Annotated in this window: 57 protein-coding genes and 2 pseudogenes (1 of these 59 running past the window's edge); 28 read left to right on the forward strand and 31 right to left on the reverse strand. The window is 44.8% G+C overall.

Translation table 11 applies throughout. From position 1 onward, the window contains the following. Positions 1-326: 326 nt before the first annotated feature. Together JGK16_RS10205 and JGK16_RS10210 are read left to right on the forward strand one after the other, a co-directional pair. Complete coding sequence (locus JGK16_RS10205) at positions 327-491, forward strand: hypothetical protein (protein WP_293177333.1); 165 nt, start codon at positions 327-329, stop codon at positions 489-491. Between the two features lie 125 nt (positions 492-616). Further along, positions 617-739, forward strand: a complete 123-nt coding sequence (locus tag JGK16_RS10210; RefSeq protein WP_293203031.1) for a hypothetical protein — start codon at positions 617-619, stop codon at positions 737-739. 97 nt (positions 740-836) lie between these two features. On the opposite strand, the gene clpB is transcribed toward JGK16_RS10210, so the two are convergent. Then, positions 837-3,452, reverse strand: coding sequence for an ATP-dependent chaperone ClpB (clpB, locus tag JGK16_RS10215; RefSeq protein WP_293190437.1), 2,616 nt, complete (start codon positions 3,450-3,452; stop codon positions 837-839). Positions 3,453-3,754: 302 nt separating this feature from the next. On the opposite strand from clpB, the gene JGK16_RS10220 reads away from it, so the two are divergent. Continuing rightward, positions 3,755-3,961, forward strand: coding sequence for a type II toxin-antitoxin system Phd/YefM family antitoxin (locus tag JGK16_RS10220; protein WP_293190438.1), 207 nt, complete (start codon positions 3,755-3,757; stop codon positions 3,959-3,961). A gap of 528 nt (positions 3,962-4,489) precedes the next feature. On the opposite strand, the gene JGK16_RS10225 is transcribed toward JGK16_RS10220, so the two are convergent. The 4 genes from JGK16_RS10225 to polA all read right to left on the reverse strand — a co-directional run bounded on the left by JGK16_RS10225 (position 4,490) and on the right by polA (position 12,158). Next, complete coding sequence (locus JGK16_RS10225; RefSeq protein ID WP_293177324.1) at positions 4,490-6,211, reverse strand: ATP-binding protein; 1,722 nt, start codon at positions 6,209-6,211, stop codon at positions 4,490-4,492. 684 nt (positions 6,212-6,895) lie between these two features. After that, positions 6,896-7,420, reverse strand: a complete 525-nt coding sequence (locus JGK16_RS10230) for a hypothetical protein (protein ID WP_293190439.1) — start codon at positions 7,418-7,420, stop codon at positions 6,896-6,898. A gap of 1,014 nt (positions 7,421-8,434) precedes the next feature. Then, positions 8,435-9,007, reverse strand: coding sequence for a thermonuclease family protein (locus JGK16_RS10235; protein ID WP_293190440.1), 573 nt, complete (start codon positions 9,005-9,007; stop codon positions 8,435-8,437). Positions 9,008-9,020: 13 nt separating this feature from the next. Further along, positions 9,021-12,158, reverse strand: a complete 3,138-nt coding sequence (gene polA, locus JGK16_RS10240) for a DNA polymerase I (protein WP_293203034.1) — start codon at positions 12,156-12,158, stop codon at positions 9,021-9,023. A gap of 656 nt (positions 12,159-12,814) precedes the next feature. Here polA and JGK16_RS10245 point away from each other — a divergent pair. Next, entirely contained in the window at positions 12,815-14,131 is a 1,317-nt protein-coding gene (locus JGK16_RS10245) for a J domain-containing protein (RefSeq protein WP_293190441.1), read from the forward strand. Positions 14,132-14,493: 362 nt separating this feature from the next. On the opposite strand, the gene JGK16_RS10250 is transcribed toward JGK16_RS10245, so the two are convergent. The 4 genes from JGK16_RS10250 to JGK16_RS10265 all read right to left on the reverse strand — a co-directional run bounded on the left by JGK16_RS10250 (position 14,494) and on the right by JGK16_RS10265 (position 20,455). Further along, positions 14,494-16,155 carry an EAL domain-containing protein gene (locus tag JGK16_RS10250; RefSeq protein ID WP_293177312.1) on the reverse strand — a complete coding sequence of 554 codons (1,662 nt, stop codon included), beginning with the start codon at positions 16,153-16,155 and terminating at the stop codon, positions 14,494-14,496. Beyond that, a complete protein-coding gene (locus JGK16_RS10255) occupies positions 16,145-18,523 on the reverse strand; it encodes a PAS domain S-box protein (protein ID WP_293177309.1) in 2,379 nt (792 codons plus the stop codon). The genes JGK16_RS10250 and JGK16_RS10255 overlap by 11 nt, the downstream gene beginning before the upstream one ends. Before the next feature lie 739 nt (positions 18,524-19,262). Next, positions 19,263-19,565, reverse strand: a complete 303-nt coding sequence (locus JGK16_RS10260) for a hypothetical protein (protein WP_293177306.1) — start codon at positions 19,563-19,565, stop codon at positions 19,263-19,265. Between the two features lie 23 nt (positions 19,566-19,588). Then, positions 19,589-20,455 carry a hypothetical protein gene (locus JGK16_RS10265; protein WP_293190442.1) on the reverse strand — a complete coding sequence of 289 codons (867 nt, stop codon included), beginning with the start codon at positions 20,453-20,455 and terminating at the stop codon, positions 19,589-19,591. Between the two features lie 295 nt (positions 20,456-20,750). On the opposite strand from JGK16_RS10265, the gene JGK16_RS10270 reads away from it, so the two are divergent. The 5 genes from JGK16_RS10270 (at position 20,751) to JGK16_RS10290 (ending at position 23,105) form a co-directional block, all read left to right on the forward strand. Further along, complete coding sequence (locus tag JGK16_RS10270) at positions 20,751-21,125, forward strand: DUF1257 domain-containing protein (protein ID WP_293177300.1); 375 nt, start codon at positions 20,751-20,753, stop codon at positions 21,123-21,125. Positions 21,126-21,228: 103 nt separating this feature from the next. After that, on the forward strand, positions 21,229-21,915 hold the full coding sequence (locus tag JGK16_RS10275) for a class I SAM-dependent methyltransferase (protein ID WP_293190443.1): 687 nt from the start codon (positions 21,229-21,231) through the stop codon (positions 21,913-21,915). 293 nt (positions 21,916-22,208) lie between these two features. Then, positions 22,209-22,406: a hypothetical protein gene (locus JGK16_RS10280; protein ID WP_293177295.1), complete on the forward strand. Its 198-nt coding sequence runs from the start codon at positions 22,209-22,211 to the stop codon at positions 22,404-22,406. A 10-nt stretch (positions 22,407-22,416) separates the two neighbouring features. Next, the gene (locus JGK16_RS10285; protein ID WP_293196852.1) at positions 22,417-22,782 is read left to right on the forward strand and encodes a hypothetical protein; all 366 of its coding nucleotides are present in this window, start codon (positions 22,417-22,419) and stop codon (positions 22,780-22,782) included. A gap of 5 nt (positions 22,783-22,787) precedes the next feature. Next, the gene (locus tag JGK16_RS10290; protein ID WP_293177289.1) at positions 22,788-23,105 is read left to right on the forward strand and encodes an RNA-binding protein; all 318 of its coding nucleotides are present in this window, start codon (positions 22,788-22,790) and stop codon (positions 23,103-23,105) included. A gap of 68 nt (positions 23,106-23,173) precedes the next feature. Here the strand turns inward: JGK16_RS10290 and JGK16_RS32720 are convergent. From JGK16_RS32720 to JGK16_RS10305, 4 genes and pseudogenes are all read right to left on the reverse strand, one after another. Further along, positions 23,174-23,449 (reverse strand): annotated as a pseudogene (locus JGK16_RS32720) (type II toxin-antitoxin system PemK/MazF family toxin); the annotation flags it as partial. A gap of 71 nt (positions 23,450-23,520) precedes the next feature. Further along, positions 23,521-23,727, reverse strand: a complete 207-nt coding sequence (locus JGK16_RS10295) for a hypothetical protein (protein ID WP_293177287.1) — start codon at positions 23,725-23,727, stop codon at positions 23,521-23,523. 59 nt (positions 23,728-23,786) lie between these two features. Continuing rightward, positions 23,787-23,906 carry a type II toxin-antitoxin system HicB family antitoxin gene (locus JGK16_RS10300; protein ID WP_293190444.1) on the reverse strand — a complete coding sequence of 40 codons (120 nt, stop codon included), beginning with the start codon at positions 23,904-23,906 and terminating at the stop codon, positions 23,787-23,789. 180 nt (positions 23,907-24,086) lie between these two features. Continuing rightward, positions 24,087-24,605, reverse strand: a complete 519-nt coding sequence (locus JGK16_RS10305; protein WP_363319762.1) for a hypothetical protein — start codon at positions 24,603-24,605, stop codon at positions 24,087-24,089. Positions 24,606-24,855: 250 nt separating this feature from the next. Here JGK16_RS10305 and JGK16_RS10310 point away from each other — a divergent pair, with 250 nt between their 5' ends. Both JGK16_RS10310 and JGK16_RS10315 read left to right on the forward strand, forming a co-directional pair. Then, positions 24,856-25,359, forward strand: coding sequence for a DUF6232 family protein (locus JGK16_RS10310; protein ID WP_293190445.1), 504 nt, complete (start codon positions 24,856-24,858; stop codon positions 25,357-25,359). Positions 25,360-25,409: 50 nt separating this feature from the next. Then, positions 25,410-25,856, forward strand: a complete 447-nt coding sequence (locus tag JGK16_RS10315; RefSeq protein WP_293196855.1) for a hypothetical protein — start codon at positions 25,410-25,412, stop codon at positions 25,854-25,856. Positions 25,857-25,943: 87 nt separating this feature from the next. Here JGK16_RS10315 and JGK16_RS10320 read toward each other — a convergent pair whose 3' ends face one another. Together JGK16_RS10320 and JGK16_RS10325 are read right to left on the reverse strand one after the other, a co-directional pair. Beyond that, positions 25,944-26,390, reverse strand: a complete 447-nt coding sequence (locus tag JGK16_RS10320) for a PIN domain-containing protein (protein WP_293190447.1) — start codon at positions 26,388-26,390, stop codon at positions 25,944-25,946. Then, a complete protein-coding gene (locus tag JGK16_RS10325) occupies positions 26,390-26,689 on the reverse strand; it encodes a hypothetical protein (RefSeq protein WP_293190448.1) in 300 nt (99 codons plus the stop codon). The genes JGK16_RS10320 and JGK16_RS10325 overlap by 1 nt, the downstream gene beginning before the upstream one ends. A gap of 146 nt (positions 26,690-26,835) precedes the next feature. Between JGK16_RS10325 and JGK16_RS10330 the strand changes: the two genes are divergently transcribed. Beyond that, positions 26,836-27,048: a hypothetical protein gene (locus JGK16_RS10330; RefSeq protein WP_293190449.1), complete on the forward strand. Its 213-nt coding sequence runs from the start codon at positions 26,836-26,838 to the stop codon at positions 27,046-27,048. Here JGK16_RS10330 and JGK16_RS10335 read toward each other — a convergent pair. Together JGK16_RS10335 and JGK16_RS10340 are read right to left on the reverse strand one after the other, a co-directional pair. Beyond that, positions 27,045-27,380 (reverse strand): XisI protein, encoded by a 336-nt coding sequence (locus tag JGK16_RS10335; RefSeq protein ID WP_293177271.1) that lies wholly within the window; start codon positions 27,378-27,380, stop codon positions 27,045-27,047. The two genes, JGK16_RS10330 and JGK16_RS10335, sit on opposite strands and share 4 nt — an antisense overlap. After that, positions 27,368-27,784, reverse strand: a pseudogene (locus JGK16_RS10340) (XisH family protein). The gene JGK16_RS10335 and the pseudogene JGK16_RS10340 overlap by 13 nt, the downstream one beginning before the upstream one ends. A 211-nt stretch (positions 27,785-27,995) precedes the next feature. On the opposite strand from JGK16_RS10340, the gene JGK16_RS10345 reads away from it, so the two are divergent. After that, positions 27,996-28,844, forward strand: coding sequence for an Rpn family recombination-promoting nuclease/putative transposase (locus tag JGK16_RS10345; protein WP_293190450.1), 849 nt, complete (start codon positions 27,996-27,998; stop codon positions 28,842-28,844). 100 nt (positions 28,845-28,944) lie between these two features. Here JGK16_RS10345 and ilvA read toward each other — a convergent pair whose 3' ends face one another. From ilvA to JGK16_RS10375, 6 genes are all read right to left on the reverse strand, one after another. After that, positions 28,945-30,492, reverse strand: a complete 1,548-nt coding sequence (gene ilvA, locus JGK16_RS10350) for a threonine ammonia-lyase, biosynthetic (RefSeq protein WP_293190473.1) — start codon at positions 30,490-30,492, stop codon at positions 28,945-28,947. A 226-nt stretch (positions 30,493-30,718) separates the two neighbouring features. Then, positions 30,719-31,288 carry a hypothetical protein gene (locus tag JGK16_RS10355; RefSeq protein ID WP_293190451.1) on the reverse strand — a complete coding sequence of 190 codons (570 nt, stop codon included), beginning with the start codon at positions 31,286-31,288 and terminating at the stop codon, positions 30,719-30,721. A gap of 173 nt (positions 31,289-31,461) precedes the next feature. After that, the gene (locus tag JGK16_RS10360; RefSeq protein WP_293190452.1) at positions 31,462-32,325 is read right to left on the reverse strand and encodes a bifunctional class I SAM-dependent methyltransferase/HIT family protein; all 864 of its coding nucleotides are present in this window, start codon (positions 32,323-32,325) and stop codon (positions 31,462-31,464) included. A 109-nt stretch (positions 32,326-32,434) separates the two neighbouring features. Then, positions 32,435-34,054 carry an Hsp70 family protein gene (locus JGK16_RS10365; RefSeq protein ID WP_293190453.1) on the reverse strand — a complete coding sequence of 540 codons (1,620 nt, stop codon included), beginning with the start codon at positions 34,052-34,054 and terminating at the stop codon, positions 32,435-32,437. A 20-nt stretch (positions 34,055-34,074) separates the two neighbouring features. Next, positions 34,075-34,857, reverse strand: a complete 783-nt coding sequence (locus tag JGK16_RS10370; protein ID WP_293190454.1) for an XRE family transcriptional regulator — start codon at positions 34,855-34,857, stop codon at positions 34,075-34,077. An 11-nt stretch (positions 34,858-34,868) separates the two neighbouring features. Further along, the gene (locus JGK16_RS10375; RefSeq protein ID WP_293177253.1) at positions 34,869-35,081 is read right to left on the reverse strand and encodes a DUF2997 domain-containing protein; all 213 of its coding nucleotides are present in this window, start codon (positions 35,079-35,081) and stop codon (positions 34,869-34,871) included. Positions 35,082-35,160: 79 nt separating this feature from the next. Between JGK16_RS10375 and JGK16_RS10380 the strand changes: the two genes are divergently transcribed. Further along, a complete protein-coding gene (locus JGK16_RS10380) occupies positions 35,161-36,186 on the forward strand; it encodes a low specificity L-threonine aldolase (RefSeq protein ID WP_293190455.1) in 1,026 nt (341 codons plus the stop codon). 378 nt (positions 36,187-36,564) lie between these two features. Here JGK16_RS10380 and JGK16_RS10385 read toward each other — a convergent pair whose 3' ends face one another. Next, on the reverse strand, positions 36,565-36,963 hold the full coding sequence (locus JGK16_RS10385; RefSeq protein ID WP_293190456.1) for a DUF4112 domain-containing protein: 399 nt from the start codon (positions 36,961-36,963) through the stop codon (positions 36,565-36,567). A 271-nt stretch (positions 36,964-37,234) separates the two neighbouring features. Further along, positions 37,235-37,567, reverse strand: a complete 333-nt coding sequence (locus tag JGK16_RS10390; RefSeq protein ID WP_293177247.1) for a helix-turn-helix domain-containing protein — start codon at positions 37,565-37,567, stop codon at positions 37,235-37,237. A gap of 138 nt (positions 37,568-37,705) precedes the next feature. Between JGK16_RS10390 and JGK16_RS10395 the strand changes: the two genes are divergently transcribed. Then, positions 37,706-38,404 (forward strand): pirin family protein, encoded by a 699-nt coding sequence (locus JGK16_RS10395; protein WP_293190457.1) that lies wholly within the window; start codon positions 37,706-37,708, stop codon positions 38,402-38,404. A 107-nt stretch (positions 38,405-38,511) separates the two neighbouring features. Here JGK16_RS10395 and JGK16_RS10400 read toward each other — a convergent pair whose 3' ends face one another. After that, the gene (locus JGK16_RS10400; RefSeq protein ID WP_293190458.1) at positions 38,512-38,859 is read right to left on the reverse strand and encodes a DUF2442 domain-containing protein; all 348 of its coding nucleotides are present in this window, start codon (positions 38,857-38,859) and stop codon (positions 38,512-38,514) included. Between the two features lie 446 nt (positions 38,860-39,305). Here JGK16_RS10400 and JGK16_RS10405 point away from each other — a divergent pair, with 446 nt between their 5' ends. The 6 genes from JGK16_RS10405 to JGK16_RS10430 all read left to right on the forward strand — a co-directional run bounded on the left by JGK16_RS10405 (position 39,306) and on the right by JGK16_RS10430 (position 46,418). Continuing rightward, a complete protein-coding gene (locus tag JGK16_RS10405) occupies positions 39,306-40,949 on the forward strand; it encodes a trypsin-like peptidase domain-containing protein (RefSeq protein ID WP_293190459.1) in 1,644 nt (547 codons plus the stop codon). A 941-nt stretch (positions 40,950-41,890) separates the two neighbouring features. Next, entirely contained in the window at positions 41,891-42,064 is a 174-nt protein-coding gene (locus JGK16_RS10410; RefSeq protein WP_293177239.1) for a hypothetical protein, read from the forward strand. A gap of 73 nt (positions 42,065-42,137) precedes the next feature. After that, positions 42,138-43,925 (forward strand): aspartate--tRNA ligase, encoded by a 1,788-nt coding sequence (gene aspS, locus JGK16_RS10415; protein WP_293190460.1) that lies wholly within the window; start codon positions 42,138-42,140, stop codon positions 43,923-43,925. A gap of 282 nt (positions 43,926-44,207) precedes the next feature. Continuing rightward, positions 44,208-44,456 carry a type II toxin-antitoxin system VapB family antitoxin gene (locus JGK16_RS10420; RefSeq protein WP_293177235.1) on the forward strand — a complete coding sequence of 83 codons (249 nt, stop codon included), beginning with the start codon at positions 44,208-44,210 and terminating at the stop codon, positions 44,454-44,456. Then, a complete protein-coding gene (locus JGK16_RS10425; protein WP_293190461.1) occupies positions 44,443-45,582 on the forward strand; it encodes an AAA family ATPase in 1,140 nt (379 codons plus the stop codon). Before JGK16_RS10420 ends, JGK16_RS10425 begins: the two co-directional genes overlap by 14 nt. Continuing rightward, a complete protein-coding gene (locus tag JGK16_RS10430) occupies positions 45,579-46,418 on the forward strand; it encodes a DUF3226 domain-containing protein (protein ID WP_293190462.1) in 840 nt (279 codons plus the stop codon). The genes JGK16_RS10425 and JGK16_RS10430 overlap by 4 nt, the downstream gene beginning before the upstream one ends. Positions 46,419-46,527: 109 nt before the next feature. Here JGK16_RS10430 and JGK16_RS10435 read toward each other — a convergent pair whose 3' ends face one another. Beyond that, on the reverse strand, positions 46,528-46,755 hold the full coding sequence (locus JGK16_RS10435; protein WP_293177229.1) for a hypothetical protein: 228 nt from the start codon (positions 46,753-46,755) through the stop codon (positions 46,528-46,530). Positions 46,756-46,978: 223 nt separating this feature from the next. Between JGK16_RS10435 and JGK16_RS10440 the strand changes: the two genes are divergently transcribed. From JGK16_RS10440 to JGK16_RS10450, 3 genes are all read left to right on the forward strand, one after another. Next, the gene (locus JGK16_RS10440) at positions 46,979-47,197 is read left to right on the forward strand and encodes a helix-turn-helix transcriptional regulator (protein WP_293203037.1); all 219 of its coding nucleotides are present in this window, start codon (positions 46,979-46,981) and stop codon (positions 47,195-47,197) included. A gap of 127 nt (positions 47,198-47,324) precedes the next feature. Beyond that, positions 47,325-48,503: a M20 family metallopeptidase gene (locus JGK16_RS10445; RefSeq protein ID WP_293190464.1), complete on the forward strand. Its 1,179-nt coding sequence runs from the start codon at positions 47,325-47,327 to the stop codon at positions 48,501-48,503. A 639-nt stretch (positions 48,504-49,142) separates the two neighbouring features. Further along, positions 49,143-49,412 carry a hypothetical protein gene (locus tag JGK16_RS10450; protein ID WP_293177221.1) on the forward strand — a complete coding sequence of 90 codons (270 nt, stop codon included), beginning with the start codon at positions 49,143-49,145 and terminating at the stop codon, positions 49,410-49,412. An 88-nt stretch (positions 49,413-49,500) separates the two neighbouring features. On the opposite strand, the gene JGK16_RS10455 is transcribed toward JGK16_RS10450, so the two are convergent. Further along, positions 49,501-49,881, reverse strand: a complete 381-nt coding sequence (locus JGK16_RS10455) for a hypothetical protein (RefSeq protein ID WP_293177219.1) — start codon at positions 49,879-49,881, stop codon at positions 49,501-49,503. Positions 49,882-49,904: 23 nt separating this feature from the next. Then, complete coding sequence (locus JGK16_RS10460) at positions 49,905-50,447, reverse strand: DUF6232 family protein (RefSeq protein ID WP_293177217.1); 543 nt, start codon at positions 50,445-50,447, stop codon at positions 49,905-49,907. Positions 50,448-50,764: 317 nt separating this feature from the next. Between JGK16_RS10460 and JGK16_RS10465 the strand changes: the two genes are divergently transcribed. Further along, on the forward strand, positions 50,765-52,180 hold the full coding sequence (locus tag JGK16_RS10465) for an ATP-binding protein (RefSeq protein ID WP_293177215.1): 1,416 nt from the start codon (positions 50,765-50,767) through the stop codon (positions 52,178-52,180). 346 nt (positions 52,181-52,526) lie between these two features. Then, positions 52,527-54,182 (forward strand): SpoIID/LytB domain-containing protein, encoded by a 1,656-nt coding sequence (locus JGK16_RS10470; protein ID WP_293190466.1) that lies wholly within the window; start codon positions 52,527-52,529, stop codon positions 54,180-54,182. Between the two features lie 374 nt (positions 54,183-54,556). Here the strand turns inward: JGK16_RS10470 and JGK16_RS10475 are convergent, their stop codons facing one another. Together JGK16_RS10475 and JGK16_RS10480 are read right to left on the reverse strand one after the other, a co-directional pair. Next, a complete protein-coding gene (locus tag JGK16_RS10475; RefSeq protein WP_293129326.1) occupies positions 54,557-54,856 on the reverse strand; it encodes a ferredoxin in 300 nt (99 codons plus the stop codon). Positions 54,857-55,179: 323 nt separating this feature from the next. After that, positions 55,180-55,329, reverse strand: a complete 150-nt coding sequence (locus tag JGK16_RS10480) for a hypothetical protein (protein ID WP_293203040.1) — start codon at positions 55,327-55,329, stop codon at positions 55,180-55,182. A gap of 259 nt (positions 55,330-55,588) precedes the next feature. Between JGK16_RS10480 and JGK16_RS10485 the strand changes: the two genes are divergently transcribed. After that, positions 55,589-56,623 (forward strand): Gfo/Idh/MocA family oxidoreductase, encoded by a 1,035-nt coding sequence (locus JGK16_RS10485; protein ID WP_293190467.1) that lies wholly within the window; start codon positions 55,589-55,591, stop codon positions 56,621-56,623. A 451-nt stretch (positions 56,624-57,074) separates the two neighbouring features. Further along, on the forward strand, positions 57,075-57,671 hold the 5' portion of the coding sequence (gene panB, locus JGK16_RS10490) for a 3-methyl-2-oxobutanoate hydroxymethyltransferase (RefSeq protein WP_293190468.1). The gene runs 183 nt beyond the window's last position; only the first 597 of its 780 coding nucleotides appear in the window; it begins with the start codon at positions 57,075-57,077; its stop codon lies off the right edge, out of view.

Raw genomic sequence — 57,671 nt, forward strand, 5'->3', positions numbered from 1 at the left:
CTTTATTAAGCTTTGTTAAATACAGAAGGCGGTTGAAACCGCTACCGACTTATCCCCATGTCTAAAGCCAGGGGCTTGCGTCTCGCTCTTTGGTCAACATAGAACTCGTCTCCATTGATATTTTTGGAGCCAGAGCCAGCCCGGAACCTTCCACAGTAAGGGGCTGGCTTCTGACGTTTTAGGGTCTTAACCCTATATACACTTATAGCATAATTCGATGTTTTTAACATCAAGTGACACAAAACTATATATAATGACGTGAGAGTGTAAAATTGAAGACAGTTGCAGTAAATCTATGTCAGCCAATGCCTTCAATACCTTCACGTATGCGAGTTACAGTTACATTGCCAGAAGACGTTCATCAAGCCCTGTCCGAATGGGCTGAAGAAGAAGATAGAACCCTCGCAAACCTGCTTTCCCATGTGGCAGCTAAAGCTGTCAGAGATCGCCAAGAGCAGAAAAAGGAAGAATCTAGAAGCGATCGCACTTAAGCGATCGCCACAGCGTAAGGTGGACTGTTTTGAGATGTTTAGGAGTGCAACGAATGGCTTTAGTGGCGGTTAAACTCACATCGCAACAGGCTTTCCGGCCTGTTCCACAATAAAAATTATTTCTTGTGGGGTGGGCTTCTAGCCCGCCCATAAAAAGCGTTAGCAGTTTGGCAACGTACCTGCTGACTAAATCTGTTCGAGAGCGTCAAGAGTTGAAAAAGGATGAATCTAGAAGCGATCGCACTTAAGCGCGATCGCGCCCAATCCTATCCGCGTCCATCCGCGTCTATCAGCCTACATCTGCGGCAAAAAAAATAAGGTGAGCCGCAGCCCACCCTACTAAGATTATTTCGCAGTCACCAACTGCGCCGGTAGCCGCTTAAACGCCAACCTTTCATTCTCGATATCGACAAAAATGGTATCGCCGTCAACAAAATCTCCCCGCAAAATACCCTTCGCCATTTGCGTTTCCAATTCGCGCTGGATTCCACGCTTCAATGGGCGCGCACCGTACACCGGATCGTAACCGATTTCGGCTAAGAAGTCGATCGCAGATTCCGACAATTTCAGAGACATTTTGCGATCGGCTAAACGTTTTTCCAACCGCTTAACTTGCAACAGCACAATCTGCCGCAATTGGGCCTTACTCAAACCGTGGAAGATAATCATCTCATCAATCCGGTTCAAGAATTCCGGGCGGAAAGTAGCCCGCATCGCCTCCATCACCCGACTCCGCATTTGTTCCTCATCTCCCGCCACATCTAAAATGTATTGAGAGCCGACATTCGATGTCATAATAATCACAGAATTCTTAAAGTCAACCGTGTGACCTTGAGCATCCGTAACGCGGCCGTCATCCAGAATTTGCAGCATGATATTGAAGACATCCGGGTGCGCTTTCTCGATTTCATCGAATAGAATTACCGAATACGGACGGCGGCGCACAGCCTCAGTTAATTGTCCACCTTCGTCGTAGCCGACGTATCCCGGAGGCGCACCAATTAAGCGCGAAACTGCGTGTTTCTCCATGTATTCCGACATATCAATGCGGACGATCGCCTCTTCGGTGTCAAACAGGTATGATGCTAATGCTTTCGCCAACTCGGTTTTACCAACGCCCGTGGGGCCGAGGAAGATGAAACTCGCCACCGGGCGGTTGGGATCGGACAATCCCGCGCGCGATCGTTGAATTGCATCTGCAACCGCCGTCACCGCTTCATCCTGCCCAATTACCCGCTTGTGCAGTTCATCTTCCAAGTGCAAAAGTTTCTGCATTTCCGATTCAACTAACTTGCTAATCGGAATTCCCGTCCACTTAGAAATAATCTCGGCAATATCAGATTCGGTGACTTCTTCCCGCAGCAGAGTTTTACCTGTAATTTGACTTGCTGTCAGTTTAGCTTCCGCTTCTTCCAGTTTTTTTTGCAACTCGGTTAATTTGCTATATTTCAACTCAGCAGCGCGGTTAAGGTCGTATTTTAACTCAGCTTGTTGAATTTCAATATTAACCTTATCAATCTGTTCTTTAATCTTTTGAATGCTGTCGATGACACTTTTTTCCGATTGCCATTGTGCGTTCAAACCGCTTTGCTGTTCCTTGAGATTTGCTAAGTCTTTTTCCAGTCTTTCTAAACGGTCGATCGATGCAGCATTGCTTTCTTTTTGCAGCGACAGTCTTTCCATTTCTAGCTGCAAAACCTTGCGATCGATTTCGTCTAGTTCTTCCGGCTTGGAAGTAATCTCCATTTTGAGTTTAGCCGCCGCTTCGTCCATTAAATCAATGGCTTTGTCGGGAAGGAAGCGATCGCTAATATATCGAGTTGACAAAGTAGCCGCCGCCACTAACGCATTGTCGGAAATTTTAACGCCGTGATGAACTTCGTACCGTTCCTTCAAACCCCGCAAAATCGAAATAGTATCTTCAACTGTCGGCTGATCGACATAAACTTGTTGAAAACGGCGTTCTAAGGCCGCATCTTTTTCGAGATACTTGCGGTATTCGTCGAGAGTTGTAGCGCCGATACAGCGCAATTCGCCCCTCGCCAACATCGGTTTGAGCAAATTGCCAGCATCCATCGATCCTTGGCTGGCGCCAGCGCCGACAACGGTGTGAATTTCATCTATAAATAGGATGACTTTGCCGTTGCTATCCATAACTTCTTTGAGCACGGCTTTCAACCGTTCTTCAAATTCTCCCCGGAATTTTGCACCGGCAATTAACGCGCCCATATCTAAGCTAATTAATTGTCTGTCTTTGAGAGATTGCGGCACATCTCCGGTAATAATTCGTTGGGCGAGTCCTTCGGCGATCGCAGTTTTGCCAACTCCCGGTTCCCCAATCAGTACGGGGTTGTTCTTGGTGCGGCGGCTCAAAATTTGAATCGTGCGGCGGATTTCGTCATCTCGTCCGATTACCGGATCGAGTTTGCCTTGACGCGCGGCTTCTGTCAAATCTCGGCCGTATTTTTCCAGCGCTTCATATTTGCCTTCTGGATTTTGGTCTGTCACTTTGTTGTTCCCCCGGACTTGGGCGATGATGTCTTTAAGCTTGGCTTCATCTAGTTTAAATTCTTGCAGTAGATTTTTGCCAAAGCGATCGTCCTTAACGTAACCCAGGATCAAATGCTCGATCGAGATAAATTCATCACCGTACTCTTTGCGATAAGCTTCAGCCCTGTCTAGCAGGCTGTCCAGGGAACGGCCGAGATAAACATTGCCGCCGCTTCCAGAGATTTTGGGCTGGCGGCTGATAAACTCATCAGTGCGATCGCGCAATTTTGCTACAGACACTTTCGCCTTGTTAAACAAGCTGCTAGCGAGTCCCGATTCTTGTTCCAGCAACGCCTTCATCAAGTGTTCGCTTTCTAGCTGCTGCTGCTGGGCTGTTTTGACCACTTCTGGAGTGCGGGCTAGGGCTTCCCAGGCTTTTTCTGTAAATTGGTTCGGATTATTTGGTTGCATAAATTTTAATTCCCTGAATTCAAAAACATGACTGCTGTCAAGGCAATGGCTCGATTGCCCGTATAGTTGTCATTGTAGAGAGTTAAGGGCGATCGGGCGATCGGTGTTCCCGTATATTGAGATAGGTATTTCCGCCCTGTGTTTCAGCATAGATTTGTAGTGAGGACTTTAGTCCGCAGGTTTGTAGTGAGGACTTTAATCCGCAGGTTTGTAGTGAGGACTTTAGTCCGCCTAAAATCAGAGGACTCAAGTCCTCAAATATATAAAAACTATTTACATTTCAACGCCGAGACGAAATATAGATGATTCCATTACATCCTGAATTTATCACCAAAAACGGCAAAAAAGAATTTGCCGTGATTCTTTATGAAAAATTTGAAGCACTGCAAGAATTAATTGCTGATATAGAAGATTTGATTGATTTGAGGGTGGCAAAAGAAGAAAATGCAAATCAGCCTTATATGCCTTTAGCCGAAGTGAAGAAAATGTTAGGATTACTCAATAATTAATCCGTGTATCCGTGTCAAAATCAGCTTCGCGCCTGATTCATTACACTTAGGATCGCGAATTAAATAATTTACACAAGCTTGTGGGATGGGCGGGACGCCCGTCTATAAAGAACGGGCGTCCCGCCCATCCCACAATAATTAAAATTGTAAGTTATTTAATTCTTATTCCATTTATGCTATAGGGTTCGGGGATCGATTCATCAAGCTATTGATGTCCGCGCCCGATATGGCGGTTTCTGTACTTGCCCATTTTTCCAGTGTATAACAACAACTAATGACTGCTGATTAATTTTGTCAGGTGCGTCGCTCGGAGATTGTTGATCTTTGTAGGGATTGTTGATGGCGACGCACCCTACGGCCGGGTGCATCTGGTTTTTGAAGCCTGAAGAAGCATGACCGCATATAAGTTATTAGTTATAATCCCATATTTTCTGCGGTCATGCTTCGCCCCTACGGATATATTCGCCTTGCGTGAGATGCTCCCCAACTGCCAACTGCCAACTGCCAACTGCCAACTGTCAACTGTTTTCATGCCTGCATCACCACCCGTTCCGGGAGACTGACAATAAAAACTGAACCTTTCCCGTTCTCACTTTCAACGCTAATTTCGCCACCCAAAATTTGACACAAACGCTGGCTAATTGTCAATCCCAAACCCGTCCCGCCGTACTTCTTAGTAGTCGAAGGATCAGCTTGAGTAAAAGGTTTAAATATCTGCTCTAATTGTTCGTCTGTCATCCCAATCCCAGTATCGCTGACTCGAAAAATTAAAAATTGAGAACTGTAGTTTGAACCCGAATTAACAGCATTATTTTTATTTTTATTCCTTTTCTTAGGTTTTGGATTTTCATTTTTAACTTTTTCTATCTCGATAGTAATGACGCCTTTTTCGGTAAATTTGGCAGCATTGCTGAGCAAATTGAGGAGAATTTGCCGGACTTTCGGTTGGTCGGCGTACATCATGCCGAGTTCGCCTTTTGCTTGCAGCCTTAAAGCATTGCCTTTTTTCTCTACTAGCGGTTGAGCCGTAGTCATCACTTCTTCAATCATCGTCGCCACATCGAAGTGTTCCAAATAAAGCGTCACATGACCTGCTTCTATTTTAGAAATATCGAGGATATCGCTGATCATGTCGAGCAAATGTTTGCCTGCGGTTTGAATTTTTTCTAAGTCGGGGAGAAAGTCTTCGGAGCCGGAATCTTGAGCATCTTCTTGCAGCATTTCGCTGTAGTTGATGATGGCGTTTAGGGGGGTGCGGAGTTCGTGGCTCATGTTGGCGAGAAATGCACTTTTCGAGCGGTTGGCAGCTTCGGCTGCTATTTTTGCTTCTTGCAAGTCTTCCGTGTATTCCGCGACTCTTTGGATCAGTTCGTTGATCGAAATTGCCAGCATTCCTACTTCGTCGGAGGTGGTAACGGGTACTTGCAGGTCAAAGTTCGATTCTTCTGACACTCGCTGAGCGATGAAGGTGGCGGCTTGTAGTGGTCGGGCGATCGCCCTGCTGGTGTATATTGCCAGTAAGGTGGCGATAATCGCTGATGCCAACAGAGAACCAAGCAGAATCAGAGTTCCGAGTTGTTCAGCTTTCTCGTAGGTTCTAAATGCCTCGTCTGCTTTGTCTCGAAAAGTGCCAGCCAGTTTGGCTGAATCTTGCGAAAACTGTTCGAGTTTAAAAGCGTTGTTCCCCGTGGCAAAATTATTCAAATTCCGCTGGAATACCTGCCGCTGCTGCGGATTCAAACCAGATAACTTGGCATTCCCCAGCAGTTTCTGGACTTGTTGGAAGTAAGCTTCTACGGTTTTGCTGTGGGCTTTGGCGAACTCTTGAATCTCTTGGTAATCTTTTGTAACATCGGCAGAAGCCGACGGCGATTGGCTTTGCAGTTGTTCTAGCTGTCCGCTCATCTGAGCAACGCGAGTCAAAAAGTCCGATCGTTCGCGATCGAAAATTTGCGGTTGTCCCGTCAGATTCAGCAGTGATTGCTGGTGAATTCTGACTTCCTGGGCGCTATTATTCAGATTGGTGAGGATTTCGGCTTTATCTCGGTCGATCGCGAGTTTTTCTCTCACTTGCTGTTTGTGATATGACTCTACTCCCCGTCCCCCGGCGGCGCCCAAAATGGCAATACCAATGACCAAGGCGTATCCGCACCCGATTTTTTGCCTGATACCCAAGCGGCCCAACAGACTTTTAAAACCTATTTGAGAATTGTTCTGGGATTGATTGTTCGAGGCTAAGGTTGAAGACATGGGCAATATACTCGTCACCCTGAGGGGCATTATCTATTATTCTAATTGATGCCTGCCTGAGGGTAAATAAAGTTCTGGCAAAGGGCCAATTTTCGGCAGTTATGGGGTCTTTGCAGGGTTCCACACCTCGACCTGCTTTACAGTTTGGGGGAGTTATGGTTAAAAAATTATGGCACAAGCAAGAAGGCAGAAGCAAGAAGCAATAAAAGCCAGGGTTTAAGACATTAGGAACGTCCTCACCGTCGGGCGGTTGCTATATATAGCCTTTCTCAGATAGATCTGGCACGCTTATGGTAAAGGGTAATTGAGAAAAAGGTAATTGGTAATGGGGAAAAAGGTAAGCGATAGTTCCTTTCCTATAGGCTGCCTGAGGCTTCTGTCCGGTAAAGACGCTCTCCGTGTGTGCTCTCAGGGCGATCGTATCAGAATTTGGCATAACTCATATTTAGGAGAACCGCTATAAGTAGCGAGTGATAAGTTGCGAGTTATAAATTTGATTGGCGATTCAAGCCTCTACTCTACTCGCAACTCACAACTTATCAACTTATGGGAGCATCTCAGTTTGGAGTTTGTAGTGCTGTCCCCGCTCGCTTGCTGTTAAAACCAAGCGAGCTCTTAAGCTCGCACTACAACAAAAAAAGCTTTTTGCCAAAATGAGATGATCCCCAACTTATCGCTATTCTTCTACTGGCAAAGTCGAAATTGTGCTAAGTCAGCAGGAAGTTTTGAAGCATTAGGTACGGTAGCAGAGGCAGGAACGAAGATTCCCATACCAAAACTGCAACCCTCTTCCTTCGTACATTCGCCAGGCTTGGCAGTGATTTGATATTCCCCTTGGGATGGCGGAGTAAAAGAGATTGATACCAGTTCGCCCGTCTTTTGACTCGTACCGATTTCTTGGCCAGTGTTGACATCCTTGAGGGTTAGGTTTAAATCCTGGCAATTTCCGTCGCAAGTGGCTACAAAAACATACTCAATATCTGGATGCAGCGTTGCTCTAAAAGGAGATGAAACTTGTTTGCGAACAGTGCCTATCAATGGCCAAAACACCAATTTTTGACCGTTGCTTGAACGCTGGTCAACTTCTGTTTTCAAGCGACAAGTAACAGTTTTTTGCTCGTTGGTTAGTTCTTGAGCAATAGCATTTCCTACGATTGCAGTACCCAACAGCAGTGCAATCCCGGAGATAGTCAGATGTTTGATATTCATTGATGTCCCCTCAAACTAATTTCTGGGTGATTGCAATAGACCGCTTTTCGTGGCAGTCTATTGATTTATCTGGAGCCTATCACATTTGTTGACTTTTCCCAAAAAAAAGTCGCCTAAAAATGCGATCGAACTGGGTACATCTGGGTTTTGCATTTGTAGTGCTGTCGGGAGCACAGCAAAGCTTTGTAAAGCACGCTCTTCGAGGACAGCACTGTAAAAAAAATGCTTTTTGCGAAAGTGAGATGCTCCCCTCGAACTCATGTCTGACCTTGGATGAATCTGCCGTCATATCGTTTCCGGTTGCATCGGAATGATTTAACCGCAGAGAACACAGAGAACACAGAGGGAGATAAGAGAGATGAATACAGGACGATGAAGGGCGGATTTGATATCAGCTATTGCCCAAATTCCACAGATTGCGGACACTACGAGCAGAACCTCATCCTCGTTGTATTGTACTAAATTAGGATGCTCCGCATCGGTGTCTAGAAACCTGGTTTCTCAAATGTCTGATAAAGCTTCGCAGATACCACACCAACAACATAATTTTGCTGATGTCAATATACACATAGGTTGATTTTTTTGCGATCGCCTTTTTCAAAAAATTTGGGTACACCGAAACCTGTATTGCTAAGCTTTTGAAGTTTGATTGAGTACATCATTTACCCTATAATACCAAATCCGGGTTATTTATCCCCGTTATAAGTGGTAGGGTGCGTCGCTATCAGAGATCTCTCAATAGCAACGAGAGTTGTTCGTGGCGACGCACCCTATATTTACTTCCTTAGGATAGCGAATTAAATAATTTACAATTTTAATTATTATTATTGTGGGATGGGCGTCCCGCCCGTCCAAAAAGGGCGGGCGGGACGCCCATCCCACAAACTTGTGGAAGTTATAAGTGGTAGGGTGCGTCGCTATGAGATCTCTCAATAGCAACGAGAGTTGTTCGTGGCGACGCACCCTACATTTACTTCCTTCTTCCTTCTTCCTTCTTCCTTCTTCCTTCTTCCTTCATTTATCGCTGTGCCGAAAATCCCAAGCTGGCACAAACTTAGAATCTCCCCAAATACCGCGGCGATTTTTCTTGGCTTCGGCTTCCGCTTGTTGCACAACAGTTGCACTCGGACAGTTTTTTAAGTATGGAGTGTAAACCATTGCTAATCCTTCGCGCAGCAAAACTTCTTGAGCAAATGTGCCATTTGGCAAGCGAACTTCGCTAACTTTACGGCCATAGCGGTCAGTATCAGTGACTGTCAAAACGACGCGACCGCCCCCTTCTTTGACGAGTTGCTGCATTCTTTGCTCGGCTAGATTACCCCACTTAAACTGATTTTTATATGCTGCTTTTTTGCTATTTTTTTCGGCGTTAGTGTGAGCAATTTCTGGTGCATCTACGCAGGCAAAACGCACTTTAATATCTTTGCCGGCGGCATCGCTGGCGACAAGAGTATCGCCGTCGCTGACTCGTTTGACAGCATAATTGTTGGGCGGTAGCTTTTGCGGACAGCCGGAGAGTAGGAAAAGCAGAGCAACTGCGCTCAAGCTGGTGATTGTAGGCGAAAGGGAGATTTTATTTTGTGTCATGGTTTTCTTTTTTTTATTTAGTTTCCATCCAATTTTGCCCCGCGTGGATATCAACTATCAGGGGTACGCTAAGCGGCAGAGCACTTTCCATCGCCGTTCTAATTTTGGGCTGCAATTCTTCCCATTCATCGGGAGGTACTTCAAATATTAATTCATCGTGAACTTGCAGCAGCAGCCGCGCCTGATAGTTTTGCAAAATTTTGTCTACCTCAATCATGGCAAGTTTAATGATATCAGCACTTGAGCCTTGAATGGGAGCGTTTGCTGCGGCGCGCAAAGATTGGGCGTCATCTCTGCTTAAGCGCGCCAGTTGTTCGGAGTGAATGTCTTCGGGATTGCTGCCTTTTAAGCGCTGGAGGCTGCCATTTTTGTCGAAGTTGAGATAGCGGCGGCGGCCGAGTATTGTGGTAACGTAGCCTAGGGCGATCGCCTCTTTTTTTACTTTTTCCAAGAATTCAAAGACTTTACTGTAACGCTGGTTGAATCGTTCAATAAACTTTTTACCGTCTGCTGAAGATTTGCCCATCGAACGACCAAACTTGATCGCCCCCATACCATAAATTACCCCAAAATTAATCGTTTTCCCAAACCGCCGTTCATCCGGCGTGACATCCTCCTTTTCAAACAGCAGTTGAGCCGTCAGAGTATGCACATCTCGGTTATTGTTGTAAGCTTCGATTAACACAGGTTCTTGACTCAAATGAGCCAAAATTCGCAGTTCAATTTGAGAATAGTCAGCCGACACCATCAGCCAACCAGACTCAGGTAAGAAAGCCTTGCGAATTTGCCGCGAAAACTCGGTGCGGATCGGAATATTTTGTAAATTGGGATTGGAAGAAGAAAGTCGGCCCGTACCCGTTGCAGCTTGGTTGAAATCTGTATGCACTCGCCCGGTATCTGCACGCACCAACTGCGGCAAAGCATCGACGTAAGTTGATTTTAATTTGGATAATGTTCGGTGTTCTAATAAATCGTCTACAATCGGGTGGTCTCCTTGCAATTTATCCAAAACAGCGGCGTCTGTAGAGTATCCCGTTTTGGTTTTGCGAGACTTTTTCTGAAACTGTTCGGGGATTTTTTCTAACAAGATTTCGCTGAGTTGTTTCGGTGAACCTAAATTAAACTTTCTTCCCGCAGCCTCATAGGTATTTTCTTCGAGTTTGGCTAATTTTATTTCTAGCTCTTGGGATAAGGTATTGAGATAAGCTGAATCAATGCGAATTCCGCAGTATTCCATTTCAGCTAAAACAGGTTCGAGGGGCTGTTCTACTTCCAGCAGCAATCGATGCAGAGAATTTTCAGATGGCGCATTTTTATCCGCTTTATCCAATTCGGCTCTAAGTTTACCTACTAATTGAAATGTAGTGTGAACATCCATGCCGCAGTAGCCAGCTACTTTCGGAATGCTGATGTCAGCAATTGTTTTGCCTTTAGGTACTAATTGATTGTAACTTTTGGGATTATGGCGTAAGTATTCCCTTAATGGTTCGCTGACACTGTGATTTTCTTCTGAATCGACTAAGTATTTCTTTGACAATTCGCTGAGACTGTGGCTGGTTTCTGGGTTGAGTACGTAACTGGCTAGCATGGTGTCGAAGACGACGGCGGCGAGTTTGATTCCTTGACAGCGCAATATTAGGCGATCGAATTTAGCATTTTGCAGCGCCTTGGGATAATTCTCGCTTTCCAAAATCGGACGCAAAGCATTTAAAACCGTGGCTTTGTCCAAGTTTGTGCCGGTTTTGTGTCCCGTGGGAATGTAAGCTAAATCTTGTTCTCCGGTTCCCCAACAGCAGCCAATTCCGACTAATTCGGCATCTCGCGGTTCTAAGGCGGTGGTTTCGGTATCCCACGCCACGGGCGAGGCTTTATCGGTGTGGGTTTGTAGGAGTTGGACTAATTCGTTTAACTGTTCGGTTGTTTGAATGATTCGCGGTTTAATTGGTAGTTGGTTTGCTTGTTGAGCGGCTAGGGTTTCTTTAAGACTGTAGAAAGCTAATGCTTCATCTTCAGATGAATTGATTGTGGGGTGGGCATCTTGCCCGCCCGAAGCAACAGGCAAGATGCCTGTTCCACTCTCAGCAACAGGCAAGATGCCTGTTCCACTCTCAGCAACAGGCAAGATGCCTGTTCCACTCTCAGCAACAGGAGGCAAGATGCCTGTTCCACTCTCAGCAACAGGCAAGATGCCTGTTCCACTGTCTGTCAATGGCTCTTCTGTACCACCAAAACGCTTTTGAATTTGTTTGACTTTGGTTAAAAATGTTTTAAATTCCAACTTTTCCAGCATCGGAATCAAGGCTGCTTCATCAAAACCTTTGAGCTGGCAATCTTCTAAGTTAATTTCTAGGGGAACGTCTTGAATAATTGTCGCCATCTTCTGAGAATGATAGGCCGCTTCTTTGCCTTCTTCGAGCTTTTTCTTGGTTGCGCCTTTAATGTCGTCGATCGCAGCATAGATGCCATCGAGGGTATTGTAAGCTTCCAATAATTGCAGGGCGGTTTTGTCGCCGATGCCTTTGACTCCGGGAATGTTGTCGGATTTGTCGCCGCAGAGGGCTTTGTAATCTATTACTTGTGCTGGTATAATTCCGAGTTTTTCTTTGACTGCTTCCGGGCCGTATTCTTGGGATTTGCCTTTGCCCGATCGCCTGAGTTCATCCGTGCTCAAGTACAATACGCTGATGTGTTTCTCGGTTTCTACTAATTGAAACAAATCTCGATCGCCCGTCAGGATTTTAACCGCATAACCCGCGGCGCTGGCTTTGTTCGCCAAAGTTCCCAAAACATCGTCGGCTTCGTAGCCCGGAGCAGTGACTGCTGGTAAATTGAGATAGCCCAGGAGTTCTTGCAGGTTTTTGAGATCGGGGATAAAATCTTCGGGGGTTTCGGCACGACCGGCTTTGTAGGTTTCGTCTGCTTCGTGGCGAAAAGTGGGCGTGGCGAGGTCAAAGGCGATCGCCATGTACTGGGGATCGTGGGCGGCCATAACTTCCAGCAGCGACTTGAGAAAGCCAAAACAGACGCTGGTGGGAATGCCTGTGGTAGTTCGCAAGCCTCCGTCTCGACTTTTGGCAAAGGCGAAGTAGGAACGAAAGGCCAGGGAGTGGCCGTCAACTAGGATGAAGGTGGGAGGTTGATTTTCCGACACTGACACAGATGGCGATCGCCCGAAACTATTTTTCCATTCTACCCAGTTGTCATACCTTTTTTAAAACCGAACGCAACGTTAAAAAAGCTCGAAACCCTTATATCATAACTACTTTCCAAATCTAAAATCTCAAATCCAAAATCTCAAATCTCAAATCGCTCGATCGGCTTAATGTGCAGCTTGGCTGAGAATGGTAGAAGATAGTGAACGAACCTGGCGGTCAACTGGGTACAGTTAGACCGCAGGCTTCTTTTTCCTTTTTTTCAAAGGCTTTTTATAGTGAGGTAGTTCCACCCCCACTTGACTAATATAGTATCAGAGTATTTCCTCTTCATCAAGGGGTGTACAAGAATAATTGTCGGCTTCCGTTCCTCCATCCGACGAGCCTTTCATCAAGCGCGGTAATTCATTCGGGGGTACTTCGCGCAGCAATTGAGATTCATCCCCCTCTGAATATACCCTTAGACTTCCCGGCTGGTAGTTAAGTACGATCGCAAATTTACCAGAAAGAATTAATTGAAAGTCTCTCGCTTTGAGGGAGAAATTAAAATCAGACTATTCATTACTCCAATCCTCGGAGTTAAGCGGTTGAGGTAGCTCTCAAACTGTCAACTGTCAACTGTCAACTGTTGAACAACACCAGCCGATCGAAGCTTATGGGTGACATTAATCGATGCTACGAAATCCTCGAAATAGAGCCTGGAACTTCCCCAGAAGAAATTAAGCGCGCTTACAGGGATTTAGCCTTTGTGTGGCATCCCGATCGGTTTGCACACAACGATCGCCTGCAACAAAAAGCCCAACAAAGATTAACAGAAATCAATCAAGCTTACGACGAGTTGGTGTTATTTCTCAGTCAGCCTCCACCTCCGGCGATCGACAAACCATCTCAGCAGCCACCGCAACCATCACCACCAGAAAAGCCGCCCGAAAAGCCGCTGAGAAGGCGATCGGCAAAATCAGCCCGCAAGCCCGGTTCCCAGCGCACTCAAAGCCGGCAAAAAAAAGCCGCATCCCACAAAATTTCCACTCCAAACAACCCGAAAAACAAGAAACGATTTACAACTCAAAATCGCCAAACGTGGGGGGGGAAAAAGCCATCGGGGCCCACCGTGGCGAGGGAAGCGCGGCCATCTCAAAAATATGCCTACCTTACCCCGAACCGGAAAAAAGAATTTCCGACTCCATACTCACAACCGCGGCTATCTCAAAAATATTCCATCTTCCCTTGGGGGCAGTTGGCGATCGCAGTTGGGAGTTACGCTGTGACAGGCTACATTTTGACGAAATTTGACGCCCCAATGTGGATGTTGACTTTAATCTGGGGTGCGGATTGGTTGTGGGCCGCGATTTTGCTGGCGGAGGGTTCGGCAACGCCTAGAGTGTGGCTGGCGGCGTTAGTTTTGGCTGGGACGGTGGGGGGGTCGATCGCCGGTTTTCAGGCGGGAGGAATCGCAACAGGGGCTGCTTGGGCGCTAGTTGGGGCTGGTTTGGGGGCGATCGCCAGTTCAGAGGCCCAGTCCCGGGCCGTGGCTGTAGTTTTGGCAGCAGCGGGAGTGCTGACAGTGGTGGGATTGATGGCTGGAACGGGTTCCGGTAATTGGCTGAAGGTGTTAGTGGAGGCGGTTTGTTGGGGGATTGTGGGCTTGATGTGCGGGCTGGCGGCGGAACTAGGCGTACATTCTGGTGGGCCCGTCGGGCTTGGAGGTGCGATCGGGCTCTTGATTGGTGCGTGGGCGGGGGCTTTGGCTGGGCCGGGTGCGGAGGCTCTACCCCAAGCCTTGGCTGTGGCGGGCTCTCAGGCTGTTTATGGGGCTTGGGCTGCGATCGGGATTATTGCGGGAGTTGTGGCGCGGATGGTAGCTGGGGAAAGGTCGATCGGCAATGGCGGGCTTTACACATTTATCCTGTTAGTGGCTACTTCTGGTTTCGGGTTGTGGCTGGGAAATTGGCTGGTTGGGCGAATCTTTTAAATTAGTAAGTTGTCAGTTGGTAGGGGCCCGGCCTTGAGTGCCCGCCCTCTTAGTCATTAGTCATTAGTCATTGCGGAAAATTACCAGAAAGAATTGGTTGAAAGCCCCAACCCCGATCGGGAGAAATTAAAATTATACCAATTAAAAAAAAGCAACAGTATTCTTGTCCCCCCCTTTACAAGGGGGGGCTAGGGGGGGTCAAGCGTATTGCACAATTTTATAAAAATGGTATTAGACTATTCATTACTCCAATCCTCGGACTTAAAGGTAAAGATCGCTATCAAACAGTCAACAGTCAACAGTCAACTGTCAACTGTCAACTGTTGAACAATCCCCCATGCCCCATGCCCAATTCCCAATGCCTAAAAATTCCAGCACTTATCGCTTTTGAGCAGCACTTCAAACTCAGCCTTTGGCAAAGCCTGACTGAAAAAATGACCTTGAATTTCGTCGCAATCGTGTGCACACAAAAAAGAAAGTTCCCGCTGATTTTCTACCCCCTCAGCAATCACAGTCATATTCATGGAGTGCGCCATTTGAATAATCGCTATTGTAATCGCAGCATTTTGGCGATCGTCAGCAATATCGCGAATAAAACTCTTATCAATTTTGAGCGCATCAAACGGCAAGCGTTTCGGATAACTCAAAGAAGAATATCCCGTGCCAAAATCATCAATTGCTATCCTAATCCCCATATCTCTCCACACAGTAAAAGCTTGAGCTGCTGCCGCTTCATCTTGCAAAACTAAACCTTCCGTCAATTCTAATTCCAGACATTTAGGATCTAGATGAGTTTCTCTTAATATCTGGCTGACTCTCTCGGTCAAATTTTTGCGATCGAACTGGCGGGCTGATACGTTGACTGCTACCCGCAGCGGAGGCAAACCCTCTGTTTGCCAAGCTTTAGTTTGCCTGCAAGCCGTCTCTAACACCCATTCGCCCAGCGGTGCAATCAAGCCCATCTCTTCAGCCATGGGAATAAATTCCGCAGGGGAAACTCTGCCCCTTTTTGGATGGTTCCAGCGCACCAAAGCTTCAGCACCAATAATTTTTCCGGTTTTAATTTCTATTTGTGGCTCATAGTAAACTTCAAATTCCGAGCGTTTTAAAGCATTACGCAGGCAAGTCTCTTGAGTAAATTTATTGATATAATTATTCGCAACTTTTGCCGTATAAAACTGATACTTGTTGCCACCTTTTTCCTGAGAATTGTACATAGCTGTATAAGCATTTTTTAGCAGCTCTTCTCCATCGTTGCCGTCGCCAGGAGACAAAGAAATGCCCATACTTGCCGTGACATAGAGTTCCGAGCCTTTGACAATCATAGCTTGGGCTACAATATCTAAAATGTTTCGAGCAATCTTGGCAGCATCCTGTTTTTCGGCAACTGGTTCGAGAACAATTGCAAATTCGGCAGATTCCAAACGAGCCACAATATTAATCTTCTCCGTGCAGTTGCTCAACCGCTCAGCAACTTTGCAAAGTACGTAGTCGCCGATATCGTGCCCCAAGGTACTGTTAATTCGGTTAATTCTATCTAAACTAAGAATGACAACGGGAATCATTTCGGGCAATTCTTTTTGCTTGTCTAATAGCAGACTTAGCTGCTCTCGTAACAGCGAACGATTTGGCAAGTTTGTCAAGCAGTCATGCTGATGTCGGTGGAGAGCTATTTGAATAGTTGTGTGCAAGTTTTTTTCTTCAAATGGTTTCACAATATAGCCGAAAGGTTTCGTTGCATTGACGCGCCGTAAAGTGTTTTCGTCCGCATAAGCTGTCAAATAAACTACCGGAATCTGAAAGCGCGATCGAATTTCTTCTGCTGCTGTAATTCCGTCGATTTCTCCTTGGAGGTTAACATCCATCAAAACTAAATCTGGTCTGAATTCGGCTGCGGATTCAATCGCTTCTTCTCCGGAATACACAATACCTGTTATGCTATACCCTCTAGATATTAAACTGTCGGAAATGTCTTCCGCAATGATGCTTTCGTCCTCAACTATCAGAATTTTTTTATTTGACATTAAGTTGTCTCCTTAAAGTGCTATTTTGCTTGGAAAATGTTATTTTAAAATTCGTGCCTGCCGTTTCTAACAGTTCTATTTTACCCCGAATTTGCTTGACCAAAGACCCGACCAGTCGCAAACCCAATGTTCGGGCATTTCGATAATCTAAGTCTGGAGGGAAACCAATTCCACTGTCGCTCACAGCTAGCACGCAAACCCGGTTATTATCTAAAGTAAAATCTATTTTTATTTTACCTTGAGTTTGTCCTGTAAAAGCATACTTGAGCGAGTTTGTCACAAGCTCGTTGATAATTAACCCGCAAGGAACTGCCGTATCAATATTCATAGAACACGGCGCAATATTTGTTTGCAACTTCACGCCTTCTGTATCAATTTCATAAGCTTGGAATAAATTGTGGGCAAGATTTTGGATGTATTCAGCAAAATCAATGTTTGACAAGTCTTTGGATTGATACAATTGTTCGTGCACCATGGCCATCGATCTGACTCGGTTTTGACTTTCTTTTAACATTTCACTAACGCGACTGTCTTGGATGTAGCGGGACTGAAGTTTGAGCAAACTCGAAATAACTTGAAGGTTGTTTTTGACGCGATGGTGAATTTCCTTGAGGAGGACTTCTTTTTCTGCGAGGGATGCTTTGATGCGATCTTCGTCGCGCTTGCGATCTGTAATGTCCCGCACTACTGCTTGAATTATTTTTCTACCGTTAATTTCCATTGCATTTAACAGCACTTCTGCGGGAAATTCTGAATCGTCTAGCCGTTTGTGCACCCAGTCAAAGCGACAGCTACCTGTTTGCATTGCTGCGGATATTTTTTGTGTTGCTAGACTGCACGAGTCTTGTCCGTTAGGCTGAAATTCCGGGGAGAATTCGCTAGGTTTCTTGCCGTAAAACTGTTCTTGATTGCTGCAACCAAAAATTGCTAGGGTGGCGAGGTTGCAGTCAAAAAAATTGTCTTCTTCGATCAGCATTACTGCGTCGCTGGTGGCTTCGTAAAGGCTCCGAAATTTGCATTCAGACTCTTGCAAAGAAACGATTAATTGGCTTTTTTGAGCTTCGGCGCGCTTGCGCTCGGTAATGTCTATTCCTACGGAAACTGCTGCGGTTCCTTGATGATATTTTTGAGCTACTATTAAATAATTGCAGGCTAAGCCGTTAATTTCTATATCTATTTCTTGGGAGGTTTGCTGACATGAACTGTGAAAAAAGTTTCGGATCAGTTGTCCAAAAGTTGAGCCTTTGTCGAGAAAGTTGATTTCTTCCCCGACAAAACTTTCAGGAGACCGTTTGAACGAGGTTGCTAAGTGCTGGTTGACTCCAATATACCGCAAATCTGAACTGACCCAAGAAATCAGTCCGGGCACGGCATCCAAGACGGCGCGAAGTTGGTCTGTAGCTTCTTGGAGTGCTTCTTCGGATCGCTTGCGATCGCTAATATCTGTCGCCGTTCCGCACAGGCCTAAAATAGCGCCGTTTTCAGCTTGGTTGACGATGCTGTTGACGCGCAGGTGGACGGCGGTACCGTCTTTGCGGATGTGTACTATTTCGTAAGGCAAATTAGGGGTTTGTGGCTGAAGGCTGGTTCTTGCTAAGAGTTGGGCAAATATTTCTATTTGTCTGGCTTTTTCTTCTTTAATCAAAAAATCTGCAAAGCGACGACCGATCATTTCTAGGGGTTCGTAACCGTAGATCCTTTTGGCGGCGGAATTGACAAAAGTCAAGATGCCTTGAATGTCGATCGACCAAATCAACTCTTGGGAGGTTTCTACGAGGTTGCGGTACTTTTTTTCGCTTTCGGCCAGTGCTGCATTCGAGACTGCCGTTTGCAGAGTAAGTTTGTCTTCTAATTCTTGATTTGAAAGAGAGAGAGTTGTCATGGCTCGCTCGCGCTCGGTAATATCAGTAGAAACACCGACAGCCCCGACAACTTCGCCGTTTGCGTCTTGCAGCGGTGCCGATCGAATTTCGTGAATAAAATGCCCCTGTTGGGCATTCCAAGTGCGATCGTTTCCCGCTAGTACCTGGGCAATATTTTCTAAGATATCTGGCTGGCTGTAAACTGCAAAAATCGACTGCCCGAGGGTCTCAGCCGGTTCGAGCCCCAAATTTTCCAATCCTTTGCCTGCTGCAAGGGTTAACCTGCCGTCTTTGTCGGTTGCCCACAGGAAAACTGGAGCACAACTGACAGCGGCGTGCAGGGTTTGGTTGTCTTGTTTCAGGCGATCGATTTCTGCCTGAAGCCGATCGCGCGTGTTGCCTAATTCTACCGTTAGTCGATCGGCTTTTTCCTGCCAACTGGCAGTAGTACCGCAGATTTCTGTGGCATTGCTGGAAGCATAGATGGATTGGTTGCAGTGTGACATGGTTACTCAGGGAAGCACTGTTATATTTAACCCCTGCCTATCTTTTAAGCATAAACTTTTTCAATCAAATATTACAGTTCGTTGCGATACTCATCTGAGGAAGATTCGATAATTTCAAGCTAGTGTCAAGGATTCATAAATCGTGGCTTGCCCGGTTGTGTGGCGACTATTCAGAAATTGACAACAAGCTGAATAATGGTTCCGAATCGATACTTTTACCCTAAGTATGTGTAGTAGTGCAAAAAGAAGTTTCGCAATCCTCGGCTTGCACAAGACCTAGAATTATAAAGTTATTATATTTGCTTGCGTATATTTACGCACCTAGGAATCGGAAATCGCGAATTTTGAAATATAACCACCGGGCCCGACGGTTAGGAAGTTCTCGCATTGCACTTGCCCCATGCCGTCGATTGTCGATTGCCCCTTCCCTCTTCGTCATTTCCTCTTGCTTTTTCCAAGGGCCACATCTGTGTTTTGCTTTTACACGGTGTTTTGGTGTGCGGGACACTCGCTATATGTATATCAGCTTTGGTGTGCCGGGACGCTCAGGGAAGAGTAACAAACGGTTTTTACTGTTCCCAGAGATGTTATATCGTTTCCGGTTGCATCGGAATTATTTAACCGCAGAGAACACAGAGAACACAGAGGGAGATAAGAGAGATGAATACAGGACGATGAAGGGCGGATTTGATATTGCCCTTCCTTCTGACTTCTGCGTTATTTCTTATTCCTTCTGCCTTCAATTAATTCCCCAAGATTTGATAGTTTTGTCTAAACTGCCGCTGATAATAGTTTCGCCATCGCTGCTAAAAGTAAGACAAGTAACAGAAGCTTGATGTCCGCCGAGAGTGTGAATTTGTTCGCCGGTGCGGGCATTCCATGATTTGAGATTACCATCGGCGCTAGCACTGACAACAGTGCGCCCGTCGGGACTAAAGACGATCGCATTTATCGAGTTAAAATGCCCTGCCAAAGTTATTGGACTATCCGGATGCGATAGCTGGCGCAGTTGAATGTTTCTGTCCCAGCCGCCAGCAGCCAAAGTCTGCCCGTCTCGACTGAAAGCTAGACAATTGGCATAACCTTTAATTGTTTGGGAGCATTCTCGGCTGCCGAGGTTCCAGATTTTAATGGTACCATCAGAACTGCTGCTAGCGCGAGAGTTGGTGCGATCGGGCTAAAAGCCAAACTCGCAATTCCTCCTTTATGAGCTCCCCAAGTTAAATGACTGCCAAAAGTACAAATTAACTTTCCGCTCTCTAAATCCCAAATTTTGATTGTAGTATCTGCCGAACCCGTGGCGATAACTCGACTGTCGGGACTGATGACAATTGCGGTAATTTCCCCTTCGTGTCCGAGGGAAGTATGCAGCAATTCTCCTCCCTGCCAAATTTCGATCGCGCGGTGTTTCGGAAGATTTCTGCTCCTGACAAAAACTTCGGTTTCTTGGCAAAGAACAAAAGTTTCTTGAGCGCGGGGATACTTGTCTACAGTATAGAGTATTTCTCCTGTCTCTAAATCGCAAATTCTAATTATTTTGCCGTGCAAACTCGCCGTGCGAGATCCTCCGGGACTAATCGCTACATTTGTCCCAGTTTTCACAGTGCGGATGCAGTCAAACAACTGGTAAGGTACGAATTCTGTTAAAGCTTGGCGGACAAAAGGTTCTGTCCGTTGTCGCAAAACTGAATAAGCAACTCGCTGCACTTCGAGTGCGGGATCTAGCAGGGCTGCAATTGCTAAATTCAAACCGGCGTCTCCGTATTTAGGAGCATCTTTAACGGCGGCCATGCGCGGCTCGACACTAGGACTGTGCAAGCGCTGCTTGACTCCGGCGATGCCTCCCAAAACGGCGGCGGCGATCGGGATTTGACTTTGGCCGCCGAGGACGGCATCATATTCTTTGGGTTGGTTAGAATTGTCGGAAATCATACCATTTTAGATTTTAGATTTTAGATTTTAGATTGGGAAATTGGGGAATTGGTAATTAACTGGCGAGACACGAAAGTTGACAATCGGTAGAGCGATTTAAAACTTAAATTTTGGCAAGGGCATGACGCTGGGTACCAAGCTGCCAGAAACCGGGTTTAATTGCAGGCGCAAAAAAAGCAAAACCCGCAATATTTCGTAAATATCGGGTTAAATAGCGTAAGTCCTAACTTATTGACTGTTGCTATTTATGTTATTATAATCAAATCAGCGTTTCACACAAAAATCCGAAAGTGATATGTCACACTTCACAACGATCAAGGTTCAGATCAAAAACGGCGAACTGCTGCATCAAGTGTTGGAAGAGTTGGGTTATCAAGTAGAGTGCAATGTGCAGGTGCGGGGTTATCATGGCGAGAAAACTAATGCCGAGTACGTGATTCGGCAGTCGAACGGTTACGATTTGGGTTTTCGGCGCAGCGGAGAGGATTATGAATTGGTGGCGGATTTTTGGGGCGCTCGCATTAACCAGCAGGATTTTGTTAATTCAATCAGTCAGAAATACGCGCGCAAAAGTTTGATGGCGGCGGTGGAGTCTGAGGGTTTTAATGTGGAAGAAGAGGAAACTTTGGCGGATGGAACGGTGAGGGTTGTTGTGGGTAGATGGGTTTAAGAATCGCTCTTTCTGAACTCGTTTTTATATACTCAGGACTTACGCAGAATCGGATTCAAAATCAGATTTCTTCGTAAGTCTTAGTACCAAGAATAGAATTACCATGAAATGCGATCGCCCTGAACAACAAATTCAACAGAGTTGGGAAGCTAATGCTGACGCATGGACGCGGGCGATCGAGCAAAATTCGATCGAAAGTCGCCGCGCAGCAACGGATGAGGCTATTCTACAAGCTGTGCTGCGCTACGGGCATCGGCGAGTGCTGGATGTCGGATGCGGTGAAGGTTGGCTGGGGCGCGCCTTAGCAAAGCACGGTGTAGAGGTGGTTGGAGTTGATGCTTCCCGTGGTTTGATCGATCGCGCTCGTGAGAAAAGCAGCGGTTGTTTTCGGGCGATCGGCTACGATGAGATTATTGCCAATCCAGGGATACTCGGTCAATCCTACGATGGGATTGTCTGCAATTTTTCGCTACTCGGCGAGGAAATTGGAGATTTATTGCGATCGTTACGCCAAGCCACAGTCTCAGACGGACATTTGTTAATCCAGACAGTTCATCCATTCACAGCGTGTCAGCAACAGCCCTATGTTGACGGATGGAAAATCGAGACTTTCGACAATTTCGGCGGAGCTTTTCGAGAGCCGATGCCCTGGTATTTCCGCACAGTTAGTTCCTGGTTTCAACAAGTATCGGAATCCGGCTGGAGAGTGTGCGAATTCCAGGAACCGATACATCCACAGACGAAGATTCCTCTTTCCATGCTACTAATTTGTCAGTCACCAGACGATTGAAATCACTTCTACAGGAACAACCAAGTCGGCGAAACGCGAGACTGAAGAGAGGTAATAGAAGGAGATTTGGTATGGGTGCATCTCAATGCAAGCAAATATGTTTGTAGGGGCGAAGCATGACCGCAGTCAATATAAAATTATAACTAATAACTTATATGCGGTCATGCTTCGCCCTCTTCAAAAGTGAGATGCACCCTTTGGTATAATGTGATGGCGAAGGTCGGTGATGTCGATCGATGCTATATAATTAGAGCAAACAGGTAAACGAATATTACGAAAAAAATTACTTACCCATGAACATTACAGAACTCAAGACAGCAGTAAGGGAACTTCCACAAAATGAACTCGCAGAGTTTTTTGAATGGCTTGAAGAGTTCCAAGAATCTCTTTGGGATCGGCAAATCGAAGAGGATTTGAAAGCAGGCAAATTTGACCCCTTGATTCGACAAGCAGAACAAGCATTTAGTGAAGGAAAGTGTAGGGAGATTTGAAGCATTTTACATGGAACCTAGTCAGTCACAATCCCCCCAAATCATTACGATTTACAAAGCACCTCAAAAACGCAAAGGTCAGAAATTACTGAAAGAGGGATTTCAACCAGTCGATTTTCCCTACAATCCTCCTTATGTCGATGGAAATTGCTATTTTGCCGGCCCCAACGATCGAAGTATTGCAGAAGAGTATAATCAAAGCTATAAAGAAGGGATACTGGAGGTTTCAATTGATCGGTCAAGTTATGAGCAGTATTTCAAGTCGCTGGAATATCGCTATGATGAAAAAGACGGTTACGAGCGAATTGAGGTAATTGTACCTCAACGCTTGTTTGCCATACTCAACCAATTTCCACGAGTCCTCAAACCACAGTGAATATTATGGATAGTCAAAGCTGGGAACAAATTAAATTAAAGTACAGATTGGGGCAGTTTTTGCTGGGTAAAGTTGAATATCATGCTCCCTTTGGAGTGTTTGTTAATATTGGTGAAGATGGTGTCAAAGGTTTGATTAAAATTCCAGACTTTTTGGATGAGGGAGAGATGAGTGAAGAGATGTATCCTGAAATCGGTAGTGCGATCGGGGCTATTGTTGTCGGATATAACGAGGGTAATTGTGGTGAAGTATATCTTAGTGCGAAGCCTAGTGTTTTGCATGAAATTCTTGTGCCGCTGAGAAGTCGTCCGGTGCTGGTTTGAAATCATGGCGAAACTTTTATTGCAGGGATTTGCGATCGTTTCCGGCAAGCGCGCGAGACTCAACAAGGCTATACTAATTGAAATGCTTGTATTATAGTTGCATTCAATTGCTGCATTTGCTGACTTTCTAACTCGCCCAATCGTCTCACGATTAATCTCTGTTCAAGGCTGACAATCCGAGTCACTCTAACTTTAGAAGATACTCTTAATCCCGTACTAAAAAATTCTGGATCGGAAGCATTTAAAGTAAATTCATCTGAACTTAGGCTAGTGACATTTTGCGAAGAAATGAAGCAGATAGTAATTTCATCTATAGTTGAACTTGCCCACAGCACTAAAGCCGGACGTAACTTTTTCTAACTCAAATCTGTAAAGGGAAATTCAGCTAAAACAATATCTCCTTTTTTTAGCTTCACTAAATTGGCTCTCCATCTTCAAGGTTGTAAATATCAGGTTCATCGTGCAGGAATTGAAATGCTCTCCCGCTTTGGGCTAACTGGGTTATTTCCACAGTAGAAGGATAGGGGATGTTGCTAAACAATTTTGCTTTGATTAGCAATTGCTCCTCTTCTGAGAGCGTCTGAATGATTTGTACTAAGGATTCAATGAGTTTTGTGTTCATAGCTGAAAATATCTGGGGATATTTTATTTTAGTTCAACAAGGCAACCTTCGATCGCGACCTAGAGGTTTTGCAGTAGTTCCTCGAAGGTTTCTCCCTCTGTTGCACAGCCAGGAATAGCAGGAACTTCTGCCCAGTATCCGCCTTCTTCTGCTTCGTGAATGATAATTTTGATTTTCAATTGATTCTCCAATTCGGTTTCTGGGAAGTATGCAAAGGCTAAGAAACCGGGTTTCTTACAAAATTTGGGTTGGGTGGCTAAATATCTCGGAAGAAACCCGGTTTCTGGGAATTATGCACAACGCCTGAAATATCTCCTTTTTTAGTTTCACTTTAGTAAAATTCGCACAGGGCGCAGAATTTATTCCTCCAAGTCCACCTGTTTAACCTGCTCTAAAGGTAGATCTAGCGCTTCGGCAATTTGCTCATCGCTTAAGCCAAACTGCCGTAATTTATCTATTGTTTCAATCTTAGTTTGATTTTTGCTTTCATCCTGCAAGTCGGGATTTTCCGGCTGACTTTTATCTGGCGTAGGAATTGTTTGTTCGGAACCCATGTTTACACAGCCGATTATATTATTATTGCTATTAAAGCTTCGAGCACCCAAAGAAATATTTAGAGCACCTTGCCGTTCTACGACTGATTTAAGATTTTTTTTATCAACTTCTTCATCAAAGACATCAGATAACATTTGCAAAAGCTCGTAACCTACATCCTTAGCATGACCCGCTGAACAACCACAATTTTCTGCAATGTCATCATACTTTTGACGCTTCAGCGTTCCTTCAATAATTCCGCGCTGCAAGTCATTTAAATGTTTGCCTGTCTTGGCGTAGACAGCATCATCTATAAATTGAAGTATTTCTTGAAGGCGCATCATCCGGGATGTGGGAGGACAGTGGTTATTATAGCCGACTTTATCCGTCTCGATCCGTCTTTTTCCGTAGTTTACAATAATTTAAGAAAAATCCGTCTTTTTCCGCTTTTAATTTTTGTGCGATCGGTTTAGTATCAGTAAAGCAGACACAAGCATCTTACTAGAGTGTTTATTAACAGGCGCGTAGTTGTGCCTCAGAGCTGAAAAGGGTGTCGTCACATAGCATCAAACATCAATTTTATAGGTATAATAAATGGCAACACCAAACCTCTTGGGAAGTAATCAGAGCATCGCTTTAGAACGAAATCAAGTTATTACTATAACCCAAAGAACAGTTCGTTTTTCAAATACTGTTTATCAAACTCACAATATAACAAGTTTTAGTGAAGGAGCGGTCGATATTGGAACGATTCCTTGGTCGATAATTGTCAGTATTTTTTTTGCTTCATTGATAGCTGGTATAGGTAACAGTGCACTAGGTGGTTTGTTGGTATTGGTTGCAATTGGAGGTGTAGTTTGGAACTGGAAAAAGCCCAAATACCACGGTCTATTAATTACTCTAAATTCAGGTGACAAAACGCTATTTGTTACGGATGAACTAGCAAAACTCAAACAGATAGTTTTAGGCATATATGATTTTATAGAAAAAGAAAAAAACAACGTATCTTATGAAATATGTATCAACAATAGTGAAGTAAAAGGTAACTTAATACAGGGAAATGTCGGTGGTAATACTTCGTATCTTTCTGGTAATTGAGCTAACATAACACTAAAAGTAAACATTAGCAATTGAGGATGCTAGCAGTTATGGAACGTAAATCTGTAGACATGAATAATAGTAGTTTTCAGGGCAACTTGGTTCAAGGAAACGTCGATGGAAATGTAGAGTATAAACCCGTATCCGAGAGTAAAGTAGTGTCACAAACTTCTTATAATAATCATGGTCAGGTTGGGGCTATGGGTGAGAATGCCAGCTCTGACAACAACTCTTTTGTCCAACAATCAGAACAGAAACAAACTCTTGCGGCTTCAGCAAAAGAAATTCAACAACTGCTCAAACAATTAGAGGTAAGTAATCCCACCGCTACTGATGCGGAAAAGATTGCTCACGTTAATGATGAAACTACCCCCAGTTTCAAGCGTCGTGCGGTTGGTGCATTGCAGGCTGGTGGTGAAGCTGCGATCGAAGAGTTTTTAGACAATCCTTATGTCAATGTCGGGAAGGCGATCGTTAAAGGTTGGATAAAACCATAATAGATTGTGGTGTGCGAAGAGCGATCGCCCTTACTCAAAAAAACAAAGGGCGATCGCCTTTATTATTCGTCGCTCATCACCCTCGAATCACGTTGACGACAAACCTTTTCCTACAATCTCTCGGATTTCTGTAACAAATTCTGCTGGAGTTTGAATCATTAACCCGCTTTGTGCAGCAACTTCGGACGTAAAATCTTTGGTATTTAAGCTCAACAGGCGATCGACATTTGCCAGAACAGCCGCTGCTAAAATCGGGGTATCTTTAGCTTCAATAATAGCCGCCCACCGCGATGATTCTTCGAGGGATGGATCAGGTTGAATTTCGGGGTTAATAGTAGCTAGCAACTCTGTAAAAATTGGCAGAGACGCAGGTATTTTTTTGCGTAAATTGCGATCGCATTCCTTCAAAACTTGGTCAGATATAACCAACTTTAAAAGACCTATTTCAGCCATTGTCAGCACAGCACGACTAGCTCCCGTTCGCGATCCGCATCCGGCAATTAACACGCTGGAGTCTGCAAATATCCTACGCATCAAGACTGTTTCTCCTGCCAAATCGCCTCTCTCTCCGCTTCTAAACCCGCCAATAAATCAGTCAAACCCACATTTTCATTTTCCATAATCGTTGCAATCCGATCGATTAGTTGGGGAACTTGAGGTTGTTTGGGAGCAAGCACAATCAAATTACCTATTTGGAGTAGCACCAGCATATCTCCCCGATCGACCTTGAGAGCATCTTGTAATAACTGGGGAATGGTAATTTCCCCTCCCTGTCCCAGAACAATAGGGAATTGTTGAATCTCTACATCCGTTTCTTGTGAAGTTATTGTCACGACTTTAACCTCAGCCTTTAGTGTTAAGTTTCTAAGACTCTTTATTATAGCAATTTTTGGGCATTTTTTGTCAAACTCCCCTAGAAGTTGCAATTACTACGTTGACCTGCTACCGTTAACATAGACGCATCGTAGGAAAACAACCGATGACACTAACAGAATTACTCCCTACCATTAGACAACTATCTGCGATCGACAAACGAGAGTTAATCCGCATTCTAATGGCGGAAGAGGATATCAGTGACGAACAGGTGTGGAAGGCTCAATTTGAAGCTACAACAGACGCTCAGTGGGATAGTCTAGCTGAGATAGTACGTCAGGAAATCGCTGCTGGTGACATTATTTTTAGCGATCGCTAAGCCACTCCAAAGCCCGTGTACTCGCGCACATAGGTTGCTTGAAATCCCAAGATAATATCCTCCTTTGCCACACCCATTGCCACCAACTCGTGCGCCACTCGCATCTCCGTTGTATTCTGCTGCAACCAAATCTTGCCATCCTTAATATCTAAATGCAGCACGCATCCATACACCCGCCGATGTCCATCCCAACCAACATTCGTCACTTGATAATGATCCCGCTGCGTATCAAAAATTATTTGCGATTCGATCGCACCATTGGAGATCGGAGTTGCCACATATTCAGTCAATAATGCTTGAATCGACTGACGATAATGCTCTAGCTTATCCATTGTACAATCACCTCATTCACTGGATCGTAGACAATGCGGTTAACTTGATGCCGCTCTACCGAAATTTGCAAAAACTCCCGCTGAAAAAAAGCTTCGTGCACCGCAACAGGAACTGCTAAATAAAGCTTGCGATCGGGTTCCTTAAGTTCTAATGCAAGCCGATAATTCAGAAACTGTCCTAATGCCGCATGATAATCCGTAATCGGGGAGTCACCCAAAAATGTTTTAATTTCAACGGCGATTTTTTCTCCTGCCCGTTGTGCTGCGAGTAAACGCTCTGCACCCAAATCAATCTCAAACTTTGCTCAACCGGTTTCTAGCCTCAGCGGATCGTCGGTAATCACCCAATTTTCCTTCTGAAGGGCAAGCTTAACGGCTTCATGAAAGCGATCGCGTGCTGCCATTGTTCCCTTTTGTAACTTTTAACTTTATTGTACTTCCAATCGCATCTATCTGGAAAAGCCCGATCGCCCTTCTGACTCTCAAGAGTGAGGATAGCTCATTATCTTCTCCTACGGGCGATCGCACCCGTCAAGTTCGTAGGCACAAGCTAAGGAAGTAGCCATCGCACCGATGATACAATCGAGACAGCCGTCGCGATTCCCGTTTCCCACCATGACATTCATCAACCCCAAAACCGATTACGCCTTCAAAAAAATCTTCGGTTCTTCAGATAACAAAGGCATACTCATCAGCTTTCTCAACGCCATGATTTACGATGGCAATCCTACCATAGAAGACTTAGAAATTATTAATCCCAATTTGCCCCCAAAAATCACAGGGTTAAAAGATACTTACTTAGATGTGAAAGCCCGACTTGCCGATGGTACTCTCGTCATTATTGAAATGCAGGTATTAAATGTAGAGTTTTTCGGAAAGAGAGTTTTATACAACGCTGCAAAAACCTATGTTTCTCAATTACAGAAAGGACAAGGCTACGGAATGCTGCAACCTGTGATTGCACTGACACTGACTGATTTTGAGATGTTTGAAAATAGCGATCGGGTAATTTCTAGATTTGTTTACAAAGAAGAAACGACTAATCTGAGATATACCGATAATAACATGAAGCTAGTGTTTGTCGAACTCCCGAAATTTACCAAAGATTTGTCACAGTTAGAAACCCTGGTGGATAAATGGATTTATTTCATAAAATATGCTAATACGCTGACACAAATCCCAGAAACAATGGATGTCATTCCAGAGATTCATCAAGCCTTTGATATAGCAAATCAAGTTAATTTAAATCCTGACGAGCTGGACGCTATCGAACGGCAAGAAATGTTTATTTATGACCAACAAGGAGTTATAATCTATGCTGAAAAACAAGCTCGAAAAGAAGCTAAAAAAGAAGCAACACTCGCGATCGCACGGCAGTTACTCGATCGCCTAGATGACGCAACCATAGCCCAAATAACCGGACTCAGCGTTCAGGATGTGCAGAATTTGCGATCGGAAGTTTGATGCGTCGAAAACCCGACATGACATTGTTCGCGTCCTTTTTCTTAGTCCGCGGAGGCGGACTTCGTTTGTATAGGATCGGTTTCAACCGCCGAATAATAAACTACCTCAAAAACAACTTATAAGCCGGATTCTGACTCTCATCCCCATACTGATAACCCAGCGTATCCAAAAAAGCCTGCCACTCCTGCATCTCATCCGGCGGTACTTGAATTCCCACCACAATTCGCCCGTAATCTGCGCCGTTATTCCGATAGTGAAAAACGCTGATATTCCAATTAGGACTCATCGAACCCACAAACTTCATCAACGCACCCGGACGTTCGGGAAATTCAAAGCGATAAAATAACTCATGATCCGCCAGCATCGAACGCCCGCCCACCATATGCCGCAAGTGCAATTTCGTTAATTCATCATCAGTTAAATCCAAAGTTTTAAAGCCGCAATCTTCAAAACTCGCTGCTATTTTTACCGCATCGGCACGATTTTGAATTTGGACGCCGATAAAAATATGCGCTGCTTTTTCATCCGCAATTCGATAGCTAAATTCAGTTAGATTGCGCTTACCCAAACATTCGCAAAACCTGCGGAGACTTCCCGGTTGTTCGGGAATTGTGACTGCAAAAATTGCTTCCCGACGTTCGCCAAACTCTGCCCTTTCTGCTACAAAACGCAGGCGATCGAAATTCATGTTCGCGCCGCAAGCAACCGCAATTAATGTTTCTCCTGCGACTTGTTCCCGTTCCACATAAGCCTTCGCACCTGCGATCGCCAAAGCACCAGCAGGTTCTAAGATCGATCGCGTATCCTCAAAAACATCCTTAATCGCCGCACAAATATCATCCGTATCCACCAAAATAATCTCATCCACATACTCCTGACAAAGCCGAAAAGTTTCCTCGCCAACTTCCCGCACCGCAACGCCGTCAGCAAATAAACCAACCTGCGACAAGCGCACCCGTTTACCCGCTTTCAGCGATTGATTCATCGCATCAGAGTCCACCGGTTCCACACCAATAATCTTAATTTCCGGGCGCAACCGCTTGATATAAGCCGCAATTCCCGAAATCAATCCACCGCCGCCAATTGCCACAAAAATCGCGTGAATCGGTTTTTGATGTTGCCGCAGAATTTCCATGCCGATCGTACCCTGTCCCGCAATCACGTGCGGATCGTCAAAAGGGTGAATAAAAGTCATGCCTTTTTCGACCTCTAATTGGCGCGCAAAAGCGTAGGCATCATCGTAGGTATCCCCATGCAAAATCACCTCTCCACCGCGGGCTATCACCGCATTAACCTTCACCTGCGGCGTCGTTACGGGCATGACGATAATCGCGCGAGTTCCCAGATGGCGGGCAGCGAGGGCCACTCCTTGGGCGTGATTGCCGGCGGAAGCTGCGATCGCACCTTGTGCTAGCAAATCCGGCGACAGTTGCGCCATTTTGTTGTACGCGCCCCGCAGTTTGAAGGAAAAGACAGACTGCATATCTTCGCGTTTCAGCAGCAGTTTATTGTTGAGCCGCGTTGATAGATTGGGGGCTACTTCTAGGGGGGATTCTTGAGCAACATCGTAGACGCGGGCGGTGAGGATTTGTACGAGGTAATCGCAAAGCATGGGGTTAGCAGGTTTGTAGGTGCCGGATGGTGGGATAATTGTAGTGTATTTGTGTTAGTGTTTTGCGGGAATTGGCGATCGGGCTTTGTGGAATTGGCGATCGGGCGATCATCGGGCGAACAGATCTAGTTTACTAATAATTTGATTACCAATTAAAAGCTTGACGTGCAGAAAGTGCGATCGCCCTCAAACCGAAAAAAGAGCGATCGCTCGGCAATGATATAAATGAGATTTAGTCCTGATAATTGCCATCTCCCCAAACCTAATCTGGACGTGCAAAACCCGTTCGAGGGTCACTAATAAACAAACCCAAAACCAGCGAGTCCATCACCGTATCCCAGACAGGAGTCAAACGTTCAGCATCATCAACCCAGTAATCAAAAGTAATTAAACACTGAACATTAGAACCCAATCCGATACAGATTCTCGAATAAGCTTCCCGCTGCTCTGGAGGGTCGATAAACTTAAATTCAGTCCAAACAACCCGAGCAGTTTGTCGCTTCAATTGGATAATATCCCCAGGATCGATCGGATTTCTGGTATCATCTTCAACTATTTTCTGTAATAGCGGCACCAGCGGAAATTCTCCCCAATTACCAGGAGGTAACAAATTAAACGAAACCTCCAAACAACAATCATCATCCGGCGGTTTCTTATCCGTAAACCGGAACGACTTTGTATCCGGTTCAAAATGCCAATCTTGGGGGACATCAAAGCGGACTGCACCTCTTCCAGCGACAAAGATGCGAGTTCCAGGCTGAGATTTCCAATTGTGGTCTTCTTTGAGCTCTAGAGTTTCCTTGAGCCATTCTTGCTTTTTGCGCTTAGACATAAACAGAACACCAAATTACTGCTAATGTATAGTTTGAGACTTGGCAAACACATTTTAACTCTATTTGGCTCCCCCTTTGCTCAAATATCACAATCCTTACAAAAATTATAAATCCATCTCTTCTCTCTCCGCGTTCTCTGCGCCTCTGCGGTAAAAAAATCTTTCACAAATTCCTAATTTTTATTTTTAACTTGAGGAATCACATATCTAATACCGCCTTTATTTCCAGCCGCATCGCCCCTGTAGCGGGGGATAACATGAATCGCAGCGTGACTGCGACTTTGACCCGCATCTTTATTAATATTGATACCCACATTAAAACCATCAGGCTGAAAATCTTTAATTAACATCTCTTGCACCTTATTCGCCATAAACCAGCAAGCCGATTGCTCTCGAAACGGCAATTCAAAATAATTTGCAGTGTGACGTTTTGGAACAATTAAAACATGACCTTTGCTAGCGGGATAACCGTCAAATATTGCATAGGCTGTCGCTGATTCTGTGACTAAAGTTAAGTTTTTGTACGGATTGCAGAATATGCAGTTATTAGTGGAATTTCTTTGATGGTTGTAATGCACGTATTCGTAGATTTCGCAAGACTCATTTAAGAGAGACGACTTAAAAGGAAGTTTGACAATGCACTGATAGGTAGGTTTTTTGTGGACGTAGTGTTCTCGAAAACCTTCTTTTTTGATATCCCTTCTCACGGCAAAATATGCTTTACCTCCTGGTTTCAAGAGGTGCGACACTTCCATCAGCACATTCGCTTGTTCTTCGGGAAACAAGACATTTAAAACATAAAAGCAAATGATAGTGTCGAATTTATGTTCGGGAAATTCAGGAAAATAATAAGAGTCGTAACCTGCAATATCAAAGCCTTTTTGCTGCAACAATTTAACATCGCTACCGAAGCCGCACCCAAAATCTAAAACTTTACCTTGAAGCAAGTTTTGCTCTAATAAAAATCTTGCCGGAAATGACAGGTAAATTCTTTCAATTGCTGTGAGGTGGCTGAATTTATTTTGTTGCTTTTTCATGGCGACATAAATTTGATTTAAATCGAGATTCTTCAGTCCGCGGAGGCGGACTTTGTTTGTGTAGAAGCGATTTCAATCGCCGAATCTTATCTTAATAACAATTGTATCATTATTGCAGTTTGGCGATCGCCCCTTTCGCCACCAAAACCTTACCAGTCACCAAATCCCGCACCGTAGCCAACAACACCCGCTTCTCATCCACCTCAAAACTCACCGAAACCCTGTCAATCCCCAACACCCCAGGCGGATTCAAATGCGCCACACAAACCTCCTGGTGGTGGCTTTCCAAAGAACGAAAATCGCTGTGTTTGTTGAGCAAACTGCTCGTCATTTGCCCTTTTTCGTTAAAAGTAACCTCCGCTTGCGACACCTCCGCAACTTCTCCAATATCTAACCTAATTTCCCTTTGACCTTCAATGGCAACTTGCAGCGTCAACTCTTCGGAACTTTCACAAGGATACTTCATTTCCTTGCTAAAAATCGGCGAATAAGTATAAGCTTTAGCATAAGGTTCCCAGAGGCGAATTGCATAGGTGTGGCGCAAATAATCGTCAACACTCGCCAATTGTGTCAAGGCTAAAGCGCCGTGGGCTACAGCTTCAAAAGGCTTATCTGTTTTAACTTTTTGTCGCCCAAAATAGGAAACCACTAAATTAGATACAGCCGGAATCATAGAAGTTCCTCCTACCAGCAAAACCTGTTCGATATCTGCTTTACCGATACCTTTTCCCAGCGCAATGCTCAACACTTCATCTAAAGCTTCCCGCAACTGTTCCAACAACTGTCTGGATTCCAGGATTTCTTCAAGCTGATCTCGGTTTAACTGCAAGTCATAAGACATAAAATTTTCATCGTCAAACCAACTTTCCTTCGCCTCATTAACTTGAGACACTTGAATTTTTAACTTTTCTGCTATTTCTAATAAATTTTGCCAGCCCACGCCGCCAACTTCTGCGCGTGACGAACCAATTTGCCGCAAATAATCTTCAACAATCCAAATGTCAATATCTTCGCCACCGACATAAGCATCGGATTTTGCCAACACTTCGGCACGCACCCCCCCCAGCCCTTCCTTACCAAGGGGGGGAGAAATCTCGCTGCCTCCCTTAGCAAAGGGGATTACAGCAGTGCGGACTAAACTTAAGTCTAAAGTCCCGCCGCCAAAATCGACTACTAAAACTAGAGAACCGGGGCGTTGTACGGCATATCCCAGGGCGGCGGCGGTGGATTCATCGATTAGCTGAACTTCCTCAACTCCGAGAGATTCTGCTAAGTCGCGAAACCAATCAAGATATCGCTCAAATGCTCCGACTGGTACTGTAAAAATTAATTTATCTGGTTGTATGTTTTGCTGATATAATTGTTTCCATATAGTTCTGATAAATTGTTCAGCTACTGATTCCGGCGTGTAGCTTTCACCGTCTATATTGCGGGCCGGGGGCTGATAATCGGCTGCTAAGTCGCGTTTAAAAGCTTTGAAAAAGCGATCGGGCTGGGATTGTCCTAAACGCTGCGATCGCACTTTTTCTCCCAATACCAACTCTCCCGCATTTTTCACAAACACTAAAGTCGGAACTACAGGTATTTCTCGGGCATCTACGCTCGATTTCTTGGTCTTGAAAATCCGGGACATTTCGCCCAATCTCAAAGTTTCGGGTGTTTGCGTATCCGGGTTGAGAATGCAAACAACCGTGTTGCTGGTACCGAAGTCTATTGCAACTGTAGTCATGTCTATTTTAGATTTTCACTTTAATTTGTTATTCCCGGTGGAAGGCTGCGACTAACTTTAGCTGGAGCAAGAATTTGCTCTCCATCTCGATAGCCGACAAACCGAATATAAACTAACTCTCCTTCTGTTATATCTTCAACATCCGGCTGGTGCAACTGCGGATTGTAAGTCACTTGTTCCCAAGCTGAACCAATTGTTTCAAAATCCCAACTTGACAAGAGATTTTCTAGGGGGGTAAACAAAGCCGAGAGATTTTTGGCGGGCATATTCGGCTTGGCTTCTGCCATTTTGCGGGCGCTGGGATAGTTGGTTAACAAAGTTTGCAACTGTTCAAAGGTGGCGCGGCGAAAATCGGCTGTGAGTTGAGTTTTTTGTTGCTGCAATTCTTCGCGCAGCCGGAAACACTGCTGTTTCAATTCTTCGATTTCGCTGGGATTCGTGGTGATTGCAGCCGATACGGGCAGTGCGCTTAAAGTGCGATCGAATTCCTGGAAATTCAAATTTAGCACAGTTGCCAGCCGCCGCAGTTGGTCTAGCGTGAGTTTTCCCACGTCTCCCTGTCGCACTAAGCGCACCCCGAAGCGACTTAAGCCTGCTTTTTCGCCTAAGTCTTGCCAATCGACGATATCTAGCTGATTCATGCGTTCCCGGAGGATTGTATCGTACTTAAAGTCGATCGCATCTCCGGCCTCGGATGCAGCATAAAGGTACACTAAAATTAGAAAAATGCCCCCGACAGCTAGCGCGATACCGAAGGCAGGCCCTGTTGTTATATCAACTGTTGCACCGAGGAGATAGAACATTGTTAATTTTTCTAAACTTGTTTTAAAGTCTGAGTTTGTTCGGCGGTCAAATTTTCTTCGCCTTCATAGTATTCTGGCAACAACTCTTGAGATTCTACTTGGCCCAGGGCTTTTTCAACTCCGGCAGTGGTTTCGGTGCAACTCGAACCGGTGGCGTTGAGGACGGTTTCAGTAATTTTGCCGTCTTTGCCGATGCGGTATTCTATTTGGCGGTACTCTGCCATAGTTCCTCTTGGTTTAATGCTTGACGGTTGAGTTTTGACTGTTGAGTTATATTATAGATTCTGTTTACCGATTATTCAAATGAATTTTTGTAGCGACAATGCAACCGGGGTTTCGCCGGAAATTATGGCAGCGATTGCAGCGGCTAATTGCGGTGCTGCGATGTCTTACGGAGATGATGAATATACGCAGCGTTTGCAAGTTAAATTCTCGGATTTGTTCGAGACACCGGTGACTGTTTTTCCTGTAGCAACCGGTTCTGCTGCTAATGCTTTGGCCCTGGCAACTGTGACTCCTCCTTACGGGGCTGTTTACTGTCACGCCCAATCTCATATTAATCTGGATGAATGCGGCGCGCCGGAGTTTTTTACGGGCGGTGCAAAGTTAGTGACATTAACAGGAAATCATGCTAAGATAGAGGCAGAGACTTTAGGTGAAATAGTCGATCGCGCTGGTGCAGGAGTAGTCCACCACGTACAGCCCGCCGCCGTCAGCATCACGCAAGCCACAGAAGCCGGCACAGTATACCATCCAGCGGAAATTGCCCAGATTTCGGAAGTTGTGCGCCACCACAATTTGCACCTACATATGGATGGAGCTCGCTTTGCTAACGCTGTGGCGAGTTTGGGCTGTGCTCCTGCCGATATCACTTGGCGCACAGGCGTGGATATCCTCTCATTTGGAGCGACAAAAAACGGCGCAATGGCTGCGGAAGCTGTGGTATTTTTCAATCAAGAATTAGCAAAGACTTTCCCATTTTACCGCAAGCGCAGCGGGCATCTGTTCTCAAAGATGCGGTTTTTGTCGGCGCAGTTGGAAGCATATATAACGGATGATTTGTGGCTAAAAAATGCGACTCACGCCAATAAGATGGCAGCTAAATTAGCCGAAGGTTTGGCCGGAGTTGAGAAAGTCAAGTTTTGCCATCCCGTCGAAGCTAACGAGATTTTTGTGCAGCTTCCCGAATCTGTAATTGCAGCGGTTTTAGCTGAGGGTTTTCTGTTTTATCGGTGGGATAACTCTACTATTAGACTGGTAACAGCTTTTAATACTAAAGAAGAAGATGTTAATGCTTTCGTGGAAGCTGTTAAACGCTATTCTGTATAAATTTTAAATTGTAAGAGCGGGTTTATTGAACCTTTTCGTGATGATAAATCTTTCTGTGAATACGCCCTTACAGATTTTTATAATTCGGTAGGGGCGGGTTCGCAAACATCTTTAATACCCACAAAAAATTTAGGTAAACCCGCCCCCACACAACCAATAACCCACATCAACGTTAATTTGTATCAAATACTAAAAATGTAGATTTAGATTTATCGTTGGGTGGGGGCGGGTTTTTGAGATTGTTGTTTGTTGGATGAGATTTTTGGCGAACCCGCCCCTATGGTTTGATGCAGAAAATGTAGATGTAAATTTACCGCTGGGTGGGGCAGGTTTTTGAGATTTTCGGTTTTTGGCTGGGATTTTTGGTGAAGTAGACGCCTAGAGTTTAATCGATTCATGAATAGGTTCTGCAACTGCTGCTAATTCGGGTTCCTCTGCTTCGAGGTGCGCTTCCAAAAGCGCCAGATTTCTCATGTTTGACTTATAAAAAGCATCGAAAATATCTCCGACTAAAGGCACTGAGCCAATAACAGCTTCCAAACTAATATTGTAAATCATTTTGCCTAGAGTTTTCGGGGGGAGATTGAATTGAGTTGCTAAGTAAATTAGGTAAGCAGAAAACGCAGTATCTACTATATCCCCAGCACCGGGAACTAAACCGATAATGGGATCTAAACCAATGCGAAATTTAGTACCGGGTATGCCAATGGCGGTATCCATCAGGCGGCTGAGTTTGCGGATGCGGTTGAGAGTGGCAAGACGCTCTATTTTGTTCATATTATTATTGTTGGACTAGCTGGAAAAAACGACATCAGTCGGAAGACGGAAAAAATATCGCCCTGACAGGTTCGTAGTGAGGACTTCAGTCCTCTTCAAATCAGAGAGGACTGAAGTCCTCACTACGAACTTTATAACAGGTTCGTAGTGAGGACTTCAGTCCTCTTCAAATCAGAGAGGACTGAAGTCCTCACTACAAACTTTATAAGGGTTATTTTATGATATAGTCGGCGACGATCGCAAATTGGGAATTAGCTACGCTTCAATAAACTTAACTATAGTTAAGATGCTTAATTCCCCATTCGTGCATCGAATCAATAATCGGTTTAAGACTTTCGCCCAAAGGCGTGAGCGAATATTCAACTTTCGGCGGAACTTGCAGGTAAATTTCCCGATGAACAATCCCATCTGACTCCATCTCCCGCAACTGCTGCGTCAGCATCTTCTGAGTAATGCCGTTGACAGCTCGTTGCAGCTCATTAAAACGCTTCACTCCTTGAAATAGCTCCCGGAGAATTAAGACTTTCCAGCGCCCGCCAATCACCTCTAAAGTTCTTTCTACCGGGCAATTTGCGCGCTCAATAGTTCCTGCTTTAGCTTGCATAGTATCTTTTTGGTAACTACCGCACTTTTAAGTGCGTACTTCCCATAATAGCTTGACTTGGTTTAAAGTAAAAACATCCGATCAATACCCGAAGTCATTGCCAAATCTAAAATCTAAAATCGAAGGAGGATTGAGAAAATGATTGCAGTCAGAAAAAGTGAAGCAAGAGGACACGCTAATCATGGTTGGCTGGACAGTTACCACACATTTTCTTTTGCCAATTATTACGATCGCAATTATATGAATTTTCGGTCGTTGCGGGTAATCAATGAGGATGTCGTTAACCCCGGCAAAGGTTTCGGCACTCACGGGCACAGCGACATGGAAATCATTACCTATGTACTGGAAGGAGCGTTAGAACACAAAGACAGTTTAGGTACCGGCGCAGTAATCAAACCCGGTGAAGTACAGCGGATGAGTGCAGGTACGGGCATCCAACACAGCGAGTTCAATCCCTCACAAACTGACCCAGTTCATTTGCTGCAAATCTGGCTGTTGCCCGATACCAATGGCTTAGAGCCGAGTTACGAACAGCGGGATTTTCCCGTAGTAGAAAGGCGCGGGAAACTGCGCTTAGTTGCGGCGCGAGATGCGAGAGATGGTGCAGTAAAAGTGCATCAAGATGTCGATTTGTATGCAGCAGTTTTGGATAAAAACTCGCGGGTTTCTCATGTTTTGCAGCCAAATCGCCATGCTTGGATACAAGTTGCTCGCGGTGCTGTTTTGCTCAACGGCTTGACTTTAGAAAAGGGTGACGGTGCGGCGGTTAGTGATGAGGCTGAGTTGGTAATTGAAGCGACAGAAGATGCGGAGTTTTTGCTCTTCGATCTAGCATAAAATTTAAGGCGAAATCCCCGAATTATTAGAAAAATCGGGGATTTGAGCCACTCGGCGGTTCAAACCGATCCTACACAAACAAAGTCCCTCTCTAAGAGACTAAGAAATTAATTAGCCATCCAAGATTTTGTCCCAAAAATACCTGCGATAAGTTCGGGAATTCTAAAATCAACATCTAAGCTTTCCCAGTGTACGCTGCTACCGGAAGGCGGCAGCCAAACATCAGCAAGTTGTTCTGGTGAAGCACTTTCTAAGCCTTGTGCAAGCCTCGGAGGAAAACAGAAAATAGCACCGTTTTTGAGTTTGATAACAATTAAATCTTCCGACTGATTGTAATGCACGGATTCGGCACGCGGCTTTATAGCCTCAGCGGTTTTCCATGTTTGCTTGGCTTGGGCTATTCGATCTCGGAGATTTTCCTCTGTTAACTCTTTGTTCCAGTTTCTATATACCATTATAAGTCAAGTTGTAGGGTGCGTCAGTACGAAGTTGAGAGGCTTGTTTGAAATTGCATAAACTGACGCACCTGCTAGCTGTAAGGTGCGTCAGTTCTTAAACTCTCAATTATCCACTAAAAACTCTAACTGACGCACCCTACTAACCTTACATTCTCATTTTGTGTAAAAATATGTTACAAAGCGGAAAACCCATCCGTCCGTTGATAGTTGTAGGGTGCGTCAGTACGAAGTTGAGAGGCTTGTTTGAAATTGCATAAACTGACGCACCCCCTAGCTGTAAGGTGCGTCAGTTCTTAAACTCTCAATTATCCACTAAAAACTCTAGCTGACGCACCCTACTAACCCTTACTTGCAAACACCCTTCCATTCCCAACCACCAACGCGCCACAAACCGGAAAACTAATCCGTCTGTTGATATGTGGGTATGTTAAATTGACACAATCATGAACTACAGCAGAACAATTCCGGCTATTTTGAGTGCTACGATCGCCCTAAGTGCGATCGCCCTCATCCCACTCACCTCACCTCCAATCGCCCTAGCCTTAACCGCCGACGCAGTTAAAACCGTCGCCAAACAAATCACGGTACGGATCCAAGGCACAAAAGGCGGTTCCGGAGTAATTTTAGAAAAACAAGGTAGCACGTACTATATACTCACCAACTGGCACGTAGTCGATAAACCTGGCGATTACGAGGTTGTAACTCCCGACGGTCAAGCTCACTCTGTATCATACGGCCTGGTGCGGCGAATGCCCGGTGCGGATATCGCGATCGTCACCATCAGCAGCCCTCAAAGCTACCCCCTCGCCCAATTAGCTAATTCCCCAGCAACTCCCGGAAAAAGAGCCTATGTGGCTGGCTGGCCAATATCCGGCGGTTCCCTGAGACAACCGATTTTCATCGCTACCGAAGGTCAATTTACCGGCCGCCAAACTCCATTAAATGGCTATACTTTGGTATACAACAACTTAGTTAGGGCGGGAATGAGCGGCGGCCCAGTGCTTGACGATGCGGGAAAAGTTGTCGCAATTAACGGCATTGTCAGGTTAGAGGACAATTCGGATAAAATCGTGGCAGCGGGAGTAGAAATCAGTAATATCATGAAATGGCGATCGACTATTTCGCTACCAGTCCTTCCCCAATCGCCAACAGCCGCAAACCCGAAAACTGCTGTCAATAATCCGCCTCAGAAGCCCGGAAGTGCGATCGCCTTTGCCACCACAAATACCCTCAAAGGGCCTTCAGAAGTTGTCAGTTCGCTTGCTCTAGCTTCCACTGCTTTTACCACAGGAAATAGTAACGGCACAATCTCAGTTTGGAACTTCCCCAGCGGGCAATTAAAAACTACGCTGCAAGGACACGCGGAAGCGGTAAACGCCCTGGCATCGAGTGCGGATGGAAACGTGTTAGCTAGCGGCAGTGACGACAAAACTGTAAAAATTTGGAATTTAGAAACAGGCGCGGTTGTCCGCACTTTGAGCGGGCATTCTGGCGCTGTTTCGAGTGTTGCCGTCAGTCCAGACGCTCAATTTGTCGCGAGCGGCAGTTGGGACAAAACGATTAAGATTTGGAATGCGAAAACAGGGGCATTGCTGCGGACTTTAACCGGGCATTCTGGATTAGTGAATGCTGTTGCAATTAGTCCCGATCGCCAAACTTTAGCTAGTGGCAGCAAAGATGGTTCAATTAGGTTGTGGAATTTAACTACAGGTGCAGCAATTCGCACGATTGGCGGCAAGAACTTGTCTGTTTTGTCCCTCGCTTTTACTCCCGATGGCAAAACTTTGGCCGCCGGTAACAGCAACGGTACTGTTGGTTTGTGGAATGTCGGAAACGGTCAATTAATTCGGCGTTTGAGCGGACATACCGATGGAGTTTGGTCGCTGGCAATCAGTCGGGATGGGAGTATACTGGTTACTGGGAGTTGGGATAAGAGTGTAAAACTGTGGGATGTGCGATCGGGTCAATTGAGAGGTAATTTGAGCGGACATTCTGGCTATGTTACTGCTGTAGGAATTAGCGCAGATGCTAAGACTATTGTGAGTGCGGGTTGGTTGGGGGAAATTAAGATTTGGAAAAGAAGTTAAGATTTTTTTTAATTAACCGCACAGTGGGGAGTGAATCGGCTATTCAAGCGAGGTAACGGAGGCATCTCAATGAATGCAAATCTCTTCAAAAATGTCTCAAATGAAAAACCTTGTAGTAAAAATTCCAAAAAAACATGAGGTAATTAAAATCACACCAGCACACCAGCAATCAATATAATCCCACTTAAAAGCGGTGGCAGAAATTATTCACCTAAATATAGATGCAATGGAACTAAAAAGTTTTGAAAGTCTAGAAAAATCTGTACAGCAGGCAATATTATAAAAGTGAGACCAGTAATAGGCAAGTTTTCTTTTCAGCAGAATCAGAAATTAAGGAGCGCAAATTAAATAATTTACACAAGTTTGTGGGATGGCCTCTTCCGCCCGTCCAGAAAGGACGGACGGGCGGGACGCCCATCCCACAAGAGCAATAAAGATTGTAAGTTATTTAATTCTCATTCCTTAGCCCGAGCATGGAAAAATGCGATCTATTAATCAGTGCCAATGAATCTTATCAAATGGCAGAAAAAGATGCGAGAAACTGGGAGCATCTCAGTTTGGCAAAAAGCATTTTTTTATTATAGTGCGAGCGTCTCCGCTCGCGTATTCTACTCGCGAGCGGGGACAGCACTATAAATGCCAAACTGAGATGCTCCCGAGAAACTTTCCTTGGAATCAAAGTTTCTCATAATACGTTACATAGGTTGGTAAAACGACAATACTTTGAATTACCCACGTGACTCACAAGGAATTTAAGAAATTATGGGTGGTCAGTAAACCGATCAAAAGAAGCAGTAAATATTTGGATAAGGCTTGTTTATTTACTTTCAACGGCTCTGAACACAGCAATCCTTCTGACTCTAATGCTACGATAGCTTCATATAAACCTGAATCCGTTACAATATATCAAACTCAATATTACTGTCAACTGGACAGGGATAATGTCAATAGCCGATCGCGCGCGCAGTTTCGGTGCGACTGGGATTAAGCGTTACGGCTTAAAGCTTTCAGGGTTCAGCCAATACAACAGAAGAGCTTTCAAGAATGCTATGGTTGGGCGGACACTTGCACTCTACTGCACTCAACACCAAAACCACGATCGCGATCGCCCTTGAATTTGCATTCAGCACAATGTTCAGGCATACTGCATAATTAAAAAGCTTTATTTTTAGTCCATAACCCCCAACCATGAGAACTTACTACTGCGGCGAACTGCGAAGCGAACACATCGGACAAACTGTCACCCTCTACGGATGGGTGGATCGCCGCCGCGATCATGGCGGGGTGATTTTTCTCGATTTGCGCGATCGATCGGGCTTAGTGCAAATTGTCAGCGATCCCCAACGCACCCCAGATTCCTATCACGGGGCTGAGGCTTTGCGCGGCGAATACGTGGTGAGAATTACAGGTAGAGTCACCAGCCGCCCCGCAGATTCCCTCAACCCTAAATTGCCTACGGGTGAAGTAGAAATTTATGCTGACGAGATTGAATTGTTGAATGCGGTTCGCAAACAGTTACCATTTCAGGTTTCGACGGCGGATAATGAAAGCGTGCGGGAAGATTTGCGCTTGAAGTATCGCTATTTGGACTTGCGGCGCGATCGCATGAGTCGAAATTTGCAGCTTCGTCACCAGGTGATCAAAGCTATGCGTCGCCACCTCGAAGACGTTGGCGGTTTTATTGAAGTTGAAACACCGATTTTAACGCGATCGACTCCCGAAGGTGCGAGAGATTATTTAGTTCCCAGCCGCGTCAATTTGGGTGAATGGTACGCTTTGCCGCAGTCGCCACAATTGTTCAAACAATTGCTGATGGTTTCGGGTTTAGACAGATATTATCAAATTGCCCGCTGCTTCCGAGATGAAGATTTGCGCGCTGATAGACAACCGGAATTTACGCAATTGGACATGGAAATGAGTTTCATGTCTGTGGAAGAAATCCTCGAATTAAACGAAGGTTTAGTCTGCAATATTTTCCAAACTGTGAAAGGCGTGGAATTGCCTCGTCCTTTCCCGCGTTTGACTTACGCCGAAGCGATGGATCGTTATGGTAGCGATAAACCAGATACTCGCTTCGGTATGGAATTAGTCGATGTTTCCGATTTGATGAAAGATTCGGGATTTAAGGTGTTTTCCGGTGCGGTTGCTGCGGGCGGAATTGTGAAAATTTTGCCAATTCCGGGCGGGAATGATGCGATTTCTAATGTGCGAATTAAGCCGGGTGGCGATTTGTTTAAGGAAGCCAGCGAAGCCGGGGCTAAGGGATTAGCTTATATCCGGGTGCGGGAGAATGGCGAAATTGATACGATCGGCGCAATTAAGGATAATTTAACAGAAGCTCAAAAACAGGAGTTGCTCGATCGCACTGGCGCACAACCAGGTCATTTGTTGTTATTTGCAGCAGCCGATGTCACAACTGTCAATAAGACTTTGGATAGATTGCGTTTGTGCATCGGTAACGAATTGGGATTGATTGACAAAGACAAGATGAATTTGCTGTGGGTGACAGAGTTTCCGATGTTTGAATGGAACGCTGATGAGAAGCGTTTGGAAGCATTGCACCACCCATTTACAGCCCCGCATCCCGATGATATTGACGATCTGAAGACTGCGAGAGCTCAAGCTTACGATTTGGTGTTAAACGGCACAGAAGTCGGTGGTGGTTCTCTGCGGATTTACCAGCGGGATGTTCAGGAAAGGGTGTTTGAGGCGATCGGCTTATCGACTGAGGAAGCTTACAATAAGTTTGGCTTTTTGTTGGATGCGTTTGAGTATGGAACTCCTCCCCACGGCGGAATTGCCTATGGTGTCGATCGCCTGGTAATGTTGTTGGCTGGCGAGGAGTCGATTCGGGATGTGATTGCGTTTCCGAAGACGCAGCAAGCGCGTTGTATTTTGGCGAATGCGCCGTCTGGTGTGGATGAGAAGCAGATGAAGGAGTTGCAAGTGCGATCGACTTATGTACCGAAGACATAGGTATGTAAAACACCTTCAATGAATAGTGGATGGGTGGCGAGAAACCGGGTTTTTTCCAGAATACTCGTCACACCTCCCAGAAACTGCGAAAAACCCGGTTTCTTTGATTTGTGGGTAGTCAGAAATCGGGTTTTTTCCGAGAATACTTCGTTGTCATTAAACTAAAAACGTTATAATTATCATAATCAAAAATAGGTAAAAACTATTCGTTTCCCAAGTTACGGATCGACAAATTGCGATCGTGGCTGGTAAGTATCATTACAATGAGATGAAAGATTAACCATGAAAACCCCCGTTGAACTTAACGAAGAGTTGGTTAAAGAAGCCTTTCGCTTAACCAATTTCAAGACAGAACAAGAACTGATTGACTTTGCTTTGCAAGAATTAATTCGCACCCGTAAAAAGCGAAACCTACTGGATTTAAGCGGACAAATTCAATTTTCGAGCGACTACGATTACAAAGCCTTGCGGGAAAACCGAAGCGAAGCATCTCCGTTGAAATGCGTAAGTCATAATTATGAAACACATTGACAATTTAACCATCCATCGGTTCCGAGGCCTGCGAGATTTAACCTTGCAGGGCTTGGGCCAGATCAACATTTTGGTTGGCGGGAATAACTCAGGTAAAACCAGTGTTTTAGAGGCGATATCAACCTATTGTCAGCCGTTGGATATCGGAGAATGGTTGAAAACAGCAGGGCGCCGAGAAATCAAGGCCTCTCCCAAAATTCCATTAGATGCTTTCAAGTGGTTATTTCCTCAAAAGAATGAAGTACCTAAACCCATTCTTTACCTAGGGGAAACCTATATTTCTGGGAATGGTAGCTTCCAAGTTGTAGAATCTAGGGCAGTCTATAATGAGATAGAAATGCTATTTCAATCAGAAAAAGATATCGAAGATAGCACTGAAGATTGGCTAGAATCTTATGAAGATCTTGAATATAAGAGTATACGTGGTGCCAACATAGAACTCAAAGCAATACTTCGCGATCCGCCAGAAGGTATCGTACTTTTCTTAGGGAATGAAGTATCAGAAAATTTTGAAATATGGCCACGTCAAAGGCTGATAAGTCAGTCTAATCATTTATACCCAAGATTGCCAATTAATATGGTCACACCTGTTTCTCACAGGATGGAAAAATTAGAGTCTCATCTTCTATCGCAGGCAATACTACGGGGATTGAAAGACGAGGTAATTAAATTACTTCAGATTGTAGATGCGGAAATAGTAGACTTGGAAATTTTATCACTTGGAGAGTTTAGTCCAAGTATCTATATCAACCATAAAGTATTAGGATTTTCACCATTAAGCTCTTTTGGTGATGGAGTACGTCGCTTGCTATTTATTTCTTTAACATTGGCAAAAGTCAGAGGTGGAGTGTTGCTAATTGACGAAATAGAAACAGCAATTCATACTGAAGCACTTCGCAGTTCCTTTGCTTGGATTGTGCAGTGGTGCAAGCAGATGAATGTTCAGTTATTTGCAACTACCCACAGTTTAGAAGCAATTGATGCGATGTTGGATGCTAGCGATTCGGAGACTGATGTAGTTCTTTATCGTTTAGAAAAACGGGATTCACAAACTAAAGCAGTTAGAATTCAACGGGAAAGATTGCAAAGATTGCGGGAGGATTTGGGTCAGGAGGTGCGCGTGTGAAATACGCCATTATTGGAGTAGAAGGGCCTCATGACCAGGCATTTACAGGGAAGGTTCTGAAGCTTTTGGGTTTTAAAGATTTTAGAGAAGAGTGGAACAAATTGGATAAGTTGACAAGATTGGATATGTCAAAAGAATTGGAAAGTAAATTTGACAAATTTTGGCATAAGTTTATTCCCCGTTATCCCAAACAAGGAGATTTGTACAAACGTCTTGATATGCCATCTATTTTGTTTAATGATACTGTCTCCGTAGTAATTTATGCTGGTGAAGGAAGCAACCTTGTTACTAATCTAGATGATATATTATCTAATAATTCTGAGTATCAAACAAACTTGTCGGCATTTGGCATAGTTACCGATTGTGATAATAAGTCAAATCCCAATAAAATTGTTTCAGAATATACTAATAAATTCCGCAACTACTTTCCTGATTTGCCCGATCGCCCTGGTGTTGTAAATACCAATAGCCCGCGTACAGGAATTTATATTTTGCCAGATAACGCTTCGCCCGGTGTGTTAGATACTTTGCTGTGTGAGTGCGGACAGATAGCTTATCCCGCGTACATGAAGAGAGCTAATTCTTATCTAGATTCTTATCTAGATGAGTTTTCCGATATGGATGAATTTTCTCAAAAAGAGAGGAAATCTTTAAAGTGGAAAAATTTCGATCGCGAAAAAGCTTTAGTTGCTACTGTTGTCAGTGTTCTCAAACCGGGGAAGACTAATACAACAAGTATTGCTGATAATAATTGGGTGAGTAAAGAGACACAGCAGCAGGTTCCTGCTTTGGCAAATTTTATTGAGTTTTTGAGGCAACTTTTGGAGTTGAGTTGATAAACACGATCGAATCTGGTACATTGTACGCAATATCTGTAAGGACACAGCAATGCTGTGTCCCTACTGGGGAACTTTTGAAAAGTGCGATCGACCTCCACAATCATTCTTACCAGTAACGAGTTAAAATCCGAATCACCTCACCCGCTAGAGGCGACGGTACAGGCGGACTCCACTCTCCAACTTGTGCAAAACCCAAAACGTGCAGCAGATTAACAATGCTGTCTACCCCTTTGGGAACGCCACACAACAACAAACGAATCGGTTTTTTGCCTTGAGGTACATCAGGAATTTCTTCCCGGAGCAGTTCGGGAACGGACTTGGGCTGTGATATCATAGGGTTTGAATTACACGAATAGTGGAATTGCGATCGCCCTTAAGTTTTCTAGGCCAGGGGGCGATCGCTTTTCCGTTTGTACATCCTGAGTCTAGTTCAATCGCTGCCGCTTGTCAAGCGTAACGACAATTTATATTGTCGTTACGGCAATTTAAGGAAAATTGAAGGTTGCAGAATGGTAACATCAGCTTGCAATATCATGGCCAGCAGTTGAGTGTCAGCAGTGATTCGTTGGAAATTGGCAGTTGTGATGGCCGATCGCAATATCAGCAATAAAGAATTGGCTACTTTAATTGGGATGCACCCCACATCTGTGTCGAAAATCAAAACCCGTCGCCGACTCACCCGAATCGACGAAGCAACCCTCAGCGCTTTGTGCAGAGCACTGAATTGTCAGCCGGGGGATTTAATGGTATATGAAGAGGACGAGCCCGATCGCTAAAAAACAATGTTCTTATGGAACAGGTAAGATGCCTGTTAAGAGAGAATGGCGATCGATTTGAGGCTAACCACAAGCATTTGCGTTACCCTAGTTGATTACAGCTTGTAACGCTCTCCCAACAAAATTCATGCTTGCCCGCATCCAAGAACTAGCCGCCACCCTCGCACCCCGCTTAATCGAAATTCGCCGCCACATCCACTCGCACCCCGAACTCAGCGGCCAAGAACATCAAACCGCAGCCTACGTAGCTGGAGTGCTCGCTTCCAGCGGAGTCCGCGCCACGGAAGGAATCGGCAAAACAGGAGTCCTCGGCGAACTCAAAGGTAACAGCAGCGAGTCCGGCTGGCTGGCAATTCGCACCGATATGGACGCTTTGCCGATTCAAGAACGCACTAACTTAGAATTTGCCTCGCGCAACGAGGGAGTGATGCACGCCTGCGGCCACGATATCCATACTACGGTTGGTTTGGGCGCAGCGATGATATTGTCTGAGTTAAAAGAAAAATTTTCTGGTAACGTCCGTTTCTTGTTTCAGCCGGCGGAAGAGATTGCCCAAGGTGCTCGCTGGATGATTCAAGATGGGGCGATGCAAGATGTTGATGGCATCCTCGGAGTGCACGTTTTTCCGACGATTCCGGGCGGTTGTATCGGCATTCGCCACGGGGCACTGACGGCGGCGGCAGATGACCTAGAATTGATTGTGATGGGCGAATCTGGCCACGGTGCGCGTCCCCACGAGGCGATCGATGCAATTTGGATTGCTTCTCAGATTATTACTACTTTGCAGCAGGCGATTAGTCGCACACAAAATCCGTTGAGGCCTGTGGTTTTGACGATCGGGCAAATTAGCGGCGGACGTGCGCCAAACGTGATTGCCGATCGCGTAAAATTATTGGGAACCGTGCGATCGCTGCATCCGGAAACTCACGAAAAACTGCCGGCTTGGATCGAACAAATTGTGTCGAGTGTCTGCGCGACTTACGGCGCTAAATACGAACTCACCTACAAGCGCGGCGTGCCGGGAGTCCAAAACGATCCTAAACTGACGCAATTAGTCGAATGTGCGGCTTTAGAAGCTTTAGGGCGATCGCGCGTTCAAATTTTACCAGAACCATCCCTCGGCGCGGAAGATTTTTCGATGTATCTAGAACACGCGCCGGGAACCATGTTTCGTTTGGGAGTGGGACTGAAAGACAAGCCGAATTATCCCCTTCACCACCCGCAATTTGAGGTTGATGAATCTGCGATCGTGACCGGCGCTGTCACCTTGGCCTATGCTGCTTGTCAATATTGGAAACAAAAATAAGTTGTAGGGTGTGTCGCGATCGACAATCCCTCAACTAATAGCGACAATCTAATAGCGACACACCTTACCAAATAGCTAACTAACCGTAGGGTGAGGAGCGGGGAAAAATGTTTAGTCTGTGGTCGCCACATTCAGCCTGACGCACCCTACAATAAAAACTAAAACCCTTGATTTTACAGCCAAGTTATGATACTCAATTAAGTAGATGGGTGCAAAAAACATATATATGCCCGAAGAGAGCGAAACGAAGTGAAGCGACGCACTTCGCTTCCGGTTACGAGAGTTTTACATTCTGTTACATACCACGGTTTATTTGCGCCTACCTACTTACTTGTATGCGATTCAATTAATTGATGAGTGGAATTAAGCGCCAAATCACCCTTGACAGCCGGCACATTGCTAAACACTTGCCAGACACGCCACAAATGAGAAGATTACTTAATAAAGGACGTGCTGCTCATATTTTCAACGATGAGGCTACTATGAATCAGGTAGCTCAAGCCATAATAGAAGATGGAGAATTTACAGGTACGATTCGGGGCTACGATCGTTATGGTATGTTTTTTGTTGAATCAATTGGTTATAGAGTTGACCCGGATGGTAGCCGTCTTTTACTTTATTACGGAGAGATAAAAGTTGATGCAGAAAACCGATACCACGTTACGCCTCGAAGCAGATATAGTAAAGAATAACTGGGAATTTACAGAGGTATGGATCGATCCAAATCTTTCACCGCCTTATCTGCTTTTGTTACTAAGTGACGCTGAGGGAAATTGTCGGATTTACGATCCGGCTGAGGGTTATAAAGTTGTGTTTTCTAGTCAGAGTTATGATGAAGCACAGTATTGGCTTTTAGAGGATGAGTACGAACCCATAGAAGGGCGGCTGAGAGTGTCGGAGTTAGTTTGAATAGTTGATGTTGAAAGGGCGATCGCACTTTTTGACAAATTGGGATGTAAGGGCGATCGCGCTTTTTCTCAAATCTGGATACTAAGGCTTACTTGCTTTCTTCTAGTAAACTTTCAAGCATTGGAGTCAGAATTTTCACGACTGGATTATTTGTAAGTTCCATTAGTGCCGCTACTCCACCCGCTTTCAAAGCTTTAAGTACCTTTTTCTTCACATCGGGCTTTTTTTCAATTTCTTCCATAGCTTTTGTAGCAACTTCGTGTTTCTCGACATACGTTGTTGTTGGGTATGTCTGAGATAACTGATCTAAAAGCTGCTGGATTTCTTTGGCGGCATCGGCAAGAGTTGGTCTTTGTTCAGGTGAGTAATTGTTAATAGTCCCACCTATTTGCTCAGCCTCTACTTTCTCACTGTAGCCAACACCTATTGATGCCTGACTTTGGTCGAGATTTATTTTACGTTCTGACATAATATCTCCGTATTAACAATTAACTATTGTTGTCTGTTATCTATTTTGCCACCTATTTGTCCAGATTGCAGTTGCTCAGCATAGCCAACACCTATTGTGGCATGAGTTTGGTTAATATTAATTACCTTGATATCTTCTGTGTCACTCTCCATAAATTCGCATAACTGTGAAATCACATCTCTGACGCCTGATTTATCTGCTGTGACAAATATCACATTATCTCCAGAATTTACGTATAATTCAAGTCCTATTCGCTTCGGCTGCATCAAGTTGTCAATAACTCCAGCACATCCTAATACAGAGATTGCTATTCCACTTTGTTGTAGAGTTTGATCGCTTTGTTTAACTAAAATAGCGCCCAAAATAAGTAATATTAAGATAACTAAAGGATGGACTTTATAAGGTGTTTTGACCTTGGCAAATCCAAATCCAGTAACATTGCGAAATTGATAAACATAAGAACCAAATTTAACTACTTTTTTAGTAACGAGTATAGGTTCTGGTTTGTCTATTACAAGAACTTTATCATTTTGTCGCTGTACGTTGTTTCCTGTACTTATACTCATGCCTTTCTCCTCCCTAGTGTATTTAAGGGTGTTATATCTTGCAGGTCAGATATGCTGACTGAAGTTAATATTTTTCAACTTTTACCTGCATAGCGCACCGCTATAGCTTGACTGGAAGAAATTATTTTTTAACGGTCTAATTATCATTATGTCTGATTTTATAATTTTTGTCTATTAATATTCCGTAGCATTTAGTATTGATTTATTTGATTTTAGTTGCCGTGAATCAGTAACAAATAGTAGGATTTAGTTGCCAAAGTATTAAACAGTAGGATAAAGTAGGATAAAATAGGCAAAATAACCTCCCTACAGCACCTATGGAAGTTCAAGAAGTCTTAAAATTGGCTGATGACATCATATTCTCCCAAACCGGAAAACACCTCGATAATCTACAAGAAGGTATATTGCGTGGCACTTGGCAACGCCAGAAATACCCAGAAATAGCCAAAACTTGCTACCGTAGTGAAGCTCATGTCAAAAAAGTCGCGTCAAAATTATGGAAAGTTTTATCAGAAACATTAGGCGAAGATATCAATCAATCTAATTTTCGATACACAATGGAAAGATTGCAATTATCCATAGTTGAATCAAACTTTGGGAACTATTATGCACAAATTGATAATTTAAGTATTTGTGACAACAATTCACATTCCTCAGAAATCCCAACTAGAGAAAAACCTAATCAGCCAATTTATAGCCAAACTCAATCTAAACAGCGACTAGACTTAGGCGACGCACCAGATCCCAACCTATTCTATAACCGCACATCCGAACTCACCACCCTCAAACAGTGGATTTTGGAAAACCGCACCCGCCTCATCACCATATACGGCTTATCCGGCATTGGCAAAACTGCCCTTACTCTCCAACTAATCCCACAAATTCAACAGGAATTCGATTATATTATTTACCGCAGCCTCCGCAATTCTCCACCCCTGCAAACCCTGCAAACAAACCTAATTCAATTCCTTTGTAGGGGCGGTGCCCCCGTTCCCGCCCCTTCCACTGAAGAAAGGGCAACCACAGGGGGATTGCCCCTACTAGAATACCTGCGTTCATCCCGCTGTCTCCTAATCCTTGATGACATACAAACGATTTTCACCAGCGGACAACTTGCAGGCCACTACCAACCAGGCTATGAAAATTACGGCACATTCTTCAAACAAATAGCCGAGTCATCCCACAACAGTTGCTTAATCCTCCTGAGTTGGGAAAAGCCCAGAGAAATTGCGGCCCTAGAAGGCGAAAACCGCCCCTGTCAATCGCTGCAACTCAACGGTTTGGGCGCGGAAGCAGGGGAAATATTCAGAGAGAAAAGATTAGTAGAAGAGGAGAAATGGTCACAACTGATTGACCTTTACCGAGGCAATCCCCTATGGTTAAATATAGTTGCAAATATAATTCAAGATTTGTTTGGCGGCAGCGTTTCCGAGTTTCTTTCCTATGATACCCTATTTTTAGGTGATTTAGAATCTCTGCTGCACCAGCAGTGCGATCGCCTATTTGACTCAGAAAAACAAGTGATAACCTGGTTAGCTAGTGAAGTCGAACCTGTTGAAATATTAAAAATTTCAGCCAATCTCGAATTATCCCCATCCACCTTATTACAAGCTGTGCAATCCTTGGGACGGCGTTTATTAATTGAAAAAGTGAAACAAGGTGAGAAAACGCTTTTCACACTCCAGCCTGTATTGATGGAGTATGTGAAAAACCAGTTCCTAAAGGTTGGATAGTTTCAGGGCTTCTCATGGGAGGCTAGAAACCGGGTTTCTATGAAATTTTGTGTTTAGTAGCGAGAAATCACGCAAGAAACCCGGTTTCTGAGGACACAACTATTTTTATGGGAGGCTAGAAACCGGGTTTCTACGAAATTTTGTGTTTAGTGGCGAGAAATCTACGCAGAAACCCGGTTTCTGAGGACACAATTATTTTGCTCGGTGCGTCGCTTGTTTAGGGATTTATCGCAGGCGACACATCCTACGACTGGCATATCTTGGGCAATTCTGCTCTACCAGCCGCCAAATGTGCTAACGTACGATCGCAAATCCCCAAATTTCAACTATCGGGAGATAGATAACCGTGTTCGCTCAAGCACCTCCAACTCCCAATTACAAATGGTTTAGCTGCATTTCTAGCACTGTTTTCACCGCATTGTGCCTGTTGCCCATTTTCAGCGCTGCGGGATACGCCCAAACTCCCCAAAATAGACCCATCAAAATCGGCGTGGTGCAGCGGTTTGGCACCAAAGCAACCGATAAACTAACGCTGAAAGCTTTACCTGGTGACAGCTTAACATTAAGTTACAAAACTCCCCAAGGCATAGAAACCAAAACTAGCGCCAGCATCAAGCTAGAAATCGCCAATAAACCTCTGGAAGCGCCATTAGTAGAAGAACGAGTTGTTCTGAGCTCCCACCGCAGTTTTGAGAGTGCAGAAGACAGCGCCAATCAGTGGCGCGCTAAGGGAATTGATGTAGAAATTGCTCAACCTTTGCGCTGGCAAGTTTGGGCTAAAAGAGATACTTACAATTCTCCTATAGTGCGGCGCTGGTTGTTGCAAAGTTTGCAAGCTCAAGGTAACAGAACAGCTTTTTTAGATACTAAAGTTTTTAAACAAATACCCCAGGCTTTTTGGCTTTTAAATGGCTTTCGTTTCAACCGCAATGAGTTGGATGTCACGGCTGGTAAAAATGTAATTGAGGTATTGGAACAAACTACCCAAGAAGCGACAGCTACAGATCCAGAAAAAGCTATTCAACAAACTAGCCGTTATGGTGGCAGTTTGCACTTGCAAAAAAATGCTTACGGTACTTATACTTTAGTCAATGAAGTACCGACGGAAACTTATTTGCGCGGTGTTGTTCCTCACGAAATTGGCGCTTTTGCGCCCTACGCTTCGATTGTCGCTCAAACTATTTTGGCGAGAACTTATGCGCTGAGAAATTTGCGCCGGTTTGCTGTGGATAATTACGAGTTGTGCGCTGATGTTAACTGTCAAGTTTATAAAGGTTTGACGGAGGTTTTCCCGCAAAGCGATCGCGCGATCGCCCAAACAGCAGGTTTAGTCCTAACTTACGAAAATCAGCTCGTAGACGCGCTCTATTCAGCGTCTAGCGGCGGCGTAACGGCGACTTTTGGCGATGTGTGGCACGGCCCGGAACGTCCATATTTGCGATCGATCGTCGATTCCCCCAAAAACCTCTGGGACTTGACAAAGCAGAGCTTGTCTGACGAAACCAACTTCCGCCGCTTTATGACTCTCAAAGCAGGCTTTAATGAGGAAAAAGAAGAAACCTTCCGCTGGCGCGAAGAAGTCTCACTGACATCAATTGGTGGATTTCTGCGGCAGTATCTTCAGAAGAAAAAGCACCCGCTAGCTAATTTTAAAACTCTCACCAAAGTTGAAGTGGTGGAAAGGTCGGCGGCTGGTCGAGTTTTGCAAATGAAGGTACAAACTGATTTGGGCCCCATCGATATTGACAAAGATGAGATTCGCAATGCTTTTTATCCGCCGATTAGCACGCTGTTTTATCTAGATCCAATTTACAATCCTGACAAAACTCTTAACGGCTATGCTTTTGTCGGAGGCGGTTTCGGACACGGCGTGGGAATGAGTCAAACTGGTTCTTACAATTTAGCTAATTTGGGCTGGAATGGCGATCGTATTCTGAGTTTTTATTTTCCCGGCGCTCAAGTTGTGCCCCTCAACGATTCCATTACATTTTGGCGGGAATAGCATCAGATTCGGCATAAGATTCGGCGGTTGAAACCGCGTCTAGACAAACAAAACCCGGATGGTGCGTGGGTTGAAGAGTGGCCGGTTAAAATTACGTTATCTTCTTTCTTCAGTCCGCGGAGGCGGACATCGTTTGTATAGACGCGGTTTCTAACCGTACGTCTGCTGCGGACATCGTTTGTATAGACACGGTTTCTAACCGTACGTCTGCTGCGGACATTTTTTGTATAGACGCGGTTTCTAACCGCACGTCGGATCTTTGTCGCCATCTTTCCATACAAAAACCCAGTTTCTTAACGTAATTAAGCTGAAACAGCTCAATTACGCAAACAAGAAACCGGGTTAATTAGCGCACCGCGCCTGTGAATCCTTTCTTAGTAGAGGGATTCTTCTTGGTGAGTTTCGATCGTACAATCAGACTTAGGATAAGCGACGCAGGTCAGAACAAATCCGGCCTCGATTTGGTCATCATCCAAGAAAGATTGGTCAGATTGGTCAATTTCGCCAGCAGTAATTTTGCCAGCGCAGGTGGAGCAAGCTCCAGCGCGGCAAGAATACGGGAGGTCGAGTCCTGCTTCTTCGGCAGCATCAAGAATGTAAGTATCGTCATCAACGTCAATGGTCTGGTTGATTCCTTCGGCTTCGCTGATGAGGGTAACTTTGTAAGTTGCCATGCACTAATCCTCTCAAAAATTCAACAATATTGATAAGTTTTCCTAATGCAAACTTCAAGGCTCTATCAGCTTTGAGGTGAGCTCTTAGGTTCGTTCCCTTTATGATAGTAGGGGAAAGAAGTAAGGTTGCAACACTTATTTACAAAAGATTTGAATGGGATTAGTTATAACTTTTTCTAATTTCATCTTGATTACTTATACCTATGTTGCGCTCAGCCTTGTGATACTGTTGCCGCAAGACTTACGCCAAATAACCCGGTTGCAGAAAAAAATCCTATTTTGAACCCGACAACCAAAAAATCCGATTTTTGCTATGGGGTGTGTCATCGACTTTCAGCCAGACTTGCTGGAATTTGTCCCCGCAGCCATGGACAGTTGACAGTTGACAGTTGACAGTTGACAGTTGACAGTTGACAGTTGACAGTTGGTAGGGGCGGTGCCCCGCCGTGCCCGCCCTCAGTGGACAGTTGCACAGTGGACAGTGGACAGTTGCACAGTGGACAGTTGCACACTACGGGAATCAAACCATTTATGCTTAAAGGGTATCGGCTCTATTCATGAGATTATTTATGTCCTCACCGATGTGGCGGTTGCGATATATCGCACCAGACTTGGGTGCTCAAAGCCCGCCTAAATCGCACCACAGCCTAAAATCTGCACGATGGAACTCTGGGCTCCTGCACTGCAAGTCTTTAACTATACTAAAATCTAAAATCTAAAATCTAAAATCCTATGACTCAAATCAATACTGGCATTGGTTTTAAAGTAAATTCTCCTATTCGCGTGGGGATTGTGGGTACTGGTTTTGCGGCTAAGTTGAGGGCCGAGACGTTGGTAGCTGACGCCCGATCGCACTTAGTAACAGTCGCGGGCCGCAACCCGGATAAAACCGCAGCATTTTGTCAAACATTCGGCGCCGAGGCTGAGGTTTCTTGGCGCAAGTTGGTAGAAAGAGATGATTTAGATTTGGTAATTGTCTGTACAGTGAACCGCGATCATGGGGCGATCGTCCTGGCGGCGTTGGAAAATGACAAGCACGTTGTGGTCGAATATCCTCTATCTTTAGATGTGTCTGAGGCCGAAAGGGCGATCGCCCTTGCCGCCCAAAAGCAAAAACTCCTCCACATCGAACACATCGAACTGTTAGGCGGTTTGCATCAAGCAATCAAAGAATCCTTACCATTAATCGGTAAAGTTTTTTATGCCCGCTACATTACTATTACCCCTCAGCGTACCGTACCGCAGCGCTGGACTTTTCAGCATTCCCTATTTGGCTTTCCCTTAATCGGGGCAATTTCTCGACTTCACCGATTTACTGATTTGTTCGGAGAAGTCGGAACCGTTAACTGTCAAACTCAATTTTGGGACACTCAGCCGGATTTCTACAAAGCTTGTTTGTGCAACGCACAGTTACGCTTTACCAATGGCGTTGTCGCTGAAGCTGTTTATGGAAAAGGAGAGACTTTTTGGCAGTCGGAAAACATTTTTACCATCTACGGAGAAGCAGGAACGCTGATTTTTACTCCCGAATCCGGTCAATTGATTCAGGGAGAAACTCGGCAGGCGATCGCAGTAGGAACGCGGCGCGGTTTGTTTGCTAAGGATACGGATATGGTGTTAGACTGTTTGTTAAACGGTACGCCGTTGTACGTCAAGAATACCAGTAGTTTGTACGCTTTGAAATTAGCGGATGCTGCGAGGCGTTCGAGCGAGACTAGGCAAAAATTGGCGATCGACAATTCATATAGCAGTTCGATCGAAATATGAGGTACGATTCGCTAATCGCTAATCGCTAATCGCTAATCGCTACTCAGATAAAAAGGTAATCGGCAATCACCGAAAAACTTGTGGTTCAAAACCTTTCCTCCCCATTAGCAATTAGCAATTGCCAGACATACCTTAATACTTCGGACAATTTTTTAAAGCCTCTGTAATCTTTACAGCACAAGCCTTGGCATTTTTAATCTTTTTTTCTTGCCTGAAGGCTAAACTTAAAGTTTGAAAAAATAGTCCAAGCAATAGCTAGTATGGGTTTTAAATATTCAATCGTGCCTAAAACTGTCCGAAGTATTGATATCTCATCTATCTAAAAAAGGCTATAGCGGTTCTCAAAAAAGTGAGGTATGCCCGATGCCCGATGCCCAATGCCCAATGCCCAATGCCCAATGCCGCATAGTACCTCATCAATCTAAAAAAGGCTATATATTTTTGCAATAAAATGGCAGTAACTACACATCAACTGATTCAGTGGAAACAGCAAGGGCGTCGAATTGTGGCGCTGACCGGTTATGATTATGCGATCGCCCAACTACTCGACCAAGCAGGCACTGACATCATCCTAGTCGGCGATTCCCTCGCCATGCCAATATTGGGCTACGAAACTACGCTACCGCTAACCCTCGATGAAATGCTGCACCACGCTAAAGCAGTCCGTCGCGCAGTCAAGCAAGCATTAGTTGTTGTGGATTTGCCGTTTTTGACTTACCAGGAAAGTCCCCAGCAAGCCATGCACTCGGCCGGGAGAGTTTTGAAAGAAACTGGCGCTCAAGCTGTAAAATTGGAGGGCGGATATCCAGCAATGGCGGCTACCGTTTTGCAGCTAACATCCGCCGGGATTCCGGTGATGGGTCACGTTGGTTTAACTCCCCAGTCGGTACACCAACTCGGTTACAAAAAACAAGGCAAAACAGCCGAATCTGCCGATCGCATCAAAGCCGAGTCGATCGCACTTCAAGAAGCCGGTGCCTTTGCGATCGTCCTAGAACACATTCCCCCAGACTTAGCTGCTCAAATTACCCAAAAATTAACTATTCCC

Source organism: Microcoleus sp. PH2017_09_SFU_O_A (assembly GCF_020738625.1).
Classification (GTDB): domain Bacteria; phylum Cyanobacteriota; class Cyanobacteriia; order Cyanobacteriales; family Microcoleaceae; genus Microcoleus.

Coding starts and splice junctions, on each gene's coding strand:
- JGK16_RS10395 (WP_293190457.1), top strand. CDS start 37,706: ATGATTGCAGTCAGAAAAAGTGAAGCAAGAGGACACGCTAATCATGGT.
- JGK16_RS10230 (WP_293190439.1), bottom strand. CDS start 7,420: ATGAATATCAAACATCTGACTATCTCCGGGATTGCACTGCTGTTGGGT.
- JGK16_RS10285 (WP_293196852.1), top strand. CDS start 22,417: ATGGAACCTAGTCAGTCACAATCCCCCCAAATCATTACGATTTACAAA.
- JGK16_RS10485 (WP_293190467.1), top strand. CDS start 55,589: ATGACTCAAATCAATACTGGCATTGGTTTTAAAGTAAATTCTCCTATT.
- JGK16_RS10400 (WP_293190458.1), bottom strand. CDS start 38,859: ATGGTATATAGAAACTGGAACAAAGAGTTAACAGAGGAAAATCTCCGA.
- JGK16_RS10420 (WP_293177235.1), top strand. CDS start 44,208: ATGAAAACCCCCGTTGAACTTAACGAAGAGTTGGTTAAAGAAGCCTTT.
- JGK16_RS10250 (WP_293177312.1), bottom strand. CDS start 16,155: ATGTCAAATAAAAAAATTCTGATAGTTGAGGACGAAAGCATCATTGCG.
- JGK16_RS10205 (WP_293177333.1), top strand. CDS start 327: ATGCGAGTTACAGTTACATTGCCAGAAGACGTTCATCAAGCCCTGTCC.
- JGK16_RS10475 (WP_293129326.1), bottom strand. CDS start 54,856: ATGGCAACTTACAAAGTTACCCTCATCAGCGAAGCCGAAGGAATCAAC.
- JGK16_RS10410 (WP_293177239.1), top strand. CDS start 41,891: ATGTCAATAGCCGATCGCGCGCGCAGTTTCGGTGCGACTGGGATTAAG.
- JGK16_RS10380 (WP_293190455.1), top strand. CDS start 35,161: ATGAATTTTTGTAGCGACAATGCAACCGGGGTTTCGCCGGAAATTATG.
- JGK16_RS10280 (WP_293177295.1), top strand. CDS start 22,209: ATGAACATTACAGAACTCAAGACAGCAGTAAGGGAACTTCCACAAAAT.
- JGK16_RS10275 (WP_293190443.1), top strand. CDS start 21,229: ATGAAATGCGATCGCCCTGAACAACAAATTCAACAGAGTTGGGAAGCT.
- JGK16_RS10355 (WP_293190451.1), bottom strand. CDS start 31,288: ATGTCTAAGCGCAAAAAGCAAGAATGGCTCAAGGAAACTCTAGAGCTC.
- JGK16_RS10245 (WP_293190441.1), top strand. CDS start 12,815: ATGGGTGACATTAATCGATGCTACGAAATCCTCGAAATAGAGCCTGGA.
- JGK16_RS10455 (WP_293177219.1), bottom strand. CDS start 49,881: ATGTCAGAACGTAAAATAAATCTCGACCAAAGTCAGGCATCAATAGGT.
- JGK16_RS10270 (WP_293177300.1), top strand. CDS start 20,751: ATGTCACACTTCACAACGATCAAGGTTCAGATCAAAAACGGCGAACTG.
- JGK16_RS10460 (WP_293177217.1), bottom strand. CDS start 50,447: ATGAGTATAAGTACAGGAAACAACGTACAGCGACAAAATGATAAAGTT.
- JGK16_RS10345 (WP_293190450.1), top strand. CDS start 27,996: ATGACATTCATCAACCCCAAAACCGATTACGCCTTCAAAAAAATCTTC.
- JGK16_RS10365 (WP_293190453.1), bottom strand. CDS start 34,054: ATGACTACAGTTGCAATAGACTTCGGTACCAGCAACACGGTTGTTTGC.
- JGK16_RS10220 (WP_293190438.1), top strand. CDS start 3,755: ATGATTCCATTACATCCTGAATTTATCACCAAAAACGGCAAAAAAGAA.
- JGK16_RS10375 (WP_293177253.1), bottom strand. CDS start 35,081: ATGGCAGAGTACCGCCAAATAGAATACCGCATCGGCAAAGACGGCAAA.
- JGK16_RS10445 (WP_293190464.1), top strand. CDS start 47,325: ATGCTTGCCCGCATCCAAGAACTAGCCGCCACCCTCGCACCCCGCTTA.
- JGK16_RS10310 (WP_293190445.1), top strand. CDS start 24,856: ATGGCAACACCAAACCTCTTGGGAAGTAATCAGAGCATCGCTTTAGAA.
- JGK16_RS10315 (WP_293196855.1), top strand. CDS start 25,410: ATGGAACGTAAATCTGTAGACATGAATAATAGTAGTTTTCAGGGCAAC.
- JGK16_RS10330 (WP_293190449.1), top strand. CDS start 26,836: ATGACACTAACAGAATTACTCCCTACCATTAGACAACTATCTGCGATC.
- clpB (WP_293190437.1), bottom strand. CDS start 3,452: ATGCAACCAAATAATCCGAACCAATTTACAGAAAAAGCCTGGGAAGCC.
- JGK16_RS10450 (WP_293177221.1), top strand. CDS start 49,143: ATGCAGAAAACCGATACCACGTTACGCCTCGAAGCAGATATAGTAAAG.
- JGK16_RS10385 (WP_293190456.1), bottom strand. CDS start 36,963: ATGAACAAAATAGAGCGTCTTGCCACTCTCAACCGCATCCGCAAACTC.
- JGK16_RS10235 (WP_293190440.1), bottom strand. CDS start 9,007: ATGACACAAAATAAAATCTCCCTTTCGCCTACAATCACCAGCTTGAGC.
- JGK16_RS10335 (WP_293177271.1), bottom strand. CDS start 27,380: ATGGATAAGCTAGAGCATTATCGTCAGTCGATTCAAGCATTATTGACT.
- JGK16_RS10295 (WP_293177287.1), bottom strand. CDS start 23,727: ATGAACACAAAACTCATTGAATCCTTAGTACAAATCATTCAGACGCTC.
- JGK16_RS10435 (WP_293177229.1), bottom strand. CDS start 46,755: ATGATATCACAGCCCAAGTCCGTTCCCGAACTGCTCCGGGAAGAAATT.
- JGK16_RS10390 (WP_293177247.1), bottom strand. CDS start 37,567: ATGCAAGCTAAAGCAGGAACTATTGAGCGCGCAAATTGCCCGGTAGAA.
- JGK16_RS10425 (WP_293190461.1), top strand. CDS start 44,443: ATGAAACACATTGACAATTTAACCATCCATCGGTTCCGAGGCCTGCGA.
- JGK16_RS10360 (WP_293190452.1), bottom strand. CDS start 32,325: ATGAAAAAGCAACAAAATAAATTCAGCCACCTCACAGCAATTGAAAGA.
- JGK16_RS10405 (WP_293190459.1), top strand. CDS start 39,306: ATGAACTACAGCAGAACAATTCCGGCTATTTTGAGTGCTACGATCGCC.
- JGK16_RS10255 (WP_293177309.1), bottom strand. CDS start 18,523: ATGTCACACTGCAACCAATCCATCTATGCTTCCAGCAATGCCACAGAA.
- aspS (WP_293190460.1), top strand. CDS start 42,138: ATGAGAACTTACTACTGCGGCGAACTGCGAAGCGAACACATCGGACAA.
- JGK16_RS10225 (WP_293177324.1), bottom strand. CDS start 6,211: ATGTCTTCAACCTTAGCCTCGAACAATCAATCCCAGAACAATTCTCAA.
- JGK16_RS10320 (WP_293190447.1), bottom strand. CDS start 26,390: ATGCGTAGGATATTTGCAGACTCCAGCGTGTTAATTGCCGGATGCGGA.
- JGK16_RS10290 (WP_293177289.1), top strand. CDS start 22,788: ATGGATAGTCAAAGCTGGGAACAAATTAAATTAAAGTACAGATTGGGG.
- JGK16_RS10370 (WP_293190454.1), bottom strand. CDS start 34,857: ATGTTCTATCTCCTCGGTGCAACAGTTGATATAACAACAGGGCCTGCC.
- JGK16_RS10265 (WP_293190442.1), bottom strand. CDS start 20,455: ATGATTTCCGACAATTCTAACCAACCCAAAGAATATGATGCCGTCCTC.
- JGK16_RS10465 (WP_293177215.1), top strand. CDS start 50,765: ATGGAAGTTCAAGAAGTCTTAAAATTGGCTGATGACATCATATTCTCC.
- JGK16_RS10305 (WP_363319762.1), bottom strand. CDS start 24,605: ATGATGCGCCTTCAAGAAATACTTCAATTTATAGATGATGCTGTCTAC.